The 50,034-nt window shown below is 41.1% G+C and carries 35 protein-coding genes, 1 tRNA gene and 1 pseudogene; 30 read left to right on the top strand and 7 right to left on the bottom strand.

Features of this window, described 5'->3' with window-relative positions:
• Positions 1-125 precede the first annotated feature (125 nt).
• From AC13CC_RS01480 to AC13CC_RS01470, 3 genes are all read right to left on the bottom strand, one after another.
• Positions 126-728 carry a DUF5677 domain-containing protein gene (locus AC13CC_RS01480; RefSeq protein ID WP_482877260.1) on the bottom strand — a complete coding sequence of 201 codons (603 nt, stop codon included), beginning with the start codon at positions 726-728 and terminating at the stop codon, positions 126-128.
• A complete protein-coding gene (locus AC13CC_RS01475) occupies positions 716-1,432 on the bottom strand; it encodes a hypothetical protein (protein ID WP_482877259.1) in 717 nt (238 codons plus the stop codon). Before AC13CC_RS01475 ends, AC13CC_RS01480 begins: the two co-directional genes overlap by 13 nt.
• Before the next feature lie 218 nt (positions 1,433-1,650).
• Positions 1,651-2,910 (bottom strand): phage integrase SAM-like domain-containing protein, encoded by a 1,260-nt coding sequence (locus AC13CC_RS01470; protein ID WP_482877257.1) that lies wholly within the window; start codon positions 2,908-2,910, stop codon positions 1,651-1,653.
• Positions 2,911-3,026: 116 nt separating this feature from the next.
• On the opposite strand from AC13CC_RS01470, the gene AC13CC_RS01465 reads away from it, so the two are divergent.
• The 3 genes from AC13CC_RS01465 (at position 3,027) to AC13CC_RS01455 (ending at position 5,002) form a co-directional block, all read left to right on the top strand.
• Positions 3,027-3,100 (top strand) — tRNA-Pro (locus tag AC13CC_RS01465).
• A 217-nt stretch (positions 3,101-3,317) separates the two neighbouring features.
• A complete protein-coding gene (locus AC13CC_RS01460) occupies positions 3,318-4,562 on the top strand; it encodes a site-specific integrase (protein ID WP_292966730.1) in 1,245 nt (414 codons plus the stop codon).
• Between the two features lie 263 nt (positions 4,563-4,825).
• Positions 4,826-5,002: a hypothetical protein gene (locus AC13CC_RS01455; protein WP_482877255.1), complete on the top strand. Its 177-nt coding sequence runs from the start codon at positions 4,826-4,828 to the stop codon at positions 5,000-5,002.
• Positions 5,003-5,004: 2 nt separating this feature from the next.
• Here AC13CC_RS01455 and istB read toward each other — a convergent pair whose 3' ends face one another.
• Both istB and istA read right to left on the bottom strand, forming a co-directional pair.
• On the bottom strand, positions 5,005-5,742 hold the full coding sequence (gene istB / locus AC13CC_RS01450; RefSeq protein WP_482877253.1) for an IS21-like element helper ATPase IstB: 738 nt from the start codon (positions 5,740-5,742) through the stop codon (positions 5,005-5,007).
• A 20-nt stretch (positions 5,743-5,762) separates the two neighbouring features.
• Positions 5,763-7,307, bottom strand: coding sequence for an IS21 family transposase (istA, locus tag AC13CC_RS01445; protein ID WP_482877251.1), 1,545 nt, complete (start codon positions 7,305-7,307; stop codon positions 5,763-5,765).
• A gap of 698 nt (positions 7,308-8,005) precedes the next feature.
• Between istA and AC13CC_RS01440 the strand changes: the two genes are divergently transcribed.
• Entirely contained in the window at positions 8,006-8,872 is an 867-nt protein-coding gene (locus tag AC13CC_RS01440; RefSeq protein WP_482877250.1) for a helix-turn-helix domain-containing protein, read from the top strand.
• 292 nt (positions 8,873-9,164) lie between these two features.
• On the opposite strand, the gene AC13CC_RS01435 is transcribed toward AC13CC_RS01440, so the two are convergent.
• Positions 9,165-9,926, bottom strand: a complete 762-nt coding sequence (locus tag AC13CC_RS01435) for a GntR family transcriptional regulator (protein ID WP_482877248.1) — start codon at positions 9,924-9,926, stop codon at positions 9,165-9,167.
• A 137-nt stretch (positions 9,927-10,063) separates the two neighbouring features.
• Here AC13CC_RS01435 and AC13CC_RS01430 point away from each other — a divergent pair, with 137 nt between their 5' ends.
• The 14 genes from AC13CC_RS01430 to AC13CC_RS01365 all read left to right on the top strand — a co-directional run bounded on the left by AC13CC_RS01430 (position 10,064) and on the right by AC13CC_RS01365 (position 33,806).
• Positions 10,064-11,266, top strand: a complete 1,203-nt coding sequence (locus AC13CC_RS01430) for an MFS transporter (RefSeq protein ID WP_482877247.1) — start codon at positions 10,064-10,066, stop codon at positions 11,264-11,266.
• Between the two features lie 67 nt (positions 11,267-11,333).
• Entirely contained in the window at positions 11,334-12,782 is a 1,449-nt protein-coding gene (locus AC13CC_RS01425; RefSeq protein WP_482877245.1) for a hypothetical protein, read from the top strand.
• Between the two features lie 25 nt (positions 12,783-12,807).
• Positions 12,808-16,029, top strand: coding sequence for a SusC/RagA family TonB-linked outer membrane protein (locus AC13CC_RS01420; RefSeq protein ID WP_482877243.1), 3,222 nt, complete (start codon positions 12,808-12,810; stop codon positions 16,027-16,029).
• A 19-nt stretch (positions 16,030-16,048) separates the two neighbouring features.
• Positions 16,049-17,482: a RagB/SusD family nutrient uptake outer membrane protein gene (locus AC13CC_RS01415; protein WP_482877242.1), complete on the top strand. Its 1,434-nt coding sequence runs from the start codon at positions 16,049-16,051 to the stop codon at positions 17,480-17,482.
• A 113-nt stretch (positions 17,483-17,595) separates the two neighbouring features.
• A complete protein-coding gene (locus AC13CC_RS01410; RefSeq protein WP_482877241.1) occupies positions 17,596-20,571 on the top strand; it encodes a glycosyl hydrolase in 2,976 nt (991 codons plus the stop codon).
• A 34-nt stretch (positions 20,572-20,605) separates the two neighbouring features.
• Entirely contained in the window at positions 20,606-22,144 is a 1,539-nt protein-coding gene (locus tag AC13CC_RS01405) for a sulfatase family protein (protein ID WP_482877239.1), read from the top strand.
• A gap of 97 nt (positions 22,145-22,241) precedes the next feature.
• Positions 22,242-22,544, top strand: a complete 303-nt coding sequence (locus AC13CC_RS01400; protein WP_482877237.1) for an L-rhamnose mutarotase — start codon at positions 22,242-22,244, stop codon at positions 22,542-22,544.
• Positions 22,541-25,510, top strand: coding sequence for a glycosyl hydrolase (locus AC13CC_RS01395; protein ID WP_482877235.1), 2,970 nt, complete (start codon positions 22,541-22,543; stop codon positions 25,508-25,510). The genes AC13CC_RS01400 and AC13CC_RS01395 overlap by 4 nt, the downstream gene beginning before the upstream one ends.
• Before the next feature lie 24 nt (positions 25,511-25,534).
• Positions 25,535-27,520: a sialate O-acetylesterase gene (locus AC13CC_RS01390; RefSeq protein ID WP_482877234.1), complete on the top strand. Its 1,986-nt coding sequence runs from the start codon at positions 25,535-25,537 to the stop codon at positions 27,518-27,520.
• 24 nt (positions 27,521-27,544) lie between these two features.
• Positions 27,545-30,115, top strand: a complete 2,571-nt coding sequence (locus AC13CC_RS01385) for a P-loop NTPase family protein (protein WP_482877233.1) — start codon at positions 27,545-27,547, stop codon at positions 30,113-30,115.
• Between the two features lie 288 nt (positions 30,116-30,403).
• Complete coding sequence (locus tag AC13CC_RS01380; protein ID WP_482877232.1) at positions 30,404-31,426, top strand: GntR family transcriptional regulator; 1,023 nt, start codon at positions 30,404-30,406, stop codon at positions 31,424-31,426.
• A gap of 67 nt (positions 31,427-31,493) precedes the next feature.
• A complete protein-coding gene (locus AC13CC_RS01375) occupies positions 31,494-31,646 on the top strand; it encodes a hypothetical protein (protein ID WP_482877231.1) in 153 nt (50 codons plus the stop codon).
• 309 nt (positions 31,647-31,955) lie between these two features.
• Positions 31,956-32,306, top strand: coding sequence for a hypothetical protein (locus AC13CC_RS01370; RefSeq protein WP_482877230.1), 351 nt, complete (start codon positions 31,956-31,958; stop codon positions 32,304-32,306).
• A gap of 384 nt (positions 32,307-32,690) precedes the next feature.
• Positions 32,691-33,806, top strand: coding sequence for a Fic family protein (locus AC13CC_RS01365; protein WP_482877228.1), 1,116 nt, complete (start codon positions 32,691-32,693; stop codon positions 33,804-33,806).
• Between the two features lie 495 nt (positions 33,807-34,301).
• On the opposite strand, the gene AC13CC_RS01360 is transcribed toward AC13CC_RS01365, so the two are convergent.
• Entirely contained in the window at positions 34,302-35,057 is a 756-nt protein-coding gene (locus AC13CC_RS01360) for a DeoR/GlpR family DNA-binding transcription regulator (protein ID WP_225604901.1), read from the bottom strand.
• Positions 35,058-35,223: 166 nt separating this feature from the next.
• Here AC13CC_RS01360 and AC13CC_RS01355 point away from each other — a divergent pair, with 166 nt between their 5' ends.
• The 12 genes and pseudogenes from AC13CC_RS01355 (at position 35,224) to mobB (ending at position 49,797) form a co-directional block, all read left to right on the top strand.
• Positions 35,224-38,310, top strand: a complete 3,087-nt coding sequence (locus AC13CC_RS01355; RefSeq protein WP_225604900.1) for a SusC/RagA family TonB-linked outer membrane protein — start codon at positions 35,224-35,226, stop codon at positions 38,308-38,310.
• A gap of 10 nt (positions 38,311-38,320) precedes the next feature.
• Positions 38,321-39,628: a RagB/SusD family nutrient uptake outer membrane protein gene (locus AC13CC_RS01350; RefSeq protein ID WP_225604899.1), complete on the top strand. Its 1,308-nt coding sequence runs from the start codon at positions 38,321-38,323 to the stop codon at positions 39,626-39,628.
• Between the two features lie 106 nt (positions 39,629-39,734).
• The gene (locus tag AC13CC_RS01345) at positions 39,735-40,922 is read left to right on the top strand and encodes an exo-beta-N-acetylmuramidase NamZ family protein (RefSeq protein WP_225604898.1); all 1,188 of its coding nucleotides are present in this window, start codon (positions 39,735-39,737) and stop codon (positions 40,920-40,922) included.
• A 21-nt stretch (positions 40,923-40,943) separates the two neighbouring features.
• Positions 40,944-42,398 carry a sodium:solute symporter gene (locus tag AC13CC_RS01340; RefSeq protein ID WP_225604897.1) on the top strand — a complete coding sequence of 485 codons (1,455 nt, stop codon included), beginning with the start codon at positions 40,944-40,946 and terminating at the stop codon, positions 42,396-42,398.
• Entirely contained in the window at positions 42,395-43,213 is an 819-nt protein-coding gene (gene murQ, locus AC13CC_RS01335; RefSeq protein WP_225604896.1) for an N-acetylmuramic acid 6-phosphate etherase, read from the top strand. The genes AC13CC_RS01340 and murQ overlap by 4 nt, the downstream gene beginning before the upstream one ends.
• A gap of 87 nt (positions 43,214-43,300) precedes the next feature.
• Positions 43,301-43,609, top strand: a pseudogene (locus AC13CC_RS01330) (beta/alpha barrel domain-containing protein); the annotation flags it as partial.
• A 481-nt stretch (positions 43,610-44,090) separates the two neighbouring features.
• The gene (locus AC13CC_RS01325; RefSeq protein ID WP_482877225.1) at positions 44,091-45,314 is read left to right on the top strand and encodes a site-specific integrase; all 1,224 of its coding nucleotides are present in this window, start codon (positions 44,091-44,093) and stop codon (positions 45,312-45,314) included.
• A gap of 115 nt (positions 45,315-45,429) precedes the next feature.
• Complete coding sequence (locus AC13CC_RS01320) at positions 45,430-46,056, top strand: hypothetical protein (protein WP_482877224.1); 627 nt, start codon at positions 45,430-45,432, stop codon at positions 46,054-46,056.
• A gap of 173 nt (positions 46,057-46,229) precedes the next feature.
• Positions 46,230-46,736: a hypothetical protein gene (locus AC13CC_RS01315; RefSeq protein ID WP_482877223.1), complete on the top strand. Its 507-nt coding sequence runs from the start codon at positions 46,230-46,232 to the stop codon at positions 46,734-46,736.
• A 156-nt stretch (positions 46,737-46,892) separates the two neighbouring features.
• Positions 46,893-47,681, top strand: coding sequence for a hypothetical protein (locus AC13CC_RS01310; RefSeq protein WP_482877222.1), 789 nt, complete (start codon positions 46,893-46,895; stop codon positions 47,679-47,681).
• Positions 47,682-48,184: 503 nt separating this feature from the next.
• Positions 48,185-48,769, top strand: a complete 585-nt coding sequence (locus AC13CC_RS01305) for a BfmA/BtgA family mobilization protein (protein ID WP_482877221.1) — start codon at positions 48,185-48,187, stop codon at positions 48,767-48,769.
• 5 nt (positions 48,770-48,774) lie between these two features.
• Positions 48,775-49,797, top strand: coding sequence for a MobB family relaxase (mobB, locus tag AC13CC_RS01300; RefSeq protein ID WP_482877220.1), 1,023 nt, complete (start codon positions 48,775-48,777; stop codon positions 49,795-49,797).
• The last annotated feature ends 237 nt before the right edge of the window (positions 49,798-50,034 follow it).

Below are 50,034 nucleotides of genomic sequence, written 5' to 3'. Positions count from 1 at the left end.
GGCCACCAAGAAATGGTCCATGCCCATCAGGAACTGGGGCATAATTTTAAACCAGTTCCTTACGATCTATGAAAAAAGGGTCAGGCTCTAGAAAAGCCAACCCCCGTTATTTTCAACTTACACACTTATTGGGATAGTGTCAAATTATACTTAGCAATATGTGCCCAAGTGCTATGGGAGCAATTGCTAAATGGCTGATAAACATTATTATAAAAATCTATAATGCCTGCCTCTTCTGCCATTTTTCTTGTGCTCAATCCAGACCAACTACCTAAGTTTACTTCTGTTAAAAATGAATATCTATGAGCATTGATAAAGTCTTCCTCACTTTTGATGTATTGCTCCATTAATTCGTTTTCTTCCGAATGTTGGTTTCTTTTATGTTCTAGGTCAAGTTTAAGTTGTCCAAGTCCATGAATAATAAATTTCTCTGAATGCTCCTTTGGATTATTCAAAACCCAAGCTAGATTAATATGGTTATCAGCCATTGACCTAAGTAGGATTGGAGCAATTTCTCCGTTCCAAATACTAATGTTTTTGGCTATTTGAATAGCTAAGGAAGTCTGTCTTGATAAAATACCTCCAATGACTTCATAGATAGCATTTTCCACTAGACTGATATTCCAATTATTCCAACGAACCTTTAATTCATTAGTAATATTTGAAACATAGCTATCAATTATTTCTGTTAAATCAATTCCCTCTTCCATAAACTCTAAATCAAGCACGGTTCAAGTTCAAGACATCGATTCCAAAAGTAGTTCTTCCACTCTGTATCATTTTCTATACTTCTTTCGCTCAAAAGAACATTGCTAGTTGCCCTAATAAAACTTGCAACTTTTCTAGACTCCTCTGTATCTGGGTATTTCAAGATTTCATTAATATCGGGTTCTTTGGCAGAATCTACCAAAAATAACTTACCGCATGAACCCAAAAGATAGACAGCATTTGTTAAGGATATTACTGATTCTTTGCTGCGTTTATCATAGAGATTAAACAATATACCTTTAATAAACTCAATGTTCTCCCTGGTGACTTTATCAGGCTTGAATATTTGACATAGGGGGCAATTTGGAAAAACGTTTAGCAGGTCTATCAGACCATCATGAATTTCACTATAAAGTTTCTCTTCTTTAAGTTTTTCGGTAATGGTGGTAATTTGAGAATCACTTAATTCTCGATACCAATTAATGTAATACGGTACTTCCTTTTTAATCTCTAAAGAGTCAATAATTCTAGTCAACTCTTCAATTAATAATGAACCTTCTATGATACCGAACTTCTCAATGAGAACTGATATCCAAATAATTTGGGGTATACCGCTGTCAACATATGAGTAGTCCGTATTAATATTAAATGACATTAAGGGGGGAATCAGTTTTTTACCCTTCTTTTTGTGGTCTGATAATACTTTCTTTCTTTGTGTTGACATTCTGATTGAATGAATTTGGAGTCCTTAATTCACAAATTTAATATTATAATACTTTACTCTAAGATGGGTTCGTTTCCTTTAAGTACTTGGGTTTATTCACTAATTTCTTTAAATAATAATAGTCATATTTTAATCATATACTTGTTGAATATAAAACATTATCAGTAAATATAATAGATAGATAGCTGCTTTGGGAGCAGGATTATAGGTATTGTATCTTATTTAACCTCCCTTATCCATTCACCATCCCTTTCCCGTTTGTCAAAAAATGACATAGTTAATTCATCCAATATCTTTTGATGTTCCTTGTCCTTGACTTGATTCGGAAGTCCTCTTTGATATTTATGGTTTACTGAGGTGGGTTTATGTCCCAATAGTGATTCAACCACTAAATCATGAATTAATAGGTTACCTGCTATTGTTCTAAAGATATATCTGGGGGTTTTGGTGGTAAAATGAGGTTTAACGCCCATGACTTTAGATATACGCTTTAAAGTTGCCCCATACAGCCTTGAGGTGTATTTATCTGTATTTGGGTCGGGTAGGAATGAGAATATCCTATCACTCTCTTTATTCCCATGTTTTTGAATTACAATCTTGGCAAATTCACTCAGCATATTATCTACTGTTCTACCTCCATCAGGTTTGCCATTATTCTTAAATCGTTTAAAAACTAACCTATCGTTTTGAAGATTGACCCATTTTAGATTGGCGATGTCTATAAAATCATGCCCTCCAATATGGATTTGGAAAAGAAAAATGTCTATTGCCCGTTGCATGCTTCTCTTTGTAGCATCTGTTGCATTAGGATGTTTAAAATGTTTTAATGCTTTGACATCACTTAAATTCCATCGTTTGGCTTGATGCTCAGGGCTAGATGTATTCTTGATTAATCCTTTAAAAGGTTCAGTTTGCTTTACCTCAACTGGCTTCCTTCTTTTAGCCTCATTATGAATAATGCGCATAGACCTTAGATAATATGAAATTCCACCTTCATTTGTGCCACTTTTGAGTTTATATATGCGATAATTTGCAGCCCATTCATAGGTAATGTCATTCAAACCAAAGGGCTTATCTCCCATATAATTCTTCACCTCTCTTATTGCAGCTTTTAGGTTTTCTGTTTTTTTCCCTTCAATCTCACGTTCCTTTATTAGTTTGTTGGAAAAATCATAGAAATCTAGAAAAGCTGTGTACTCTTCTAGCTTTTTCTTTAATGCCCAGACTTCAAGGTCACTCTCTTTTTGAAGTTGTGGAAAAACATCATCAATTGGTAAATCCTGAACAGGTTTTAACCTTATAAGTAATTTACTTAATGCCTCCTGTGCTTCCTTACTTTTCTTGGTCTTACTTTTTTGATATTGTTTAAGGGAAATATGTTTGCGTTTTTGAGAAATAGTACAGTATATTTGCAGCTTGACTGGATAACCCTTTTTGGTGTTTCTTCGAGTGTCAATAAATATTGAAGCTAATAGCATTTTGCACAAGATTTGCACACAAATTAGTGAAATTTTAGTCAAAAGCTCTTTAAGAAAAAAGAAAAAACTTCAAATAGTTTAATTTAAATAGTTGAAAATCAACTAAAAGACTATTTCGGGATGTGGCGCAGTCTGGTAGCGTACGCGCATGGGGTGCGCGTGGTCGCTGGTTCGAATCCAGTCATCCCGACGAACCACTAATCAAGTGGTATCAAAGCACTGTCAACTGACTGATTGACAGTGCTTTTTGTTTTTTATGCATTCATTTGATATCATTTAAATACATATAAAAGGTGTAGAGTTCGGTGAATGGTTCGGTACGTTCCTTGTGCATAATTTAGCTACAGCTTGACGCTGTTCATGGGTGTTTTGCAAACCTGTTTTGTCAAACCCAAAAGTTATGTATTATGCGCAATTCCAACACTTTAAAAGTACTTCTTTTCACGCGGGACATTTCAAATAATCCCCAAAAGCTGACCATTTATGCCCGTATCACCGTCAATGGGAAGAGGGCCGAGATAAGTCTTAAACGATATGTTTCGGTGAATGAATGGGATGAAAATAAGGGAAGGCTCCATGGTCTGACCCACAAGGCCCGTTTATTGAACAGCTATCTTGATGAGGTGTATGCTGCAATCATGGACACCCACAAGGTATTGTTGCGGGAGGAAAAAGTAATCACAGCACAGGCCATTAAGGCCCGTTATCTAGGACAGGACGAGCAACATAATACCCTGCTTGAACTTATCGAGTATCATAACAAAACACAAAAGAGTGTACTCCGCCCTGGAACGATGAAGAACTATTATGGGACCAAAAAGTATCTCCTTCGTTTTTTGGAATCCAATTACAAACTCCCCGACATCCGTTTGAAACAATTGAACTATAAGTTCATTACCGATTTTGAACATTATCTACTGAACGGCCCTGAATTGCAAAAGGGAAAGAAGTGTACCAATAATGGGGCGATGAAACACTTGGAGCGTTTAATGAAAATGGTCAAGCTGGGCGTCAAGTTGGAATGGTTGGACAAAGACCCTTTCATTAACTATAAGCTCCGGTTTCATAAAACTGAACGTAGTTATCTAACGGAAAGGGAACTTAGGCTCATTGAAGAAACGGACTTCACTGGAGCAGGCTATGAAAAGGTCAAGGACACCTTTCTTTTTTCCTGTTATACCGGGCTATCCTATATCGATGTCCGGGAACTTGAAAAGAATCAACTGGTACTTGGTATTGATGGAAACCAATGGATCTATACCAAAAGGGAAAAAACTTCGGAAAGTGTAAAACTGCCCTTATTGCCCAAAGCAAAAAAAATCATTGAAAAGTATTGGGACAGTCCAGAGACCGATACAAAAATACTACCTGTGCTTTCCAACCAGAAGACAAACAAATATCTAAAGGAAATTGCAAAGGCCTGTGGTATTTACAAAACCATATCCTTTCATTCAGCCAGGCACACTTTTGCAACAACGGTAACCCTTTCCAATGGTGTACCAATTGAAACCGTTTCAAAAATGCTCGGCCATACCAAACTGTCCACTACCCAGATCTATGCAAGGGTACTGGAGCATAAGATAGGTAAGGACATGCAGAACTTGATTGACCATATGAACCAAAAGGAACATAAAAAGGCAATCGGGGATTGAAAAGGGTATTCAGAACTACGACTGAATGGGAGTTGTTCGGAATAGCAAGAGGGTGATGCGCAAATTGCGCCATCACGGTTGTTTTTGGGTCTTCAACAAGTTGAAAACCAGTGAGTTGATAATATTTTGGAATACTGTACAAAATCAGGGGCTACAGTAGACTTTTCCGAAATCTACAGTAAACCCTTTGGGAAGCCCTGTAAACACTGGAAATTTTTGACGCAAAAATTGACGCAATTTCACTAAAAGACAAAATCGCACCTATGGAAAAGCAATCAACAAATGACAGAACAAAGAAAGGGACAGGAGCTTATTCCAATATCACCATAAAGAAAGAAACGGCCACACGCTTGGATAAGCCGGGTAAACTGACCCACCTTCGCCGGATGAAACTGACCAGGGTAAACGAACTGCCTAGATTTGATCTATCCTTGGGTTAAACTTAGTTTTTATTTTTCAATTTTCTTCTCATTGATTCTCCTTTTATGTCGATTCTGTGTGCCGTGTGCACCAAACGGTCGAGGATGGCATCGGCCAGTGTTTTTTCACCTATGATGTCATGCCATACTTCGACTGGTAGTTGTGATGCTATAATAGTGGACCTTTTGCCGTGACGGTCCTCGATGATCTCCATAAGCGCATGCCTGTTGATGTTGTCCAATGGTTTAAGGCCGAAGTCGTCCAAGATGAGCAAGTCCTGTTTTTCAAGTTTGTTTATCTGTTTTGGATAGGAACCGTCGGCCTTTGATGTCTTGAGCAGGGTAAAGAGCTTGGCGGTGTTGAAGTACATGACCTTTCGCCCCAAGGAGCAGGCCTGGTGGCCAATGGCCGAGGCCAGATAACTTTTTCCCACACCGGTACTACCTGTAATAAGTATGTTCTCCCTTTTTGGGATGAAGTCGCAAGAGCCTAGTCGCCGGACCAGGTTCTTGTCCAGTTGGCGTGACGGTCGGTAGTCGATAGCTTCCATGACGGCCATATACCTGAACCTTGCGGACTTGGTCAATCGCTCTATCCTACGGTTGTGCCGGTCGTCCCATTCGCTCTGGATGAGATAGGCAATGAGTTCGTCATTGGTATAGTCGGTATCGGCACCTCCGGTTTCCATTGTTGTTGCAAAGGCCCTGTGCATTCCAAAGAACCTCATTTCTTTCATCAATTGCATTGTTTTTTCGTTCATATGTCCAGTTTTAAGTGTTTTTATTCATAGTATTTTCCGCCCCTTATGTTCTTGTGTTCGGGCATTTTCGTTCCTTCATCATTATGGTCATCGATCTGGTCCCATCCCTTTTTGAGGATGCGCTCTACCATATTGTAATTGTACGCCCCATATTCCGAGGCACGCCTACAGGCACCGTCAAGACGTTCCCTTCCGTACTTTTTGGCAAGGTGGAGCACGCCGAGGCAGGATTTGTAGGATTGCTCGGGGTGCTGCTTTTTTTCCAGGATGGCAATGATGTACCCTTTACAGTATTCGCCGATATTGCCCGCCCAATCGATGAACCTTTCGCTGCTCCACTCGCTTACGAAACGATGGTGCGATGGCATATGGTCGGCCAAGGTGGTATATCCGTATTTTTTCCTGTTCCTTGTATGTACGGCGAACCTTTCGTGCTTATGGTAGATCTCGACGATACTGTCGGTATAGACCAGCTTGACCTGTTTGCCTATATGTCTGTAGGACACGCTGTAATAATGCTTGTCCTTCCCGAAATAGATATGGCTGTTCTTGTGTACGGTGGCCTGGGCATAGCGTTTTACCTCATAGCGTTTCCCTGGCAGGGGCATCAGTTCTCCCTTCTCGATTTCCCTGAAAAGCGAACGCCTGGAATATTCCCTTCCCCTGAACGACATTGCATTGTGTTTTTCCAACAGTTCCCTTATCGCCATGTTGAGATCCGTTATGCTGTGGAATACCTGGTTGCGTAAAGGGGCGAACACCCTGGTGTAGATTATCTTCACGGCGTTCTCCACTATGGCCTTGTCCCTTGGCCTATAGGTACGTGTGGGCAGTACCGCCGTTTCGTAGTGTTCGGCAAAGTCGGCGAACACCTCGTTGACCTTGGGCTCGTAACGGCTGCTCTTGGTAACCGCCGACTTCAGGTTGTCGGGCACCAGGGCCTTTGGTACGCCGCCATAGAACCATAGGGAGTTCTCGGTGCAGCGGATGAAGTCCTCCAGTTTTTGGCTTGCACAGGCCTCTACATAAGTGTATTGGCTGCTACCCAGTATGCAAACGAACACCTCCAGTTCCCTCAGTTCACCGGTCTCCCTGTCGACGATATGGAGTTTCTTTCCCGTGAAATCGATGAACAGCTTGTCACCGGCCTTGTGCTCCATGTGCATTACCGGAGAGGTCTCCTTGCGCCATTCGGCGTACCAGTACTTGAACTGTGAGAGTTTGAAGCCATCGGGGTGCTTGGCATGATATTCCTCCCAGAGCAACTGTCGGGTAACCCCGGTCTTTCTTATTTCCTTGTCAAAATAGGGAAAGTACTGCCTTAAGGTCAGCAAACGTTGGCTCTTGCGCTTTTGCCCGTCCTTAAAAAGGCCGTGGAGTTCCTCCAGGGTCATCTTCTCCACTTCGTAGGCCGTAAAACGGTACCGCCTGAAGAATTCGATGTACTTCCTGACCGTGACACGGGATATGCCCAATTGTTGGCTTATCCCACGCTTGCTCGTACCGGAGGTGTACAGTTTGTATATCAGTTTTGTTTTTCGCATGTCTATCTGCTTGTTCGCCATGGTGCTTTTTAACAAAAAAAGCACTTAGACTTTTTACAGATAGATCTAATCTAAAGGTGGTCCACTTTGGCCCGGCGGGGGTGGGTCACTTTCGTCCGGCCAGCTATGGTCACTTTAACCCGGCGAGGGTGGTATACTATGTCCGGCGTTTCCACTTCAGGGCATGCTCCAGGTCGACCGCGGAAATTAGAGAATCAACTGGTTTGGTATTAATGGTAAAGTCGACACACTTTGCGCTAAAAGTCTAACAAAAATAAGGTCTGGGCTCAAAGATCTTTTCTTTTGGTACTATGGAATTCTTGGTGAAGACCAAGATGCGGTACATGTCCTTGTCCCATATTTGACCAGGTATAAAATGATGTAGTTGGATAGCTATGGCTAAGCTTGTTCTTTTTCTAGCTTGGTGGACTGTTTTTTGATCAGGAACCAAAGAAAAGTGGTTTTATGGCGAATTATTTAACATATGTTAATTAGGTTAAGGTGGTTTCATAGGTAGTTTTATAAAATAAAAAAAGGGAGGCATTTAAAGGTGCTGTGGTATTCCTGGTATTGAATTTGATTAAAATAAGAATCAATCTTTGATATGGGAATCATTTAAGGCAATCTTATGTTTTCATGAACGGACTTCGTAAACAAGTTGCTCATAATCAACGGAACGGAGGATGTCTCAGCTATGGAATGAATTCAAACATCAAGTAATGGTGGTAAAAAATGGGCCAGATGGGACCGAAGATAGGCTTGTGTTCAACATTGATAGGAATACGTATGTCGAAACCATAAGCAGTTCTGGTTGTGCAAGGAAAAGTATAAGCTCCAATCAAGCATTGATTTTAATGACCATGGAAGGGGAACAGACCGTTAGAACCCATATCAATAAGACGATGCTGGACCAAAATGAAATGGTTTTTCTGAACCAGGGCACTGACATTATAGGAGGGGAAATATGTATCGAAGGTGAATTCAATGCTGCACTTATTGTGTTACATGAAAGTTATCTTCAAGAGTTCAAATTAAAGTACCGGGATTATATAACCGCATCCATCAATCAATTCGACCAAAGATTGACAAAAGTGACAACACCGGCCAATGTGGTGCCCTATGTTGATTTTTTGAGAACCTATTTTAAAGAAAACAATAAGGTTGCCAATCCCATAGTCCGGATAAAGGTGGAGGGGCTTTTACTTATGATGTTACTTTCGGATAATAGTCTTCCATTTCAAAAATTTCTTCTGACCATTGGGGAGCCCGAAAATGTCAATTTCAGGGTGAAGGTGGAGCAGACTATGTACGAGAACTTGACCATTCCGGAACGTGCTGAACTTGCCAATATGAGCTTATCCAGTTTTAAGCGAAGGTTTGTGGAAGTATATAAGGAAACCCCTGGAAGATGGTTCAGAAGACAACGCTTGAAAAGGGCGGAGGAGCTCATACATATGAGTGGCAAAAACATATCCGAAGTGGCATATGAATTGGGTTTTGAGAACATGTCACACTTTATTGGTGCATTTAAAAAGCAGTTTGGGCAAACGCCGAGCCGAATTCCAGTCAAGGGCATCTTAAGGTAATGCATCAATTGATTCACATCCATTGTTTATCCGACGAATTTCAAGTTATTGGTGGATTCACATAAAAAGGAATGATTTTCAAACAATAAGCTGTCAATGGCCGGTTACAATTAAAACTGGAATAGATTTTAGGTAAGGGTCCGTGACAAATTGGTATTGATATAGTTGTCTATTTTAGATCATGTGCATCTAAACATAAAATAGGTTCCTTTGGATATTATGTGTTTTCTTTAATATAAAGATTCAACGAAATCAAAATGATAGGTTGCCGCTGTATGCATAAACTTTTATTTTAACTCATGTCAAACTGAGGCTTGGCAGTAACACTGAATTTATATTTGTCCCCTCTATAATGCGAGTGTTCCATCTCAACGATTTCACCGCTTTCACAAAAAATGGCCCCGTCCAAAACAAAAATCGCCATGGGCACTTCATTTTCAAAATAATTGTCCGGTTCCTTTGGCATAATAATAGTGTTACCCAAAGTACGTTCAACATTCTTCAACTGAAGTCCATATACTTTTTCATATAAGCTCATCAGGGATTGATTATCCAGATCAGCTAAGTTTATTTTTGGGCAAAGTGCCAATGAAATGTATTTAATTTCATCTTTTAACATAATGTCATCACCAAACCTTAATCTATGTATTTTTAAAACAGGACCCTTTAAAATATAGTGATGGTTATTGATTTTGGAAGAGACGCCTTCTTCCAAAATGGTTTTCTCCAAGATAACGTTTTTGGGTTTGAACCCCTCTCTGAGAAGGTTGTCATTAAAACTTTCCTTTACCGCATTGAATGCGCCCAGTACCCGCGTTAAATGGCGATCTTCGGTACGATTCAAAACAAAAGTCCCCTTTCCTTTGATTCTTTTCACCCATCCCTTTAACTCAACCTCTAGAAGACTTTTTCTTGCTGTGGTATTGCTTACGGAATACATTTCGATCAATTCATTTTCCGAAGGTACCTTGTCCCCAGGTTGCAAATCACCTGATTTTATCTTCAAAATTAGGTCTTTGCTTATACTCTCATACTTTGGAATTCCTCTTTTCATATTAGTATTATTATTATTTTGACACTAAAATAGGTCAATAATTTGCAAATATTTAAAATATGGTTATATTTGATGTCAAATAAACTTAGTGCGTTAAGATGAAAAACAAAAAATATATACCCTGGCTAATCGTATCAATGGTATTTCTAGCAACCGCGCTTAGTTTTTTGGATAGACAGGTGCTTTCCATATCCATTATCAAAATTAAGGAAGATTTCTACATATCCGATACAGCTTATGGTTTAATTAATACCGGATTTTTAATCAGTTATGCGCTAATGTTTACTGCGGGAGGGGTCCTCATTGATCGTTTTGGAAGTAGATTGGGGTTGACCTATTCAGTTGGTATTTGGTCTTTGGCCACAATGTTGCATAGTATGGCAAATAATGTATTCCACTTTGGAATATTCAGGTTCTTTCTCGGTCTTGGGGAAGGAGGGGCATTTCCTGGTGCTATCAAAGCCGTTGTCGAATGGGTGCCCAAAAAAAGGCAGGCTCTCGCCAATGGAATCGCAATTGGAGGTGCCGCTCTGGGAGCTGTTATAGCCCCCCCTTTGTGCGTGTACCTTATGGCTATTATGGGTTGGAGAGGGGTTTTTATTGTTACCGGTGTTTTTGGACTGGTTTGGGTTTTTGTTTGGCTTTTATTGCCAAAGAGGGAATCCTTGAAGGATGTTCCTAAAGTTGAAAATAAAACAAAGAGCTGGGGAGAAACATATAATGGACTTCGTAAAATATTGAAAAACAAGGAGGTATGGGTTTTCATAGCAATCCGATTTTTACTTGATCCCATATTCTACTTCTACATGTTCTGGATTCCAAAATATCTCAGTGACGCCAGGGGAGTGGAATTGGACAAGATCGGTGAACTATTTTGGATTCCATTTTTAGCACTTGGTGTTTCCAATATGCTTGGAGGATTTTTTTCAGATGGTATACTGAAGAGAACCGGAAACTTGAATCTTGCAAGAAAATCGATTATGGGCCTAGCAGCCTTTTTGACGGTTCCTGTATTGTTTGTAAAATATGTCCCAACGGAAGAATGGGTGATAGTGATCATGGTCATTGCATTTTTCGCGCACGGCCTTTGGATAACCAACTACATTACATCGATAAGTGACACTTTTGGAAAAAAAATCACCTCCACCGTTGTGGGACTCTCCGGTACGGCAGGTGCACTGTCGGCAATGTTGGTCAATCCGTTGATGGGCAAGATCATTTCAAATTTTTCCTATGACCCCATGTGGATATATTCTGGTCTGATGTATGGGGTCGCCTTTATATTGTTTTTGATTTTCATACCTAAGATTTCCCTTTTGAAGCATGTACCTGAACTATAAATTTTTTGTTTGAATTTAGTTAGTGCGTAAACAAAATTAATTAAAGCGTTATTAAAAACTGGATTATATGAAATTAACTATAAAGAAACAGCCACAAAGAATAGGTGTCTTTGGTGTCGGCTATGATGTGTATTGGGGGCAATTTGATGGCCTTCTGGACGAGCTGATGGGAAAACACCGGATATTTCTTGAAAAGCTCTCCGGTAAAGGTGCGGAGATAGTGGATTTTGGCATGGTGGACAATCCCAAAAAGGCCTATGAAAAAATAAAGGAAATACAAGCCGCAAACTTGGATATACTTTTTTGCAACATGTTGACATATGCAACTTCGGGAACCTTTGGAATAATTGCCAAAACGCTAAGCATTCCTATTGTAATGGTTGCTTTACAACCCTTAAAAGCGTTGGACTATTCAAAAGCGTCAACCTATATGCAACTGGTCAATGATGATATTTGTGCAGTTCCTGAATTTGCAGGTGTTGCTGTTCGAATGGGCAAAAAAGTGCCCGATATGATTATTGGAACCTTACATGATGATGGGCATGTCGAAGAAAAAATAGATGACTACTGTAGAATTGCCAAAGTGCTCCATGATTTGAAAAATGTACATCTTGGACATATTGGGCATCCATTGAATGCCATGCTGGATATGCATACCGATGCCACAATGATCACATCGACTTTTGGTTGTCATATTGTGGAATGTGAGGCAAATGAAATTGTCAGATATTACGATCAAATGACCAATGAGGAAATTTGTGAAAAGGAAAAACTGATTCTTGATTTTTTTGATACACCTGACCCGGTTTCAGACCCGATTTCATTGAAGCTTAAAGCTGATGATCTCCGAGTAGCGGCCAAGGTCAGCATAGCCTTGGACAAGTTTGTGAGTGAAAGGGAAATAGATGGTTTGGCATATTATTATGATGGTCCGGAAAACAGCGCAGTGCGGACGGTCATGTCCAACCTCATTGTTGGCAATTCCATCTTGACTTCAAATGGATTTCCCATGTGCGGTGAGTCTGATATGAAAACATTGGTGGCCATGCTCATAATGGATCGCTTAGGGATTGGAGGAAGTTTTGCTGAATTCCATCCGGTTGATTTCAATGAAGACTTTATCCTTGTGGGACATGATGGCCCACACAATATTTCAATTGCTGATGGCAAACCAATTCTTAGAAGTCTAAAAAAATATCACGGAAAACCTGGGCATGGGGCAGGTGTCGAATTTAAGATCAAGGAAGGACCCATAACGATGCTCTCCATTACTTCCACATTTGATGGAAAGTTCAAATTCATTATTGCAGAAGGGCAATCCGTCAAAGGTCCGATACCTCCGACCGGAAATACAAACACACGCGGTCATTTCAAACCGGATGTGAGAACATTTCTCTATAAATGGATGGCCGAGGGGCCAACACATCATTTTTCACTTGGCATTGGCCATCATGCCGAGATTATCTCAAAAATAGCCCATTACCTCAATATTGAATCGGTAATTGTAACAAACTAATTAATTCAATCTAAATCACATAATAATGAAACTAAACAAAATACTTCAACTAAGAAGAGGCTTGGCAAGACCCTTGGTCTTTACCATTCTCTTCCTTTGGGGTTGCTCAGTGAACATCTGGGGGAACACCTATGCTTTTGAAAATGAAGACCAGTACTCGATCTCCGGGAAAGTGGTCGATGAGAGCGGCGCTCCCATTCCAGGGGCAAATGTTGTGGAAAAGAACACCACCAACGGCGTGATCACCGATTTTGACGGAAACTTTACCATAGACGTTGTTGATGACAATGCTGTTTTGGTATTTTCATTTATTGGCTTTACCACCCAAGAAATAGCGGTTGCCGGACAAAATGAGCTGAACGTGTCCTTGGTAGAAGACCTGAGCAAACTCGATGAAGTTGTTGTGGTAGGTTATGGAACACAGCGAAAAAAGGACCTTACGGGATCAATATCACGTGTTGATATGACCGAAGTAAACCGACCATCAATCGCAAGTTTTGACCAGATGCTCCAGGGTCAGGTAGCTGGAGTTCAAATTTCGCAAACCTCGGGTGCTCCGGGAGGAAACATCAATATCCTGGTGAGGGGCATGAGTTCCATTACAGGGGGCAATCAACCTTTGTACGTAGTCGATGGATTTCCGATCGGGAGTAGCGATAATTCCGATTTTGGTTCGTATGGGGGGAACCTTTATTCTTCGGATGGCATTGCTAGTAATGGACAACAGCAACGTCTCAACCCTTTGGCTTCGATCAATCCATCTGATATTGAATCCATAGAAATCCTAAAGGATGCCTCAGCTACCGCGATCTATGGCTCAAGGGGTGCCAATGGCGTTGTCATCATCACAACAAAACGAGGTAAGGCCGGAAAGGCTGAAATAAGTGCTGAGGTTTCATTGGGTATGCAGTCAATAGCCAACAAGCTCACGCTGTTGAACAGTCAGCAATATGCTGAATACGTGGCCCAGGGTCGTGATAATGCCCATGTTTTTGCCGGGGGTTCTGCAAGTGATCCCAATGAGTTGAGAGCTAGTTCAAGACAAGTCAGACCTGAATTCAGAAATCCATCATCTATCACGACCAATACTGACTGGCAAGATGTCATTTACAGAGTGGCTCCCATTCGGAACTACCAGGTTTCATTCAACAATGGCAACGAAAACACTCGGTTCTTTATAGCTGGCGGATACTTCGACCAAGAAGGTATTGTTGAAACTTCCAGCTTTAAAAGGTTCAATCTTCGTACCAACATCGATTCCAATATCTCAGAAAGAATTAAAATTGGAACCTCCTTAAATGGTTCTTACAGTTATGGAAATTTTCCTAATACAGAAGGACATTATGGTACTGGAGGTCTAATCATGGCCGTTCTTTCAGCTTCCCCCACAATTCCCATCTATAATGAAAATGGCGACCCTTATTTTAACCAGGATGATGTAACCGACGGTTTGGGATGGTTGGCAAATCCCCTCGATCTGTTGAGTGGGTTTTCTGATGAGCGACGAACTGCCAATATTTTGTGGAACAATTATTTGGAGTACAAGCTGCTTGATGGCCTCACATTCAAAACCAGTATCGGTATAAACTATACTGCGGGGCAGACCGATATTTGGAGAACTTCCAAAATACCCAATTTCACAACATTGAACTACCCTGCCAATGCTGGTGTGAATCGCACCAATTCACTTAACTGGTTGAACGAAAATACGCTCAACTTCAAAAAAACCTTTAACGATAAACACCTATTGGATGTTTTGGCCGGATTTACGGTACAGAAGGATAGGTTTGAAATGGTGTCTGTTGGAGCTTCGGATTTTCCTACGGAGAATGTTCCGTACATCTCTGCAGGGATTGTAAATGCTGGTGACCAAATTATTTCAGAGTGGTCCTTACTATCCTATATGGGCAGGATAAACTATTCCTATGACAGCAAATATCTCTTCACCGCCACGGTACGACGTGATGGCAGTTCCCGATTCGGGAGCAATAATAAATGGGGTTCTTTTCCATCTATTTCCATGGGATACAATATATCCGAAGAAAGCTTCATGGATTCCGTAACTTTTATCAGCAATTTAAAATTACGCGCCAGTTATGGGCTTTCAGGGAACAATCAAATAGGAAATTACAATCATATTGGTCTATTGGCACAATCAAACTATGTGGCCAACAACAATCGAATTCCTGGTTTGGTCCCAAGTTCACTTTCAAATGAAAATCTTACATGGGAAAAATCCAAGCAGGTGAACCTTGGATTGGATATTGGCTTGTTTAAAGATCGAATCTCTTTGACCACCGATATCTACAGGGATTTAAAAACAGATCTTCTTCTCGCGGTTCAATTACCATCAGCAAGTGGTTTTGAGAGTGCCACACAGAATATTGGGGATATAGAGAACAAGGGGATAGAAGTGGGCCTGAACACAATAAACGTTACCGGTAATGATTTCACATGGACAACCAGTGCCACCTTGAGTGCCAATAGGAACGAGGTCCTGAAATTGGCTAACGAGAACGGTAGGATTTCCAATAATGCTTACCAGATCACTGAAGTTGGGGAGTCAATATCCAGTTTCTATATGCTCAATGCCATTGGTGTGTTCGCCAATTCAGCTGAAATAGAAGGTGCTGCCCTACAGCATCCACAGACGCAGGCAGGCGACCTTCGATTTGAAGATGTCAACAATGATGGCGTTATAGACAATGATGACCGTAAAATTGTCGGTAGCCCTTTTCCCGATTTCACTTGGGGATTGGATAATAGATTTACCTATAAAAATTTAAGCTTGAGTATATCGCTTGTAGGTTCCCAAGGGGCATCTACATACTTTCAAGGAGGCTCGGCCGTACTCAATAGTGCTGGGGTACAAAACCAGATTGCCGATATTTCCCTGGGAAGATGGGTTTCCGAATCTCAACCTGGGGATGGGTTTCAACCCCGTGCCATTCGAAGTAACTATGCAAATGCGTTTGGGACCAGTTCCCATTTTTTGTTCGACTCATCCTTTACTCGTATCAGGAATGTCAACCTTTCCTATAGCTTTCCTGTTGAGACCGCAAATAAATTAGGGCTAAACCAATTATCCCTCTATGCGGATGTGGCCAACCTTTACACTTTTACTGATTATCCTGGATACGATCCCGAATCCAGTACAGCAGGGAGTAACCTTGCGAGCTCAGGAATAGATTACTTCACTTTTCCATTGGCCCGTACCATTACCTTGGGTCTAAAACTATCATTTTAACTCATTAAAAAGTAGAACCATGAAAACATATAAAATAATAGTATTGACATTCATCGTTGTTTTTAGTTCTTGCTCTGATTTTCTTGAGTTAGAGCCCGAATACGTAGTCAACGAAGCGAGCTTTTACCAGACAGTGGAGGATTTTGAAACTGCAACGATCGGCAATTACTCAGAGTTACAGGTAATTTATGATGCATCCATATTGAAACTTGCGGAACTCACCACTGACAACGCTTATATACAATGGACCTCTCCCACCACTTCAGAGTTTGAGTGTGATGAGATGAGGCTCACCTCTGCCAATACCGAGATAAACACGGTTTGGAATCTCAGTTTCAAAACTATTGTACGTTGCAACACCATTTTGGAAAAAATCGAAATTGTGGATTTGGATGAAACCATAAAGGACCAGTATAAGGGCGAGGCACATTTTCTTCGGGCATTCAATTATTTCAACCTTGTCCGTCTCTTTGGAGATTTACCGTTGGTGGAAGTCGTATTCAATAGTCCCTCGGAAATAGGGACATACGATATGACCCGAAAACCTTCGTCTGAGATTTATGACCTGATCATATCCGATCTGGAAAATGCGAATTCATTGTTGCAAGGTATTGACCTTGGGAAATCCAGGGCTTCGGCTGGTGCTGCCCAGGCATTGTTGGGTAAAGTATACCTTACTCAAAAAAACTATGCTCAAGCCCTGACCACCCTGAAATCCGTTATTGATTCCGAGGAATATGATTTACAGGATGATTATGGGGAATTGTTTACCAATGGCAATGATGAACTACCTGAGTCAATCTTCGAAATAAAATATCTCTCTGGAAACATTGGTGAAGGAAATAGCTATTCAAGTTTGTTCACCCCTCCAAGTTTTAACGCCGCCATTTTTCCTGGGAACATGAACGGTACCGGAAGAATTGTCCCCACTTTGAATGTAAGGGACAGTTATGAAGATGGGGATTTGAGGAGGGAATTGTCCATTAAGGATTCACTTCTCTTATTGGATGGCACCTATGAGCAGCTTCAATATGGTCTAAAATTTGTCGACTTTACCGTAGGACTTCAGGGAGACGGAGGCATTAACTTCACGCCATTAAGGTATGCCGATGTGCTACTTATGTACGCTGAGGCTTTAAATGAATCCAATAGGACGGAAGAGGCATATCCCTTTATTAATCAGGTTAGAGCCAGAGCATCACTGGATCCATTGGATGGTTTGACATCGCAGGACTTTTCACTGGCTTTGGAACATGAAAGAAGAGTGGAGTTTCTCAGTGAGGGACAACGCTGGTTCGATTTACTCCGCACAGGACGAACCATTGAAGTACTCAACGCATACTTCCAGGACATAGGAACAAATTTCTCAGTCACGCAAACGGAGTTATTATTTCCATTGCCACAGAGAGAACTTGATATTGATCCAAACCTGGTACAAAATCCAGGATACTGATATAGTCGTTAGTTTGTGTAAAAATACCCAATCGCATCTTTATGATTGGGTATTTACTTTGCGCTCCGACTGTGATATATAAAGTTTAAGATAGACTTTGAACAAATACTTCCATGAAAAAGAACATATTCTTCATTCCCATTATCAGTTTATTTACCATTGGGATATTTCAATTTTCCCAAGCTCAGGAAGTAGGCCAATATGAACTACTGAAAGAAGAATTTAAGAGCCCACCGATGAGTTCATGGCCCAAAACCTATTGGTGGTGGTTAAACGGAAATATTGACACTACGCGGATAAAGGAGGAAATCACCGCCATGAAAAACGCGGGCTTGTCCGGCTTCGATATTTTTGAAATAGGTAAACGAAATAAAGATACCATTATTCCTACCGGCGAAATCACCTTTATGGGCGATGACTTTCTCCGCGCCGTTAAAATAGCGGTTGATCGAGCATCAGAGCTTAAAATGGAAGTAGGTCTTAATATGGCCAGCAGTTGGAATGCCGGTGGTGCTTGGGTAACCCCTGAATTTGCCGCAAAATCAATTTATTTTTCAAAAGTCCCTTATAAAAAGGGCAAGACCAAATTGCCTTTTCCAAAATTGACAAGGTATAAAAAGGAAGGAAAAATAGTTTTAAAGGAGGATGATAAAAATGTCCAGATCGAATTGGCCGATAATGGTAAACCGGTCTTTTATAAGGAGATTGCCATTCTGGCGATACCATCAGACAAAAATAAACTCCAAGTTACAGATGTGATTGACGTAAGCGCCTTTTATGATAAGGACAACGAAACCCTACGATGGAACGAGGAGGGCGAGTATGACATTTATCGGTATGTTTGCTCAAATTCAGGTGAGCAACTAAAACTCCCAAGTGAGAACTCCAAAGGCCCCATCATTGACCATTTTGACCCACAAGCAACGGAGTTTCATTTTAATTACATTATTGACCGTCTAAAAGAAACACTTGGCAATGATTTGCACAAATCAGCCTTAAAGAGCTTGTACTTGGCTAGTTATGAAGCGCTTGGAAATGTTTGGACACTAACACTCCCCGAAGAGTTCAAGCGATTGAACGGTTATGGGATATACCCGTTTATACCCGCTTTATTTGATAAAACCCTTTTTACAGAGGAAATCACATCGAAGTTCACCAAAGATTTTCAGTTCACCCTATCTGAGTTAATGATCAAAAACTTTTATAAGAAGGCGAAGGAAATCTGCAATGCCAATGGACTGCTCATCAATTCAGAATCAGGAGGCCCAGGGTTCCCATTGCACAATGTGCCCGCCGAACCCTTAAAGTCGCTGGGGGCCATGGATTTGCCCAGAGGTGAATTTTGGTTGAATTATAATCGCTTCAACGACGATGGTGTCGATATACTCAGGGTGGTAAAAGAGGTATCCTCTGCTTCGAATATCTATGGCAGGGGTATCGTGGAAGAAGAAGCGTTCACCAGTTTCCAACATTGGCAAGAGGGTCCATTTGATATGAAAAGCGTTGGTGATAGGGCTTTTTGTGAGGGAATGAATAAAGTAGTTGCACACGGAAGCAGTCACAATCCCAGTGGAATGGGATACCCTGGTATTGTTTATCATGCTGGGACCCACTATAACGATAAACGAGTATGGTGGTCCATGGTAAAACCCTTCAATACCTATCTATCCCGTATATCCAATGTACTCCAAAAGACAAAATTCCATGCTGATGTCCTGTACTATTACGGTGATGCCGCTCCCAACTATACGGGCCATAAGAATAGTCGCTTTACCATTGGACCTGGGTATGATTATGAGGTCATCAACACAGAGATTTTGGATGAGCTACAGGTATTGGATGGAAATTTGGTTTTACCTACAGGGGGTGAGTTCAAAATCCTGGTTCTTGCCAATGAGGATGAAATCCCATCGGAAGTGTTGTCCAAAATAACCGCCTTGGCCTCCAAAGGCGCGAGAATTATATCCGAAAAGCCTGAACGAATCCATTATAGGTCAAATACCAATGGCTCAAAGTTTAAGATGAAAGACATTGATGATCTTTGGATTGATGCCAAAATGGTAAAGAATCCACAAACTGTAAAGAACAAGGTCATTTCTGGAATTGAACCCATCTCCATGCTCCGGCTCCTCAATACGACTCCGGATTTTTATTATGAAGATGCCGCCTTCTCAACCTTGGACTATGTTCACTACAAGAATGGTTCAAATGATTACTATTTTGTGCGGAACACCACAAATGAATCGGTTACACGAGCGTTGCGTTTTCGTCAACAGGATAAGTCCCCTGAACTGTGGAATCCCATAACCGGCAAAATTTCACAGGTGACTATTTTTGAACAGGTGGGCCAACATATAAAACTCCCGCTCACGCTTTCTCCTTATGGATCATTGTTCGTGGTGTTCACCAAGGCGGAAAACAATGCAAAGTACAAAAGCATTGATTCGGGCCAATTACACCCGCCATCCATACAATTTACAGACAACGGAACCTATGTTATGGAAACTACCAAGGCCGTATTCACAAGGGACACTGGAAAGGATACATTGGTCAATTTTGTCAAAAATCAGTACTTGACCGGTGCATGGGAAGTATACTTCCCTAATTTAAAAAATGATAATGAACCTTTTGTTTTTCCCGAACTCACTTCTTGGACCGAGCATAGCAACGATGAGATCAAATTTTATTCTGGTATAGCCAAATACATCAAAACGTTCGAATATGAAATCAATGCTGTAAATGCTCCAGACCATCTTCTATATCTTGATCTTGGCGAAATCTCAAAAATTGGTGAGGTATGGTTAAATGGGAAATATTTGGGGGTAACATGGGCAAAACCACATCGTTTTGATGTTACAAATATTATTGCCCCCGGAAACAACACTTTGGAAATTAAGGTCGGTAATACATGGTCCAACAGATTGACCGGAGATGCCTTGACAGGCCAAAACCATACGTTTACCAATATCACGGAAACTGTTGTCCCAGGTCTGAACAAAACCCGGGTCAAATGGAAAGATGTACCATTAATTGTATCTGGACTAATGGGGCCAGTAAAGTTAATGACTTTAAGACCAATTGAATATTAACTATTTCCTATTACTCCAAAACGCAACTGTTACTATGTTTCTCTACGATATTTTTTTGGGCATACCCACACAATACTTTTTATATTCCCAAATAAAAAGGTACGTTCTTATTGGTGTTACTTTATTGAGTTTAAACGTGAACCTTGTCCAGGGACAGGATTCCAAGACCAATATCAGCCCTAATGTAATACTTATTTTTACCGATCAACAGCATGCCAATATGTTAAGTGCCGCAGGCAACCCTTACTTGGAAACCCCTGCCATGGACGAATTGGCCAATAATGGGGTTATGTTTACCGAATCCTATTGTACATCACCTGTATGTGCTCCAGCCCGAAGCAGCATAATCACGGGTATGATGCCACATCAGACCGGGGTCGAATGGAATGGTCAAAGTATAAAGGATAACATAGCCAATTCAGGAGAGCTTTTCCGTGAAGCAGGTTACCAAACCGTATGGGCTGGCAAATGGCATTTACAGGAAAGCTATCCACAACAATCAAAATATAAAGGGGGGAGGATAAAAGGTTTCGATATTCTTCCGTTTTGGAACGCCGATCAGGAACGATGGATACTAGGCTCGGAGACCGATCCACCTCTAACTACAGCAGTTGTTGATTATCTCAAAGCCTATAATAAAAATAAGCCCCTGTTCCTTTCCATAAGTTATCATAACCCTCACGATATCTGCTTTTACCCTAGAAAAAAAGGATGGATATCACCCAAGGATTCTCTGTTGGAAATTAGACATTATGGCTTTAAACATAATCTGCCGAAGGTCATAGGAACGCACCCAAAGAATTTAGCAAGCCTGCCTCCATTGCCCCATAATCACAACACTTCCGAGAAGGAACCTGATTTTATATTGGAAAAAAGAAAGCATCATGATGAATATGGAGTTGAAACCAAGTTGGCAAATAGGGAATTCGATGATTTGATTTGGAAAGGCTATTTAAATGCCTATCATAGACTGACGGAGGCAGTGGATTTAGAAATTGGCAAGGTTCTTAAAACCTTGAAAGAGTATGGTTATTGGGAAAACACCCTGATTATTTTCACTTCCGATCATGGGGATGGTGCGGCCGCACACAAATGGGCCGCCAAATTGAGCTTTTACGAAGAGGCCTCAAAAATACCAATGATAGTGTATTGGCCCAATATGAAGGAAAAAGGGATAATAGACCGCTTCCATGTGGTATCCCAGATAGATGTATTGCCCACTATGCTGGATTATGCAGGAATAGACACTTCAATCAACTTTACCGGAAGAAGCCTTAAGCCCATAATAGAGAACCGAAAATTTCAATGGAGGGAATTCACGGTGGTTGAACTTGCGGATTACAAAAAGGACAAAACACGCAAGGGCAGAATGATAAGAAAAGGGGCTTTAAAGTATATTATCTATAGTACCAAGGAGGAGCAACTTTTTAATGTCGAACGCGACCCTGGAGAACTCCAGAATTTGATTAATGAGCCAACACTTTTATACGCTCGAGAAGAGCTAAGGGCAAATTTGGCGGAATGGGCAAAGGAGACCTCAGATAGCTTTTCCTTAGAGATATTGGGGCTATGATCATAACACAATTAAGAACTATGAAGCACGGACGAGTTGACTATTTAAATGTGTAATTTCTTAAATAAAATATCAAATGACTGTTAGTGGATTTAAAATGAAACTTAAACCCGGTATGGGCGAAGTTTATAGAAAAAGACATGATAGCATATGGCCAGATTTGAAACAGGCCTTAGTGGAATCAGGAATTGTGGATTACGTTATCTTTTTGGAAGAAGAGACCGGGCAAATTTTTGCCTATCAGCATCTGTCAGACAGCAACACTATGCATAGTTTAAAGGATAACCCAATATTACGGCAATGGTGGGATTTTATGGCCGATATTATGGAAGTAAACCCCGATAAATCACCTGTAGTATCAGAACTTAAGAATGTTTTCTCATTAAAAAACACCCTATGAAGTCTCTAAACAAATGGCTTGTATTTTCACTGAAATCAATAGTCGTACTGACCCTCACATTGGCAAATTATTCGTGTGGGGAAAATCAAAGTGCCAATGTGGCAACTTCCGATTATCAAGACCTAAAAAGCAGTTTTAGCGCCCCTGGAATAAATGCACGCCCCAAAGTATATTGGTGGTGGCTCAATGGACATATCGATACCATTCGAATGGTAGAAGAATTGAGGGCCATTAAAAATGCGGGGTTGGGCGGTGTGGACATCTTTGATATTGGTGTTAAACCCTCAGGAAATCCAGATCAGATGATTCCCGGGGGACCTGGCTTTATGGGCAAAGAATCGGTGAATGCCATAAAAGTGGTTCTCAAAGAAGCTGAAAGGCTTGGTCTGGAAGTTGGCCTCAGCTTATCAAGTAGTTGGAATGCCGGTGGTAGCTGGGTAAAGCCCAAACACGCCGCAAAAACCATCTACTACTCAAAAATACTTATGGATGGACCAAGTAAGGGCGTAACAGCGCTTCCATTTCCAAAAATAACCCCCAATAGTAAAGGTGAGCCACGAAATATTGAATATTCAAAGAACGGCAGGCCTGCCTATTTTGAAGAAATCGCAGTTATAGCGGTACCTTCTAAAATGCAGAACCTAACGGATACAACAAAGATCATAAATGTCACAAGGTATTTCAATAAGGAAAATGAAACTCTTGATTGGAAACCAAGTAAGGGAAAATGGGACATCTACCGTTTTATCTGTTCAAATTCCGGAGAACAATTGATTGTTCCAAGTGAGAATGCCAAAGGGCCCATTATCGATCATTTTGATTCAACAGCGACCCAAATGCACTTAGAGTATTTCATAGATCGATTGAAGCCCATAACCAAAGATCTGCAAAATTCACCTCTTAAATATTTGTATTTGGCCAGTTATGAGGCCAAAGAGTTTGCGTGGACCCCAACTTTCCCTTCGACCTTTAAGGAAATCAATGGATATGAGGTGTATAAATTTCTTCCAAGTCTTTTTAAGCCCGAAGTGTACGATTCCCTCTTAATTCAAAAATTCAATCATGATTATGCAGAGACCTTTTCTGAACTAATGATCGAGAACCACTATGGAAAGGCCAAAGAAGTTTGCAATGAACATGGACTGAAAATAAGCTCAGAAGCTGGAGGTCCGGGACATATGCATCATATTCCGGTTGAAACCTTGAAGGCATTGGGAGCTTTGGATGTCCCTAGAGGGGAATTTTGGTTCAAACGCCCATATCTAAACAAGGACAGCATTGATATGGTTTGGCTGGTCAAAGAAATAGCGGCAGCTTCACATACCTATAATAAGGAGATTGTGGAACAAGAAGCTTTTACAAGCTATAAGGATTGGCAAGAAGCACCCCATGACCTAAAACCATATGCCGACCGGGCCTTTGCCGAAGGGATGAACAAACTGGTCATCCACGGATTCTCACATAACCCATCAGAATACGGGCTTCCCGGAATAGCTTATTTTGCCGGGACCCATTATAACGACAAACGGGTATGGTGGCCGAAGGTAAGACCTTTCAACGATTACTTGGCCCGTATTTCCACAATCCTACAGAACAGCAATTTTGTGGCCGATGTCCTTTGGTATTACGGTGAGGAAATCCCAAATCTTGTTACTCCAAAAAATACACCGTTCCATATAGGTAAAGGTTATGATTACGAAGTCATAAATACAGAAATCCTTCTGAACGACTTGACCGTGAAAGATGGCAAACTTGTGTTGCCCGGGGTATCTGAATACCACATGTTATATGTCTCGGAAGAAGCATTGAGCCCAAAAACATTGGGTAAACTCGAAGAGCTGGTAAACATGGGCGCCCTAATAATTGGAAAAAAACCAACCCATGCCCCCGGTTTAATAAAAAAGGGCACCATGGATTCAGTTACATCGATTACGGACAGATCGTGGACAACATCTACAAAAAACGAGCCGCTTAAAAGAGGGAAAGTGAATGCCATAAGTACGCCCATTGAGGTTATGGAATCTTTGAACATCCCTCCTGATTTTGATTATTTCGATAATCATGTGGACCAAAGAAAAGCACCGTTGGATTATATACATTACCAAAAGGGAAGTTTGGACTTTTATTTTATAAGAAACACGACCGATACATGGATATCCAGGGACTGTAACTTTAGACAGGTCAACAAAATCCCTGAGATTTGGGATCCGGAAACCGGAGATATAATTCCTATAAATATTTATGATGGCAAGGAAAACGGCACAAATATCCCATTGACCTTAGCTCCTTATGGATCATATTTCATTGTGTTCAAGAATGGAATACCAGCGCCAAAATATACCGGTATCAAACCATTGAACAATGTACCCCCTAGATTGGATTATACTTCCAATGGAACCATCGCTTTGGATAGCACCGAATTGGAACTTCAATTACCAAAAGGTTCCAAAAAAGTGGCCCCATCAATGGAGAAGACCACCATACTTGGAAGTTGGCAACTGAGTTTTCCCTTACTTTCCGGGGAATCTTCTGAACCGGTCTTTCCCGAACTCATTTCTTGGACCGATGCCATGGAGGATGATATCCGCTATTTTTCCGGGATAGCCACCTACACAAAAACTTTTGAGTTCAGTAAAAATGACATTAGTGGAAGCATTTATCTGGATTTAGGGGATGTTGCCGAAATTGCCGAAGTATGGCTGAATGGCACTTCCTTGGGAATCACTTGGACAAGGCCTCATCGATTCGATGTGAGCTCCATTATTTCGGAAGGAACGAATACGATTAAAATCGAGGTGGCAAACACGTGGTCAAATAGGTTGACAGGTGACGCAAGAACCGGTAACAAGTCAACCGAAACCAATATTGTGAAAGCTAATAAGAACCTGATACCTTGGGAAGAACTTCCGTTAAAGAAATCGGGTCTCTTGGGTCCCGTAACAATCCAAAGCTACAAAGCACTTTAACATAGTCGTAAACATAGATAACTTATGACAGCGGACATGAAAAAGGAAATTCCTTTGGCCATACAAACTTTACCGAATACATTGGTTTTGATTCTGGTGTACTTATTTTATCTATTCCACTCATTACTCTTTGCACAATTGAGACCTGCCCAAATTTTCGGAGATCATATGGTCCTCCAAAGGGATATGGAGGTTCCCATTTGGGGAATGGCCCGACCTGGAGAAAATATTACCGTGGTTCTTGACGGCAATATAAAAAGCACTTTGGCTGATACGGATGGGCATTGGTACCTCAAACTTCCCCGAATGCAAGCAGGAGGTCCGTACCAGATGAAGGTACTGTCCCGGAATGAGGAAATTATTATGGATGATGTACTTATTGGTGAGGTTTGGTTTGCCTCTGGTCAATCCAATATGGAACATGCCATAGGGGGATGGTCGTGGATTCCCCATTCTGAGGTGGAAGAATATGAAAGGGAGATCAAAGATGCGGATTATCCCAACATACGAATGTTCAATGTTCCCAAATTGGCGTCGCCTGTGGAAATGAACGATTTACATGATGGTGCATGGGAATTACCGTCTACAAGTTCCTTGCCCCATTTTTCTGCCTCTGCTTGGTTTTTCTCGAAAGCACTTTATAAAAAGTTGGATGTCCCCATTGGTATAATCCATAGTTCATGGGGAGGTACTGCAATTGCCCCTTGGATGGACCCAGAGTCCCTGGGGTCATTCCATCATGATATCCCATTGTCAAAAGTCCCTTTGAACTTTGATGAACATGATTGGCGCTCAAAAATGAACAAGGAATGGTCCAAACATGTGGCCCATAGGACCCAAATCAGTTTTTCAGGTTTGGATCGGGCCGTAGCTTTGTCCGATACAATTGCAAAGAATCCCTTATGGAAGGAGATTCCCCAAATAACTGCACTGGGGGATACTTTGAAAAATTGGGTTTGGTTAAAAAAGGAGTTGGACCTTCCCCAAATGGATGCCAACGGTGACTGGTACATTCAACTTGGGTATTTAAACCGGCAAGCCCATATCTTTATAAACGGAACTGAAATGGGATACACGCTCTATCCACAAAAATGTATCATACGCTTTTCACCAAGGGTATTGCAAGAAGGCAAAAATGTAATTCTCATTCGTCTTGCCCAACCTTGGGGGGAGCCAAAAGTTGAGGGGGAGCAATTTATTTTGGTCAATGACGACACTAAAACAAAACTTGATATATCAAAAAACTGGCTTCTCTTGAGTCCAAGGGATTCAGTTTTGCCCAATGGCACCACCAACTCGGACAAGGCAACGTATCTTTTCAATGGCATGGTTGCCCCCTTGGCCCGATATGCAATCAAAGGATTTATTTGGAACCAGGGCGGTTCTGATATCACTAGGCCCGATTTTTATAAAAATGCATTCCCTGCCCTGATCAAAGGTTGGAGAAAACAATGGGAGCAACCTGAAGCCCCGTTTATTTTTGTGCAACTTTCAAATTACCAACGCCATTGGCGGCAAAATCAAAGATCCGTGTCGCGGGCTCCTTTGAGATTGGCACAGATGAGTGCACTCACCCTTCCCCATACGGCCATGGTCGTGTCATATGATATTGGGAATCCATTGGATGTCCACCCGGCCAATAAGCAGGATTTTGGACATCGATTGGCCATTCAAGCACTTTCGAAAGTATATGGTTTTGACATCCAATCCGATGGTCCTAGATATAAAACCCATGTTACAAAAGGGAATGTTTTGGTTGTACACCTTGAAAATGGCCCAATCCATTACATGGAGGACTCATCTGGAGATTGTGTTGGCGGTTTTGAAATCGCCGGAAGTGACGGTGTTTATTTTCCTGCAAGGGCAAGCATCCAAAAAAACCATGTACATCTGACCTCCGATAAAGTACCTTCCCCAAAGTACGTTCGATACGCATGGTCGGACAGTCCCGAATGTATTGTGTACAATTCAGCAGGACTTCCTTTGGCACCTTTTGTAACGGACAATTAACTTAAACCTGGAAAATCATTAATAATGAACACAACATTTACCACCTTCAAAAACCGAATTGGAATTTTTTATATCATCTTGATATTGGCATTAATGGGGTGTCGGAATGAAGAATCCGGGTACTCTGGATTACAAGGGATTCAAGATGGGTCAACCATAGAACCATTTGAGAATATAACCTTGGAAACTTCTTTAAAGCCCTTTAAGGAAAAGCACCCTGGGTATTATAAAAAAGTCGCATATACCATGTTCTCACAGTGGTCTCGACTGTTAATGCATGCGGATACGGTTTCGATCATGCTATGGACTGCCGATGGTTCGGAAATTCTTGATTACAAGGGCACCATGGACCAACCATTGGAATGGGCGAAATATATTGGAAATCCGAATACTGAACATGAAGTTGGATCGGGACCCAAAGAACTTTCCATCCATGAGCGCGCTTATCTGTACCGCGATGATCCACCTGAGTTTACGTATGGAGATTTAAAAGAGATCATTGCAGTGCTTAAGGAAGTAGGAAGCGAACTAACTCAAAAAACAATACGGATCGGTGCTACTTTTGATCCAGGCCCCGAGTTTGCGAAGTCCCCCTTTAAGTACCAAAAACATCCAGAAATTGTGCAAGGCAGTGCAATGGGACATAAATCGTTTGTGTCATCATATGCCACACTCAATGCTGATTCCGAATCTTATGCAGGTTTTCCAGATGGAATTCCACAAGACACCCCGTTCGGGACGTTTTTTGGTCGCCAAAGCCAACATTTTCTAAGTGATTTAGGCTTTGACTATCTATGGCTCAGCAATGGTTTTGGCTTTGGTATGGAGCCATGGTCTTCAACGGGCACGATTTTCACCGGAACCGATTTTCAAGCTGATAGATTGGAAGGTACCAAAGAAAAAATACTCGACTTCTGGCGCTTGTTTCGAGAAGAGTGTCCGCACTTTAGGATAGAAACCCGAGGAACGAATATTGCCACCGGAGTGGATTTGGCCAAAGATGGTGTTGACTTACGCTCTATATATAAAGGCGGTTTCAACCTGCTACCGCCCCCAAATTCCCCCTGGGCCGCTTTGGATGGTGATTTTGGACTGGAATTAATGGGGTATATGTCCCGAATCGCGGATTTACCCGATTATCGCTATTTATTCAGATACTATACACATGATCCATGGTGGATGAACAGCCCATGGCTTGATCGATATGGGCGCGAACCTCACGATATTTATTTGCCCATGGCGGTGGCCCGTATTGATCAAAATGGGAGTGTTGCCCATCCTACACATCTCAACTTTTTGACTATTGATGATTCCTTTGGAAACCTACCGGACAAAGTTCCAAACGAAGTTATTCCCCATATTCTGGCGGCTAGGGAAAACTCACCAACAGATCCAGGTCCCGTGGTATGGGTTTACCCATTTGATGAATATCACGATTGGGCGGTAAATCAACAAGACCGTTTAAGTGAAATGTATTATGGAGACTGGTTCATTAGACAGGCCATTAACAGTGGTCTTCCCTTGAACACTGTAATCTCAAGTTCCAATTTGGATGTGGTTTACCAAAAGAACCCGGATCTATTTCAAGAGTCGGTTTTACTTTCAATTGTTCCAGATGGTGGGAGCACAACAGAAAGGTTTTGGATGAACTTCATAAAAAACGGAGGTAAAGTAATCTTTTATGGGCCCGCCGATCAGGCAAGCCCAGAATTCAAATCATTTCTTAATCTAAGAACCGTAATTCCTATCGAAGGGGAATTTGAAATAAATGAAAAATACGGTTGGGAAATCCTAGAAGAACACTATCCTCTAAAAATAAAGCATTCGGCTTTATTCTCTGGAGGAGGTGTCGATACAAAGATTTTAAATCCTTCGGATAAACACACTGAACTTCTAGCCCAGTTTCATCAAGGGGATACTATCCGTGACGTTTTCTGGGAACGTAAGGACCCCGATTGGAAGGGCGGAAAATTGGTTTATCTAAGAGGAACCAATTCATCCCATTATGAAGGAGGGCGATTGTTACGTCCAGATGACCCCAGTGAATATTTTGTTGGTCCAAGAATGATGCGGGATGCCCTATCGGAATTTGGAATTTCCATTAAGGTTGGAAAAGAACATCCAGGAATAAAAGACCCCATGTTGTGCATATCCAGAAACGACAATGCCTATTACTTTTCAGGATACAACCCCAATACAACGGTAAGACAGGCATTTAAGTTTCCCCAAGGAGCTCCGTTACTTTTGGGATTTGATACCCAATTGAAAAATGGCCACTCAACCTATAGTTTTCCAACAGCATGGAATAGGGAATGTAGAGTTTTTATAACCCAAGAAGAAGGAATTGTATCATGTAAGGAAATGACTACCGAACAGCTTGGTATTACCAGAAGGCTAAAAGTTACAGGGCTTAAGGATGCAACCGTAAGGATTTATCCAGATAAGCGAATAGGAAATAATCAAATACACTTTTACAATAACGCACACTATCCTTGGCGAGAAGGCAGTATTGAATTTGAAAAAGGGGACCCTTCGGAAGGCGAATATTTCTTTGTTAAAAATATTACAGGTGAATTAGTAGTGTCCTGGGAGTAATAAAAAGCTACCCTAAAATCAAAATATCTTGATTCATCTTAAGGGGCTGTAAAAGTATTGACCCCATTACCGAATAGAAGTAAAATAATTAAGATTATTACCCATGTTGGACGAACCGAAACCAATAACAAACGAAAAGGATGATATGTACCATGGTAAGTTCTGTGACGCAACGCGTTTTTCAATTAGGTATCGGCATGAGTGCCAACCGCAATTTTACCTAGAGACAGTGAAACACCATAACAGTTTGAAGTTTTAGCCAGAATCTCAATTCTAGAATTATAAAATATGCTACAATTCATAGACATAAAAGAAAAATCCCGAGTTCCAAAATATAAGCAGATTGTGGATTCCATATTATCGGCCATAGATCGGGGCAATATAAAGTTAAATGATAGATTACCATCAGTGAACGAGCTGTCGATTGAGTTTGATATCTCAAGAGATACTGTAATAAAGGCCTATGACCATTTAAAAAAAAGGAAAGTCATTGATTCCATACAGGGTAAGGGTCACTTCGTCAGAAAGAACACATTGCCCATGAAAGCCAAGATATTTTTATTGTTCAACAAATTGAGTCCCCATAAGAAAATCATCTATGATGCATTTACCCAAACCTTGGGCGACAATGCCGCCATTGATTTCTTTATTTACGATAACAACTACCGTCATTTTAAGAAACTGGTCAAGGAATCCAAGCAAATACCATATACACATTATGTTATGATCTGTCATTTTGAAGAAGGCGGTGATGATGTTATCGATTATATCAAAAGGGAGGTCCCGCAAGAAAAACTGATTGTATTGGATAAGAGATTGGATGGGCTTTCCAATAAGGTTTCCTGTGTTTACCAAAATTTTGAAAGGGACATTTATTTATCGCTTGAAAAGCTTGACACATGGCTTAAAAAATACAAACGAATCAATTTACTGCTGAGCAAGAAAACATATCATCCAAAGGAAATAGAACAAGGGTTCACCAAATTTTGCAGTACATATGGATACGAATTTGAAATCATTGAGGAAATAGAGGCAAAACCAATTAAGACCAACACTGTATACATCAATTTAATGGAGGACGATTTGGTGGTGCTCATCAGGAAAATTAAAATGTCCAGGTTGACAATAGGAAATGATGTCGGGATTATTTCCTATAATGAAACGCCCCTAAAGGAAGTTTTGCTAAATGGTCTTACCGTTATCTCTACGGATTTTGAAAACTTTGGTAAAAGAGCTGCAGAGGTAATATTGAAAAATCAAATCATCTTCGAGGCCAACCCATTTTATGTAATACCGAGGAACTCCTTATAGGTGGAAATCGGGACAAAGTACACTGCACTAGTGGGGTAGTGCTCAAGTCATAAACTCGAACGAATCCATGAAAAACAACCTTATAATGCCTCTTCGGGCTTATGTCAAGCTGAACCGTCCCGATAAGTTCACTATAGGGGAAATTGTGGGACTCGTAGATTTATTGCTGGATATGGTGATTGATATGATTACCAAGCTCATAGATACTGAAATAAAGTAGCTCATTGAATTCAATTAACAGAAAGAACCCAAAAGCAAGCAGAACACAGTGAAGTGCTGCAAGCGTCCCAAAACCATTGGGTTGGACCTTCATTTATGAACCATTGTTGTTCGTGTTCAATGCATGGTGGACTCAGAAGAATGTTGGTGGACTAAAAAGGAAATATTTTGGACTTTTTCTTCTATCATTATAGCAAAAGGTGGTATAGCTTTGAGAGGAAGGGTGGCGTTATGTCAGTTCAATGCATCGAATCACGGATCGTTTTAAAGATGAATGTTGGTTCGTTGCTATATAATTCAAAACGTTCCTATGAAAGATGATAGGGTAATAGCCAATTATCTCCTAGGTTTCAATCATGAGGAGACCATGGTGGAATCCTTTGGTCTTTTGGATGACACCTATGAGTTCAGAAGTCCAGGCGGTTATTTGGGTTCAAAAAGAGATTTTAAACGCTGGATTTCGGTGGCTTCAAAACTCTTATATCGTGTGGAGTTGCTCGAAGTAGTGCAGGGGAAGGGCTTGACCTTCGCTTTGTATATGGTCATGTTTGAGATTCCGTTATATAAATCGATGATGGTCACCGAATGGTTTGTGTTGGACGAAGGAAGAATAATGTCTTCCCGCCTTCTCTATGATTGGAGCATGATGGACAGGTTTTGATGTGACAGGGTCCGTGTCTGCCTTGGAGAGGCAGAGTGAATGTGGGCAATTTGAAGGTCGTTGTTGACCAAGTCGAATCAATAGGTAAGTGTTGTCAAGATAGGTTTGAAGATTTTAAAATTACTGTAGCCATATGAGTTGGATAGAGGTGGATGGGCCGGATGGTTGAGACCACCAAAAACGGAAAATTTGAGCCATCCGATATTTAATATTAGTGACCTGAGGTTCAGATTTTTGTGTCGTGTTGGAGGGTGCTCAATTTTATCCGGCGAAGGTGGTATACTATGTCCGGCGTTTCCAAATAAGGCTGCCGGAATGGGAGGTTTTTATCACAAAAACACTATATGTCGATAAAAATAAAAAATATCGACATATATTTGCATTATGTCGATATCATCGACATTGTTTTATCTATTTGTCGAAATCATGTACAATCCAAAAGAAGCATATAACGATTTACCCCTGTTGCCACCCATAAATGAGCTTGAAACCAAAAAGGTTCTGAAGCAAGCCATTTCTGCAACACGAGTATTGGCAGAATTGAAGGGTAGGGCCAATGAAATTCCAAATCAGTCAATGCTGGTCAATGCGATCACCTTACAAGAGGCCAAGGATAGTTCGGAGATTGAAAACATAGTTACCACCCAAGACAGCTTATATCTGGCTTTTACCGCCAACACAAATATTACCGATGCCCAAACAAAGGAAGTTTTGAGATATAGACAGGCCTTATGGGAAGGGTATAACAATCTGGGCAAGCGTCACCTGTCGACCAATACTTTTATTTCCATTGTACAGACCATTAAACAAAACAGTGCAGGTATACGAAAAACAACGGGAACCAGGATCACCAAAAACGGTAAAACAATCTATACACCTCCGGAGGGCGAAAAAATAATCAGGGATTTACTCAAAAATTTAGAGGATTTTATACATGCAGATGATGGATTGGATGATTTGGTAAGATTGGCTGTCATGCACTACCAGTTTGAAGCCATACACCCTTTTCCAGATGGGAATGGCAGGACTGGCCGTGTTTTGAACATCCTTTATTTGGTTGAAAAAGGACTGTTGGATGCGCCTATCCTATATTTGAGCAAATATATCATCGAAAATAAGAACAAGTATTACAAAAATCTTAGAAGGGTCACCGAAAATCGTGATTGGGAGGAATGGATATTGTTCATGTTGAAAGGGATTGAAGAAACAGCTTTTTATACGTTGGATAAAATAAACACCATAAATGCCCTAATGCAGGAAACCATTTCATTTGCAAAGGAAAAATTGCCTGCACGGGTCTATTCCAAAGAGCTTATCGAGTTATTGTTTGAACAACCTTACTGTAAGGTAAAGTTCATTGTGGACAAAGGCATAGCAAAAAGACAGACAGCAGCTGAATATTTACAGGAATTGGAAAAAATTGGTGTTCTGAAATCTCAAAAAGTAGGTGTGGAGAATTTGTTCTTAAATGTGAACCTATTTGAAATTTTAAGGGAATAATCCCATGGGAAGACTTGAATGTACCATTACGATCAACCTATGATAAAAATCGTACAATCACCTTTGTTTGTCAAATAATTGCCTAAATTAGTGGTGTAAAACTCCCATAAGTTTTGCCTCTGGATGTGCCGATTTGAACACGGTTCAGGGTTCGGTTAACTGGTCTTAGTTAACGGTGTAAAAAATTGAAAATCAACTATTTATGTTTATAGGGGTGGGCCTGCCACCCCGATGGCTTATCAACCAAACATGTTTATGCGGTCTGATTGGAGCTAAATTGCCAATTGATACAAAGGCACCGGGGTGATTAATATGCATTGTGTGGACAGGTCCCTTGGTCAGGATGATAGAAATGAATAGCAAGAACTCAACCAAGAAAGTTTAATCGGACGAATTGTAAGGACAGATTTTTACCAATGGGAATCAGAAATGGGCAGGATTATGAACTCAAAAAATTAGCAGGGAACAAGTACCCTTGTGAAACCTAAGACGGTTTTATAATAGTTTTAGGCTCCTAATACGATAGGCGTCCAAAACAGAAGAGTTGGGATCCAGTTCAGTAATCAAGGTGTCCAGATTACCAATATCGCAGATTTTGTAGCGGTTGGACGTGTTCAGTTTCGGGGAGATACATAGTGAAACCACCTTTTTGGAGGTCTTGATCATAGCTTTTTTCATTTGTGCAATTTCCCAATCCACTTCCGTAATCCCTTTTTTGGCGTCCAAGTACCCTGTTCCCAAGAAACAGATATCTGCTTCGATTTCCGAAAGTAAATTGATAGATCCACCTCCAATGGTCAATTGTGAGCTTCGGGAAAGTTTCCCTCCAATTAGAAAAATCTCATGATATTTGGGCAACCGTTGGGATAGTTCAATGGCCATGGAAAGACTGGGCGTAAAAAACGTAAGCGACAACTTCTTCGGAATCAATTTAACAAGTTCCAAATGGGTGGACCCACCACTGATCAACACGACATCCCCTTCCTTGATCAGGGAAACCGCCTTTTGGGCAATGGAAACCTTACTGTCCAGTTCATAAATATCAGTGGAACGGTCAGAATAGGCATTGAAGCCATTCGATAAAGCGCCCCCATGTACCTTTTTCAGCTTTTTGGCGGAATCAAGTTCCTTGATATCTCGTCGAACGGTATCAATGGACACGTTGAGCATATTGGCCAGATCGGCCAAAACTACCCTATTGTGCAGGTGAACTTCGGTCAGTATGAATTGATGTCGTTCCGTCTTGTTCATATCGCAAATATAAAATATAATCATGCAATAAAAAACAGCATTTTTTATTAAAAGTTGTTTAATAATGCAATAAAATCTAATTTTTGCAATAAAAAACTGCAAAAAAATTGCAACATTGAAAATTGCTCGCTAAGTTTGTTGCAAATGCTCAAAAAGAACTCAACGTATGAAAAAACTCAATTACATGTTACTGTTTTTGACACTGTTCTTGGGGGTGAATTCCGTATTCGCCCAAACCTTGACGGTTTCAGGAACAGTAAGTGACAATGCGGGCCAACCTTTACCAGGGGCCAATGTTTTCATTAAAGGAACCTCCATAGGTGGGGTGACCGATTTTGATGGAAACTTTCAATTAGAAGTTTCTGATGCCGAGGGAAAGACCTTGGTCATCAGCTATCTTGGTTTTGTAACCAAAGAACAGGTACTTACTGGAAGCACACAGAATTTATCAATTTCCTTGACCGAAGATTCAAATAAACTGGATGAGGTTATTGTTTTGGGATCCTCGGTGACCCAAGAACGGAAAAAACTGGGTAATGCCATTACCACGGTTCAATCTGCCAAATTGGTGGAAGCCGCACCGGTGAGCGTTACTTCCTCACTACAAGGTAAGGTGCCAGGGGCGCAAATCACCCAAAACTCGGGAGATCCCGCCGGTGGATTTTCCATTCGCTTGAGAGGACCCAGTACCATTAAAGGTTCCTCTGAACCGCTTTATGTGGTGGATGGGGTGATCGCCAGTAACCTTACCACCAATGTGACCAACCTTAACGTTCCTGCCGGGGATGCAAGTCCAGGACAGAATAGGATGGTGGACATCAACCCCAATGACATTGAAAACATCAATATTCTCAACGGGGCCGCCGCCGCCGCCATTTATGGTTCAAGGGCTTCCAATGGGGTGGTGGTGATTACCACCAAAAAAGGAAGATCCTTTGGGAATGGTCCAGAAATGACCTTTAAAACAGGAATCAATATCAATACCATTCGTAAAAAATTGGACCTTAATTTAACCGGGGAGGAATTTGAAACGGTACCCGTAGGCGGTTTGGCTGGAAGATTGTGGCCCATTTTTGGTTTTGATGCCGACACAAATACCGCAACACCTTTCTTAAACTTAAGTTCCGAAAAGTTCAATACCACCCGCTATGATTATCAGGATGATATTTTCCAAACCGGTTTTGGAACTGATAACCACTTTATGGTTCGCGATGGGAATAGCAAAATGAACTATTTGGCCTCTGTGGGCTATACGAGTAATGAAGGGATTGTTAAAAATACCACTTATAACCGTTTTACCGCCCGGTTAAAGTTTGGGCATAATGTTGCAGATTGGATTTCCTATGACATAGGACTCTATTTTTCAAGCAGTAAGTCCGATGAGAAACCGGATGGTAACGTATTCTGGAGTCCCATTAATGCCATGAACATTACCAATAACGTGTATGACCTTTCGCAACGCGATGCCAATGGGAATCTTTTGGCGGTGGAACCTACCCGGGTAAACCCATTAAGTATTATCGAGACCTTTGATATTACCCAAAATGTGGACCGATTCATTCCCAATGCACATGTAAAGATCACACCTATTGATAATCTTACCATAGATCAAATCATCGGTGTGGATACCTACAAGCAAAAAGGACATATCTCCATTCCAGTGTACCCTTATGATGGGGTTAACCCCGCCTATTTTAATGATGGCTATTTGGGGGATGCCGAGGCCAAGATTTTTAACTGGAACTATGACATTACCGCAAACTATGACTGGGATATCAGCGAAACATTGAACTCTTCCACAACAGGAGGGTATAGCTTCCAGGCCAGTCAATTGGAGTTGGATGCCACCCAAGGAAGAGGGCTCGATGCGTCGGGAGTGCCTACCATTCCCTTGCAATACAATCCAGTGGATTCCAATTTGGACATTTACGGATTCTTCCTTCAGGAAACACTTTCCTATGACAACAAGTTGTTCTTAACTGTTGCAGGTCGTGTGGATGGAGCCACGAACTTTGATGTGGACAACCGAAGTAATTTCTATCCAAAAGTGTCCGGTTCTTATCTTATTTCCAACGAACCTTTCTGGAACACCGAAGGATTCTTCAACTCGGCAAGACTGAGGGCTTCCTACGGAGAGGCGGGTAACCTTACCGCGATATCACCTTATGAAAGATTTGGAAGCTACACGCCCAACGAATTTGCGGGAGCGGGAAGTTTACAGCAAAACAATAGACTGGGTAACGAAGACTTGGTGCCAGAGCGTACCAAGGAATTTGAAATAGGTGCCGATTTAAGTTTTTGGAACGATCGCGCCGGATTGTTGTTCTCATATTATAGCCAAAAAATTGAAGATTTGATTGTGACCCGGGTTTTGGCGCCTTCCATTGGTGGTGCGTCCAGAACGGAGAACGTGGGTAGCATGGAGAACAAAGGTTTGGAGATTTATGCCAGGATAACCCCTATAAAGACTCCTGATTTTACCTGGGACGTGAATGTAAACTTCAGTACCAATAAAAACAAGGTGTTAAAGACCATTGGTGGTGATATTACCGTGGCCACTGTTGCAGGTGCCACGCCAATTGTACGTGAGGGAGAGCCTTTGGGGGTTTTCTACGGAACGTATTTTGCCAAGGATGACAATGGGGAGTTGATTTTGTCCGGACCATCCGACACGGGTGCGCCTGTGGGCGTTCCCCAACAAGAAAGAGGGGATGCTGCTACGGGTATTGCACAGCGTGATGCAAATGGACAACCCACAGGGGATGCGCTTCGAAAAATTATTGGTGACCCCAACCCAGATTATATCATGGGTATTGGAACCGACTTGAAGTACAAGAACTTTGGTTTTTCCATGCTGTGGGAATCCGTACAGGGATTTGATGTGTTTGATGCCGATAAACGTACCCGTCAAGGGGTTGGTTTGGGTCGATTGTCTGCCCAAGAGCTTAGCGGTGACCTTCCAAGAGGATATATTGCTGGGATTTATCCCATTGAGCAATTTAGAATAGAGGATGGTTCCTTCGTAAAATTGAGGGAAATAGCCTTATCCTATACTTTCGATTCGCTTTTCAACAACTCGCTTAAAGATGTAGAGGTATCCTTGATCGGAAGAAACCTGATCTCTTTTGACAACTTTTGGAGTTTTGACCCTGAGACCAACGCTGGTGGACAATCCAATCTACTGCGTGCTGTAAACTTTGGTAACGTACCAATTCCAAGCACTTTTGCTTTATCAATCAGCACTAAACTATAAAATGAAAGACATGAAAGGAATATATAAATTTTTACTGTTGGCGGCATTGACTCTTGGGGCAGTGTCTTGTGACAAGGTGTACTTGGATCCCAATTCAACCTTGGAGCCTGATGTTGTGAACAACACGGACAATCTTGTGGATTTGATCAACGGTATCCAACAGCGTTGGAGCGCAGAACGTAGCGGTCTTATCTATACTTCTGTAAACATCACCGGATTGAATACCAGTGAACTGCAATTGCTCAACCCCGGTAACCAAGGGGAAAATGAAGTGCTTTTGGGGGGAGATGATATTGGGGGTGACAATGAGCTGTTGAACAATATGTGGACCAATGCCATGCTGTGCCGCAAAGAGGCCACTACGGTGATTACCTCGGCGGAAACGGCAACCGATGATACTTCGGTGGGTAATACGCTTAAGGCATATGGACTTTTTTACAGAGCTTTGGTACATGGAACCTTGATTCAGTATTTTGAACAAATTCCTGTGGAAATCATCGAAGATGCCCCTTTCAACGATAGGGTAACGGTGTTGCAGAATGCCATTGATGACCTCACTGAGGCCAAAGGATATATTGATGCTGGATTGTCTTCTGAGGTTACTTCAGGATTGATCGGTTCTGTGGATTTGGAGAACTCTGTCAATGCGCTATTGGCCCGCTTTAATCTGATGGCAGGCAATTATAGCGCTGCTATAGCTGCTGCGGACGATGTGGACCTATCTGCCCAATCGACTTGGGCCTATGATGCGGCCATACCCAATCCGTTGGCATTCTGGTTCGGTTCCCAAAACGTGACCCAGGCCAAGGATGCCAGATTTGCGCTTCCTGATGATTTACTTCCGGAGGATGGTGACCAACGTGTGGACTTCTACGTGTTCAGCGAAGATCCAGATGCCGCGATTCCCGTTTATCAGGTAACCGCCTTCTTTGATAATAACACCGATGAGATTCCGGTATACCTCCCAGGTGAAATGCTTTTGATAAAGGCCGAGGCCTATGCCAGAAGCAACGATTTGGACAATGCGGTCATTCAATTGAATGCTGTTCGCAACAAAACCGCTGGCGAGGATGCCTTTGGTGTAGGTGCTGCCTTGGCAGACTATGCCGGTACCGTAGATCAGCAATCAGTTTTGGATGAGATTTATAAGAACCGCAGAATAGAATTGTATCTGTCCGGACTCGGGTTGGAGGATAGCCGTAGATTTGATCGTCCAGGTCCCGGTGATGCAGCTGCAGAACGAAATAGAAATTATTATCCGTACCCCAATGCAGAGCGTGATAACAACGATAGTACGCCTGCAAACCCAACTTCTTGATTAAGTAGTTTCTCTAATAAAAACTTTGATTAGTTTTTAGTTTAAGTATCCAAGCCAAATCTGGAATTTGGCTTGGTTTTTTTTCAACAAAAATGAAGGAACGGCCATGAAAAAAATAATGACAGGTTTGGATGTTTTGCTGAAGGACAATGCACTTCAATCCCAATTTAAGGGCAATGTGGCGCTGTTGTGTCATAATGCCTCTGTAGATGGAAATCTTCAGCATGCCACGCTGGGGTTCAAAAAGATTTTTAGGGACCGATTCATCAAAATTTTTGGCCCCCAACATGGATTTTCCACCGATGCCCAGGACAATATGATCGAGACCGATCATACCGTGCATCCCTATTTCAACATTCCAGTGTACTCGTTGTATTCTGAAACAAGGATTCCCACCGAGGCTATGCTCAAGGATATCGACCATTTGTTCATCGACCTTCAGGATGTAGGGTGCCGAATGTATACGTACATCTACACCATGACCCTAATTTTGGATGCGTGCGTTTCCAAAGACATTGAAATTGTGATTTTGGACAGACCCAATCCGTTAAATGGGGTTGACTTGGAGGGCAATGTTTTGGATATGGAATTTGAGTCGTTTATCGGGCTCCATCCCATGCCAGTGCGCCATGCCATGACCATTGGCGAAGTGGCTTTGATGCATCAGCGGTATTGGGCGGCTTCAAAATCAAAACTCAGGGTTATTGAAATGAGAGGCTGGACCCGACAAATGTACTATGAAGACACCGGGCTACCTTGGTTGCTGCCCTCACCCAATTTATCCAGAGTAGAAAGTGCGTTTACCTTTCCCGGGATGGTGTTGTTTGAGGGAACCACTTTGAGTGAGGGTAGGGGAACCACCCAACCACTGGAGATCATGGGACATCCCAAAATAGAACCTTACGGGTATTGGGATACCTATCTTTCACAGGCTTTTGCGAAAAGTGGATTGCAGGGAGTGGCCATACGACCTATCAATTTCTTGCCCACCTTCCAAAAACAGGCAGATAAACCCTGTGGAGGTTTTCAAGTGCATACACTAGACCGGAAAACCTGTAAACCGTGGCGGGTTGGCCAATGGTTGATGCAGGAGCTGCACCATTACATGGGAGACCATTTTGAGTGGTTGAACCCTCCCTACGAGTACGATTATGAAAATTGGCCCATAGACATCATCAATGGCACCGATAAACTTAGAAAATGGGTGGAAGCCAAGGGAACCATGGAAGAATTGGATGCCATGGAAGATTATTCGGAATACCAATCAAATTTGGAAAGTATCCAACTATATTAAAATACAAAAAGAAACCGTACGGTGAAACCAACAGTCGTATTTGCGGTCATAGTAGCCTATTTCTTGTTGTTGATGGCCATCTCGTACCTCACATCAAGAAAAAGTGGTAACCAAACCTTTTTTACGGGGGACCGAGAGTCGCCATGGTTTCTGGTAGCTTTTGGCATGATTGGGGCCGGACTTTCCGGGGTCACCTTTGTTTCGGTGCCCGGTATGGTGGGCAACAACAACCTGTATTTTTTCCAATTCGTGTTGGGGAATGTCTTGGGCTATCTGTTTATCACCTTTGTGTTGATACCCTTGTATTATAGGTTGCGATTGGTTTCCATTTATGCGTATCTCAGGGATAGGTTTGGCAACGTCTCCTACAAATCGGGCTCATTGATTTTCTTAATCTCCCAGTCTTTTGGGGCGGCTTTGCGATTGCTGTTGGCAGCCAAAATACTTCAGTTTGCTTTTTTTGACGCCTTGGGCATTCCCTTTGCGGTAACCGTGATCGTAATTTTGGTACTGGTTTGGTTGTATACCAATAAATCAGGGATCAAGACCATTGTCTGGACGGATACCGTACAGACCGTATTCTTGATTTTAGGCGCGGTATTGACTGTTTGGGCCATCATGGATTCATTCAATTTTACTTTTGGGGATGCCGTTCATGCGGTGACGGAACATCAATACTTTAAGGTTTTTGAATGGGAGGGAAAATCGGCCAACAACTTCTACAAACAATTCATTTCAGGCTTTTTGATCACTATTGGAATGATGGGACTGGACCAAAACATGATGCAAAAGACCCTCACTTGTAAAAACCAATGGGATGCCCAAAAGAATTCTTTGACCTATAGTCTTATTTTGGCCATAACACAGTTTTTGTTCTTAGGATTGGGGGTATTGCTCTATATCTATGCCGAGAACAATGGGGTACAATTGCCAAGGGCAGCCGATGGAACGTTGTTGGACACTGACACGCTGTTTCCAAATTTGACCCTAAATTATCTGGGGCCATTGGCTGGGGTGAGCTTTTTGTTAGGAATCATAGCGGCATCGTTTTCCAGTGTGGATTCCGCCCTCACCGCCTTGACCACTTCGTTCACCTACGACTTCCTTGAAATTGACAAAAAAGAGGAGGGAAAAGTAAAGTCTCTAAAAAATAAGGCCCTCGTAGGGTTTTCTGCCATTTTATTCCTGATTGTAATGCTGTTTTCAGGAAGTAGGGGTGATGTTATTTCCTTGGTCTTTACCATGGCGGGGTATACCTACGGACCCTTGTTGGGTTTGTTTTTGTTGGGCATGTTCACCAAGGTTAACATAAAGGACAAATGGGTTCCTGTAATTTGTATACTAACGCCTTTGATGACATATTTTGCTGGGAACTATGCCAAGGAAAAGTATGGCTTTGACATGGGCTTTTTTACCATAGCAATTATCGCCACTCTTACGATAATCGGTTTATTATTAATTCGAAAAAAACAATGAAAATATTCAATCCTACTACCGAGCAATCCTCTTTATTTGACAACTTGGAGAACATGGATACCACTGAGCTTTTGACCAACATCAACAGCGTGGACAAAACCGTTCCCCAAGTGGTGGAAGGAGCAATACCGGCCATCAAGGCTTTTGTGGATGCAGCTTTTGAAAACATTGAGCGAGGGGGACGATTGTTCTATATTGGTGCAGGAACCAGTGGTCGTTTGGGCGTATTGGATGCTTCCGAATGCCCTCCTACCTTTGGCGTGGATGACGATGTGATCATTGGTTTGATTGCAGGTGGGGACCTAGCCTTGAGAAAGGCAGTGGAAAATGCGGAGGATGATAAAAACCAAGCTTGGAAGGATTTGTCAGGGTTCAATATTCATTCCAGTGATGTGCTTTTGGGAATAGCGGCATCAGGCACCACCCCTTATGTCATCGGAGGATTAAAAGCCGCCCAGAAAGAAGGTCTGGTGACAGGTTGTATTGTATGCAATGTAAATTCGCCCATGGCCGCCGAGGTATCATACCCCATTGAACTGGTGGTTGGCCCCGAATTTGTGACCGGCAGTACCCGTATGAAAGCAGGGACCGCACAAAAACTCGTGCTGAATATGATTTCCACTTCCATCATGATAAAGTTGGGTCGCGTGAAGGGCAATAGAATGGTGGACATGCAACTTTCCAATAAAAAATTGGTGGATAGGGCCATCCGCATGTTGATGGACGAACTACAGGTAGATGAAAACGAAGCTTCCCGATTGTTAAAACAACACCGCAATGTGCGTAATGTTTTCAAACACTTTAAAAAGAAATAATGGCAACTTTATAGCATAAACAATATATATTGAAGGGGTGTCAATCAGGTTTTCTATTTTTTGGCGAATAAAAAGAACGCACAATTTTGTCCGAAGGGTACCGAGATAAATCGCGCAGAGGAACTTGGGGTGGAGATCATTAAACTTTTTCCAGGGTCCACTTATGGTCCTGACTTTGTAAAGGCCATAAAGGGACCACAACCATGGACGAGCGTAATGCCAACTGGCGGAGTAGGTACAGAAAGAGATAACCTAAGAAGCTGGTTCGAAGCAGGGGTCGCCTGCGTGGGAATGGGTTCCAAGTTGATAAGTGGTGAAGTTATCGAAAATTTAGATTTTGAACTTTTAATTAATAAGGTGAAAACATCTTTACAAATTATAAATGAAGCATGCTGAGATTATCACTGAGAATCTTAGCGTGGCCGAAAGAATTTTTTACAAGTTTAAAGAATTGTTTCAGTACTAATTTCTTTTAAGAACAAATGATACCATCTTATTTTTGTAAATTTGCATTGTAAAACATGCATAAGTTTTGCCTCTGAATGTGCTGTTTTATAGACAGTTTAGAGTTCGGTTAATCAGTATTAGAGCACAGTATAAGGTGTTGATTGTTAGAACGTTGTAAAATACACTTTCTTCCAGTCATCCCGACTTACCTTATTCAAGTAAAATCAAAACACTGTTAATCTTATGATTTTCAGTGTTTTGTGTTTTTAGGCATATCGTTTGAATTCATTTAAAACCATCTAAAATCATATCAAGCGTGTTCCCATCGGGAGCAAACACTTACAGTTCTTGTTGTAACTTTAAATGACTTTTAGAACCATTTTTCTTGTGTTTTGACTTTCACAGTATTCACACTCTAAAAGGTTACAACATGCAGAAAAACAATCGTTTAACAATCAATTTCTTTACAAGAAAGCACAAGGTTCAATCCGAGAACCTAATTGTCTATTGTAGGATCACCATCGATGGTGAGCGCACCGATTTCAGCATAAATCGGGAAATAAAAACCAATTTATGGGACAATAACCGTAAAAGGGGCAAGGGTTTTTCCAGTTATGTGATTTCTTTGAACAAGTACCTAGACCAAATTTATACAGGACTACATGAGGCCCATAGATTGATGATGGCAGAAGAAAAAGCAATCACACCAATATCTATCAAAGCAAGATTTTTTGGGGAAGATGAGGGCGGAAAAACATTGAAACAATTGATTGCCTACCACAATGGAACCATGCACACTTCTTTACGTCCGGGAACCAGAAAGAATTATCACATCACAGAACGATGCGTGGGCCTATTTTTAAAAGAAGAATATGGGATGGAGGATATAAAGCTCAAAAAATTGAACTACCGTTTTATATCGGACTTTGAGCAGTACCTAAGAAAATACAGGCCATCTACGCGAACCAAATGCACCAATAACGGGGCTATGAAACACATGGAACGGCTTAAGAAAATGTCAAGGTTGGCCGTTCGGTTGGATTGGATAACAAAAGACCCTTTTGAAAACTATAAACTACGTTTTGAGAAAACCGAACGGGAATATTTGACAAAGCGGGAATTGAGGTTGATTGAAGAAACCACGTTCACAAAGGAGGGGGTTGAGAAATGCAAGGATGTGTTTCTTTTCTCGTGCTATACTGGCCTATCCTATATTGACCTGAAGGCATTGACACCTGACCATGTTCTTAAGGGTATAGATGGAAATGATTGGTTGTTCACCAAAAGAATTAAGACGAACGAAAAGCTAAAAATCCCTTTACTGCCACAGGCAAAGGAAATCATCAAGAAGTATGAAGATTCGCCAGAAAGAAAAGTGATGAAAGTCCTACTACCTGTTTACAGTAATCAAAAGGTCAATTATTACCTCAAGGAAATCTGCAAGACTTGTAAAATTTACAAGAAAGTGACATTCCATACAGCTAGACACACCTTTGCCACTACAATAACCCTTTCCAATGGTGTTCCTATTGAAACTGTTTCAAAAATGTTGGGGCATACCAAGCTAACCACCACCCAAATTTATGCAAGGGTCTTGGAAAAGAAAGTAGGAGAAGATATGAGGATATTGGTTGAAAAAATGGACGGCAAGTAAAACTTTCCAGTAAGAATTGATCAAATTCATCAATTTTATTCCATTTTAGGAGTATATAGATGTATTTTACATCCATATAATCTAGTTGTGAGCAAGCTGAAAAAACCAAATCTGAATGTTTGAATTCCTGAAAAAGAAAAAAAGACTAACAAAAGAGGAAAAGTTTTGGGAATACTTCGAGAGGAATAAAAAATCACTTGAAGAATTTATTAATTCGGACTTATCTGATTATACGGCTTATAATAAACTGACTGATGAAATTCATAAATATTCTGACTTGATTTTCCCAGAGGTAACTCAAAACAGCGATGAAAAGTTCGTATTGATAATCACACCTGACGGAAAACCAAGTGGAATACCTGATACCGAAAAACTATACAACTCGAAACCTGAAATCGAAAACTGGATTGTCGAAAAATTTAGACAACCAAAGGATGATTTAAAATTCAAATACGATGGACTTGAATTCCCAAGTTCGGACATTGAAATTATTCCTGAATTCGTTAATGAAGAGGAAAAAGTAGATATTCGAGTTTATGTAAAGAATATGAATTTAGACAAAGAAAAGTACCAGACTATGGCTTGGTTGTATTTGGACAATATTCTTGGCGAATTTAATTCAATTACGAAAATAAGATATGCTGACTTTTTTCATTTGGACGATGGCCAAACAGTTAGAGACGGAATATCGATTTTGGAATTAAGAAAAATGATTGATAAAGAAATATATAAAGTTGAATAAAAGCCAGCTCATAACAATGTATAACCGCAATTACGGCGGATTCGACTACCCTTCGACTGCGCTCAGGGCTGGCTGAATCCACTCGGAATTGCTGAAGTGAGTGATAACCTGAAAATTAAAGCATAAAAACCCGTAACTGACGGTTATGCGAGACCGTTGTACGCAAGCTGAAAATGGAACTTTTAGGCAAAATAAACAGAAGAAAAATATATTACGTTCAGATTAGAAATAATCCTGAATGGAAAAATTCTTTGCCGAAAAATGACTGGGTTGTATTTACAATAGCTAACAAAGAAGATGAGGAATTAGTTCCGCCGGCAGTAAAAATTTGTATGGACAAAAATGTTGCATACACTTGTAGCGCTGGAACTCTAGCTCATTGGACAGAACAATACTTTGATGAGGAAATAACTGGACGAGCATTCGATTATGAAATGCGGACAAAAAAAGAATTCGATTATGAGTTTTCACCAGTTACTACTGCTCATCAAAATTTCAGTGAGGGATTTTGGTTCGCTACGACTTTGGCATACGACGCGTATAAAGAAACTGATAAAGTTGTTTGTTTGGACTTTACCAAGCGGAAAGTAAAAAAACACTTGACTGACCTAATTGAAAAAATTAATAATGGTTGGTTACCAAGCGATGAGGAAATTGAATTGGCAGAATATGATAGCTAATAAAAAAAAACTAGCGTACGACAATGTATAACCGCAATTACGGTGGATTCGACTACGTCCGAATCCATTCGGAATTGCTAACGCCAGTGCCAAACCGGAAATTAACACATATTGACCCGTAACTGACAGTTATACGAACCGTAGCCAATTTTAGGAATGAGATTATCTTTAGCAATATTTGGATTAATGATTAGTCTTGTAACCACCAAGACGAATATTGAATCTAAAGCCAATTACGACTTATCAATAGAATTAATTAACACAAAGCCTATGGGACTTTTTCTATCAATGTCTGGAATTATCGGAAAGACAAAAGAGGACGTTGAAAATTGCTTAAAAGAATTTGCAAAACTAAATGGCGGGGATTTATTAAAAGAGAATCTTGAAAATGAAAATCCAAACTTTTGTGTTTTAAACGAGAAAAATGGAAATGTAACCGTTTTATATCCAAGAGGATTTAATGAATTCGGAGATGTATCAAAATACTTATCCGAAAAACTTAATTGTCCTGTTTTCTTTTTCCATATCCACGATGGAGATTTATGGTTGTACTTTCTTTATAACAAAGGAGAATTAGTTGACCAATTTAATCCGATTCCAGACTATTGGGATGATAGTTTATCAGAAACAGAAATCGATGAACAAAAAGGAAACCCACAAATCGTTGCGGAATTAGTGCCTAATTTGAGAAAGGAGAATATTGCTAATTATTATGTTCGTTGGGATTTAGAAGCAGAACCTTACAAAGCTTACCCACAAGATGAATTCACTAACGAGGATTGGCAAGTTGTAGATTTTATGAATAAAATTGGACTCGAATATCCAATCTCTGATAACGGAACTGCTATAGGAACTGTTTACAAGTTTTGGATTCCTGAACCGACTGAATATGACAATGAAAAAAAGGGTTCCACTTCAAAAAAATGGTGGAAATTTTGGGAGTAATAAATAGTTGCAACAATTCTTATTTGCAGCGAATATTTACTATTGTGTCTACATTTATAATCCCAGGTCATTATACCATAGTGTAACCCATAACTATAATCCAACCCTTTTGAGACATTAAAAATTGTATCTTTATATTATTGAATAATAATATTCATTAGTGCGGGTTTTCCTTTTTGATTTGACTTTCCTAAAGTCCGTACAAACCAAAGAATTATTTATAGGGCAACTGATTTTCAAATCAGCTTGTATTCATTCAGTCCCGCTTGCGGGACGTTGGAATAGCAAGAGGGTGATGCGCAAATTGCGCCATCACGGTTGTTTTCGGGTCTTCAACAAGTTGAAAACCAGTTGATTGAATATATTTTGGACTACTGTGCAGAATAAGGGGCTACAGTAAGATTTTCCGAAATCTACAGTAAACCCTTTGGGAAGCCCAATAAACACTGGAAATTTTTGACGAAAAAATTGACGCAATTTCACTAAAAAACAAAATCGCACCTATGGAAAAGAAATATACAAATGACAGAACAAAGAAAGGAACCGGTGGTTATTCCAATATCACGGTAAAGAAGGAAACCGCCACACGCTTTCGCGATTATTCCAAAAGGTTCAACAAGTCACATAGTGAGGTGTTGGATGGAATGCTATGCTACTTTAAGGAGAACCAACTTGACCCTTTTGGGGAGCGAACAAAGGTCATCCTTGACAGTATCAAAAAATTGGAAGTGAAGATGATGAAAAAATTCGATAGGCTTATTGCCATTATCAAGAACATGGAAAAGACCAGTATCCGTCCGACCTATGAAATGATGTTGATACTTTATGAGGCTTATGTAAAAGATGGGAGGAAACCGAGACGGGAACCTGTCAAGATACAGGAAGAACGAATGGATTTTTTGGAGCCTAGAAACACCGTTCCAAAAGTGGAGCACGATAGAATATTGCAAGAATTCAAAGAATATAAAAAGCACTGCAATGAAATCCTCAACAGCGTTGAAAAGGTAGAGCTGATGATGGGAAAGCCGTATCTGAAAATCAATATGGGCATTGGGGATTTTGAAAGCCTGAAATACCGATTAAAATAACGCTTATGTACCTTACCATCTCGGCACAGAAAATGGGCAGTACCTACAACTCCAGTGTAGGGAACTATGTGGACTATCTGGAAAAGGAGAACCAGGATAGATTACCAGAACAAAGGGAGGAATTCTTTGACCAAGAGAACGACAGCGTAAGCCCTGAAAAGGTCATTGAGGAAATAGATGCCAATACGGCCAAGTTAAGGCAGAAAGACCCAAAGTTCTATTCCATAGTGGTCAGTCCCAACCAAAGGGAACTGAGGGCCATTGGCAATGACCCCAACATGCTAAGGGAATACACTAGGAAACTGATGGAGGACTATGCCAAGAGTTTCCATCGCAATCAAGAGGTCAAGGCCGAGAATCTGAAATACTATGCCAAAATCGAGCATGAACGCACCTATCGTGGATTTGACAGACAGGTCCGGGAGAATGCCCCGTATCGAGGAGAAATAGCAAGGCTCAGGAACGAGATACGAAAAGTGGAAAGGGGCGAATCCATCGGAAATGTCAATGAGCTTGAAAAAAGGATCAAAGAGCAGGAAAGATTAGCACCCCATAAACAGAACGGGCAGTTGGTGGCCGCAGGGATGCAAAAGGAGGGGCCACAGACCCATATCCATATCATAGTAAGTAGAAGGGATGTGACGAATACCTTTACCCTTTCCCCTATGGCAAAACACAAAGCATCCGAAGTGGAACTGAACGGAAAGACGGTCAAAAGGGGATTTGACAGGGACAGTTTTTACCAAGCAGCGGAGAAGACCTTTGATAGGACAACGGGCTTCAAAAGGAACTATGTGGAATCCTATGTTGGGAGAAAGGCCCATGCCAAAGAGCCTGGGAAGTTCTTTGCCAAGGTAATGGGACTGCCCACCAAGGAAAAGGACATGGCCTTTAAACTCCTTAAGACCATGGGTGTCAAAGCTCCAAGTATACCGACCAATAAAGTGCAAATTGCGGCCAAGATCATAAAGGCTCTTGGGAGGGGAATCGATAAGGCTAGGGGCACAGGTGAGGACATGGGCTACTGAATGCCAAAAAGTAGGTTGCGCCCTATCGTGTTTTTGCTTCACGCTTATCTACCGGAATGCTACAAAAACCCGACAGGATCCATGCGCAAAAGTTGGGGTAAGTATTCTATGGACTTTCCAAATTAAATTGGATAATTTTTGGGCATTATTTTTCCCTATCAATACACCCCGTCCATTTGCGGGGGGCGATATTGAAGGAAAAAATAATGGTTATGAGGCGTGCTTGTACACGTTGAC

It is taken from the genome of Flagellimonas sp. L-11, assembly GCF_056857735.1.
This window is presented reverse-complemented; position numbering and strand designations above follow the sequence as displayed.

What these genes read in the sequence shown, in the direction of transcription:
- AC13CC_RS01475 (WP_482877259.1), bottom strand. Translation starts at nt 1,432, where the DNA reads ATGTCAACACAAAGAAAGAAAGTATTATCAGACCACAAAAAGAAGGGT.
- AC13CC_RS01470 (WP_482877257.1), bottom strand. Translation starts at nt 2,910, where the DNA reads ATGCTATTAGCTTCAATATTTATTGACACTCGAAGAAACACCAAAAAG.
- AC13CC_RS01460 (WP_292966730.1), top strand. Translation starts at nt 3,318, where the DNA reads ATGCGCAATTCCAACACTTTAAAAGTACTTCTTTTCACGCGGGACATT.
- AC13CC_RS01455 (WP_482877255.1), top strand. Translation starts at nt 4,826, where the DNA reads ATGGAAAAGCAATCAACAAATGACAGAACAAAGAAAGGGACAGGAGCT.
- istB (WP_482877253.1), bottom strand. Translation starts at nt 5,742, where the DNA reads ATGAACGAAAAAACAATGCAATTGATGAAAGAAATGAGGTTCTTTGGA.
- istA (WP_482877251.1), bottom strand. Translation starts at nt 7,307, where the DNA reads ATGGCGAACAAGCAGATAGACATGCGAAAAACAAAACTGATATACAAA.
- AC13CC_RS01440 (WP_482877250.1), top strand. Translation starts at nt 8,006, where the DNA reads ATGGTGGTAAAAAATGGGCCAGATGGGACCGAAGATAGGCTTGTGTTC.
- AC13CC_RS01435 (WP_482877248.1), bottom strand. Translation starts at nt 9,926, where the DNA reads ATGAAAAGAGGAATTCCAAAGTATGAGAGTATAAGCAAAGACCTAATT.
- AC13CC_RS01430 (WP_482877247.1), top strand. Translation starts at nt 10,064, where the DNA reads ATGGTATTTCTAGCAACCGCGCTTAGTTTTTTGGATAGACAGGTGCTT.
- AC13CC_RS01425 (WP_482877245.1), top strand. Translation starts at nt 11,334, where the DNA reads ATGAAATTAACTATAAAGAAACAGCCACAAAGAATAGGTGTCTTTGGT.
- AC13CC_RS01420 (WP_482877243.1), top strand. Translation starts at nt 12,808, where the DNA reads ATGAAACTAAACAAAATACTTCAACTAAGAAGAGGCTTGGCAAGACCC.
- AC13CC_RS01415 (WP_482877242.1), top strand. Translation starts at nt 16,049, where the DNA reads ATGAAAACATATAAAATAATAGTATTGACATTCATCGTTGTTTTTAGT.
- AC13CC_RS01410 (WP_482877241.1), top strand. Translation starts at nt 17,596, where the DNA reads ATGAAAAAGAACATATTCTTCATTCCCATTATCAGTTTATTTACCATT.
- AC13CC_RS01405 (WP_482877239.1), top strand. Translation starts at nt 20,606, where the DNA reads ATGTTTCTCTACGATATTTTTTTGGGCATACCCACACAATACTTTTTA.
- AC13CC_RS01400 (WP_482877237.1), top strand. Translation starts at nt 22,242, where the DNA reads ATGAAACTTAAACCCGGTATGGGCGAAGTTTATAGAAAAAGACATGAT.
- AC13CC_RS01395 (WP_482877235.1), top strand. Translation starts at nt 22,541, where the DNA reads ATGAAGTCTCTAAACAAATGGCTTGTATTTTCACTGAAATCAATAGTC.
- AC13CC_RS01390 (WP_482877234.1), top strand. Translation starts at nt 25,535, where the DNA reads ATGACAGCGGACATGAAAAAGGAAATTCCTTTGGCCATACAAACTTTA.
- AC13CC_RS01385 (WP_482877233.1), top strand. Translation starts at nt 27,545, where the DNA reads ATGAACACAACATTTACCACCTTCAAAAACCGAATTGGAATTTTTTAT.
- AC13CC_RS01380 (WP_482877232.1), top strand. Translation starts at nt 30,404, where the DNA reads ATGCTACAATTCATAGACATAAAAGAAAAATCCCGAGTTCCAAAATAT.
- AC13CC_RS01375 (WP_482877231.1), top strand. Translation starts at nt 31,494, where the DNA reads ATGAAAAACAACCTTATAATGCCTCTTCGGGCTTATGTCAAGCTGAAC.
- AC13CC_RS01370 (WP_482877230.1), top strand. Translation starts at nt 31,956, where the DNA reads ATGAAAGATGATAGGGTAATAGCCAATTATCTCCTAGGTTTCAATCAT.
- AC13CC_RS01365 (WP_482877228.1), top strand. Translation starts at nt 32,691, where the DNA reads ATGTCGATATCATCGACATTGTTTTATCTATTTGTCGAAATCATGTAC.
- AC13CC_RS01360 (WP_225604901.1), bottom strand. Translation starts at nt 35,057, where the DNA reads ATGAACAAGACGGAACGACATCAATTCATACTGACCGAAGTTCACCTG.
- AC13CC_RS01355 (WP_225604900.1), top strand. Translation starts at nt 35,224, where the DNA reads ATGAAAAAACTCAATTACATGTTACTGTTTTTGACACTGTTCTTGGGG.
- AC13CC_RS01350 (WP_225604899.1), top strand. Translation starts at nt 38,321, where the DNA reads ATGAAAGGAATATATAAATTTTTACTGTTGGCGGCATTGACTCTTGGG.
- AC13CC_RS01345 (WP_225604898.1), top strand. Translation starts at nt 39,735, where the DNA reads ATGAAAAAAATAATGACAGGTTTGGATGTTTTGCTGAAGGACAATGCA.
- murQ (WP_225604896.1), top strand. Translation starts at nt 42,395, where the DNA reads ATGAAAATATTCAATCCTACTACCGAGCAATCCTCTTTATTTGACAAC.
- AC13CC_RS01325 (WP_482877225.1), top strand. Translation starts at nt 44,091, where the DNA reads ATGCAGAAAAACAATCGTTTAACAATCAATTTCTTTACAAGAAAGCAC.
- AC13CC_RS01320 (WP_482877224.1), top strand. Translation starts at nt 45,430, where the DNA reads ATGTTTGAATTCCTGAAAAAGAAAAAAAGACTAACAAAAGAGGAAAAG.
- AC13CC_RS01315 (WP_482877223.1), top strand. Translation starts at nt 46,230, where the DNA reads ATGGAACTTTTAGGCAAAATAAACAGAAGAAAAATATATTACGTTCAG.
- AC13CC_RS01310 (WP_482877222.1), top strand. Translation starts at nt 46,893, where the DNA reads ATGAGATTATCTTTAGCAATATTTGGATTAATGATTAGTCTTGTAACC.
- AC13CC_RS01305 (WP_482877221.1), top strand. Translation starts at nt 48,185, where the DNA reads ATGGAAAAGAAATATACAAATGACAGAACAAAGAAAGGAACCGGTGGT.
- mobB (WP_482877220.1), top strand. Translation starts at nt 48,775, where the DNA reads ATGTACCTTACCATCTCGGCACAGAAAATGGGCAGTACCTACAACTCC.